We start from the raw sequence: 57,671 nt of genomic DNA, 5'->3' as shown, positions 1-57,671 counted from the left end.
GTGGACAGAGGTGGTAGAACCTGTATTTGGTGATATTACTGTGAAACCAACTCAGGAGACAAAATTTTTAGTCAACCCCACTGGCAAATTTGTCATTGGTGGACCCCAGGGAGATTCTGGTTTAACAGGACGAAAAATTATTGTTGATACCTACGGTGGTTATTCTCGCCACGGTGGTGGTGCTTTCTCTGGTAAAGATCCCACAAAAGTAGACCGTTCTGCGGCTTATGCTGCTCGTTATGCAGCCAAAAATATTGTTGCGGCCGGGTTAGCTCAAAAGTGTGAAGTGCAACTAAGTTATGCCATTGGTGTAGCGCGGCCAGTGAGTATCTTTGTTGATACTTTCGGTACTGGTACAGTAGATGATGAAATTCTGTTGAACCTAGTTAAGGACAACTTTGAACTACGTCCAGCGGGAATTATCCATGCTTTTAATTTACGGAACTTACCAAGTGAAAGAGGCGGACGTTTTTATCAGGACGTTGCAGCTTACGGTCATTTTGGAAGAACTGATTTAGATCTGCCTTGGGAACGCACTGATAAAGCAGACATATTAAAGCAATGCTTGAATAAATCTCATTCAAAAGCGATCGCTTAATCAGTTAGTTTATTCACAAAATTGCAATTGAGGCTATAGACAATTTGATCATCTATAGCCTCATTTTTTAATCATAGATAGCTCAAGTTTAGGGAGCATCCCAATCGGGAATCATTGCTCCATCTTCTCCACCAATCCCAATTCCAGTGTAATATATATCAGCATCGGTGATATCCATGTTATCCATTGATGCTTGATAAACGTTGGAATCATTAATTGTCGCACGAGTCAGGTTTGCACCGTTTAAATTGACTTGTTTTAAATTAACATTTGTAACAAAAGCTGATGTTAAATTAGCACCTGCTAAATTTGCTCCAGTTAAGTCAGCACCTTCTAAGTTAGCCTCTGTGAGGTTAGCACCTTGTAGATTTGCGCCTCGTAAGTCAGCACCTATGAGATGAGCGCCGCTGAGGTTGACTCCTGATAGATTACACTGGATACATTCTCTAGTTGACAAAAGTTTCTGTATATCTTGCTGGCTTCCAGCTTGGACTGAATTAGCTAGAAACAGGGGAGTTACCAATGCCATAGCGGCTAATAATTGAAGTTTCATAAAATTTCCCCCTTATAATGGAGTTATGTCCGTTCTTTACCTCACAACTTCATTATCTCACAAGTTGGCTGGAGAATGTTGATTAAAATCACAACTTTGATATTTTTTCTCAAAGTGGGAATAGGAATTTATTACTAATTACTAAATTATATGGAATCCCAATTACAGATAAAACAACTAATTACAACTCTGCAACAGGACTTACCTACACTGTTTGAGCAGGATATTTCCTATGAAATATACACAAATGATATCTACTTTTGTGATCCAGTCAATAAATTTAAAGGTAAATTTAACTATCGCTTAATATTTTGGACTTTACGATTTCATGCTCAATTATTTTTCACACAAATTTACTTTGATTTACATGAGGTATCACAGTCTAGTGATGACACAATTCTAGCTACATGGACAGTGAGAGGGGTTTTACGCGTTCCTTGGCAAGCAAAGTTACTGTTTAATGGTTATTCAACTTACAAATTGAATGCAGATTGTTTAATATATGAACATATTGACACCTGGGATAGAAAACCAGGAGAAATATTACAGCAGTTTTGGCAAAGGGGTTAGAGGATGTTTGAAAAGTATCAGAATTAATCAATATCCCCCCAACCCTCCTGACCAAGGAAAGCTAAATTCCTCAAATTCACCCTTAAAAAGGCGGATTTAGGGGATATGCGGGTGTCAGATCCCAGCAATTCTCATTTGGAAAAAAATAAGATAAAGTTCTCTTATTTAAATAGAGAACTTGTGTTGAACTATCGTTTTTTAACAGATAATTATCATCCGACGCTGGAGATAGATAGGTTTTTAAACATCTGTCCATGAAAAACTGATTTCAACTCATAAATCTGGACATATAGGACTCCTCTTTGATTTTGGTTAGCGCAGCCGGATATTTGCGCTTATCTATACCTAATTTACGTTAATAGGGTTGTTGTGGACAATACCAACTACAACGGACTTTACGCATATTTCAAAAAATCAAATAGCATTACTATAAATATTTGCATCTTTTCGCCCTTAACCTAACAAGCAACACTTTGCTCTATACTTGATTTAAACTTATACTCACAAAAAGAATTTAGATTTGCTTAAAAAGGCAGCGTTTATCCCGTTGACAACAAGTAGCAGACTTTTTTCCCCAAAATTCCCATTTTTACCCATTCAATACTAACCCCATCATTAACCACACCCTAGTATTACTGGTGGAGACAGTAGATGAGAAGTAGTCAAAATATTTAAGAGAAGTCCGGATTGGACAGTGGTAATTAGGGATGAGGTAATGGGAAGCGGGGATTGAGAACCAGGAAGAGAAATTTTTTCCCCTGAATTCAAGTATCATCACCCCAGTCTAGGTCTTATGCGGTGCTTAAAGCTCATGATAAAAGCCCAACTCAGGAATTTGCGTGTTATTGACCCAAAGTTTGCAAAAACTTCACAATTAAAAGCACAATATATGAGCTATACTGTTTTCGGGCAATGAATGTAAACTTTCTTGTTAGTAAAAAACCCAAGCCCTTCAATCAAATCAGGCATACACGTTAGCATCTTCACTCGTTTGGGTGTCATCGGCAAAAACCCCAAGTCTTCCATAGACCTGGATTTGATTATATTAATGTCGAGGTTTCACTGAGCATGAAAGTTAATCTAGTGCAGCGCAGCAAAAATAAACATCATTAAAAATTTCTAAAAAGCTGGTTTAATCTGCTTTTTAAGTTTTTAATTATGCTTTGCCGAATTGGGCTAACCATCCCCAACAAATTATCTATACTAACTCTGGCCACTCAACTACAAGCCAGAACAGTAACACTACACCAGGGCATTAATTTCTATTCCGCTACTGCAATTACAGCAGTTTTCGAGCAAATAAACCACAAAAATGAATCCCATGCGAAGTTCTGCATTGGTTTTATGACTTTGACTTGTGGCAAGTTTGATCACAATTTGCTGTAACACCTACTCTTAATACTGCGCGGTTAGGAGGGGAAAGAAGAAAAGGAAAAGGATGAAGAAAACCCTTTACCCTTAAAGCTTTTCCCCAACGAATTGATAACTTTCAGGTTCTTAACCGACAAAGTATTGCACTCACTCTAGGTACTCAACTACAGCCTAGAGCCATTTCGTAACGCAGATTTACCCTAACTAAGGGTGTTCATATTGCCATCAACAGTGACTCTGGCTACTCAACTACAGCCTAGAGCTATTTCTGAACGCAGATTTATAGCAAATATTTCTGTAAATAGGGTGAAATTGCCTGTTCAAAAGGCTTTCCAGTACCGGAAGTTTATCAAAAATTGAAAAAACCAACAATATTACACCACTATGAGCGAAGCAATTTTTAATCTCTCCACACTTGACGGTAACAACGGCTTTATTATTAAAGGTGAAGAAGAAAACGACACATTAGGCTACTCAGTTAGCAATGCTGGAGATATGAATGGTGATGGTATTGACGACATCGTAATTGGTGCGCCGTTAGCCAATCCCAATAATCAAGGTGATGCAGGTAAGACTTATGTAGTTTTTGGTAGTAAAGAAGGCTTTAGTCAAACCATTGATCTTTCGACTCTTGATGGTACTAAAGGTTTTGTGATCAACGGGGCTGCAAGTGCTGATGAATCAGGCCGTTCCGTTAGCAACATTGGGGATATGAACGGTGATGGTGTTGATGACCTAGCAATTGGCGCACCTGGTCCTATTGCCAATAGTCTCGGCAATGCTTATGTCATCTTTGGTAGTAAAGAATCCAACTATTTTAGTAATCCCATTGAACTTTCCAACCTTGGCAACAAGGGCGTTACTATTCCAGGCAGTACATTTGAATTAAGTAGTAATGCAGGTTGGGCTGTTAGTAGTGCCGGTGATCTTAATGGTGATGGCATCAAAGACCTATTAATTGGTGCAACTAATCCTGGCAATAATGGACCAGGTATTTACGGCGAAAGCTATGTCATCTTTGGGAAAACGAATCTTCCTTCAGTCATAGACCTCGACTCTCCAGACTTTGGGTTTGATGACGGCTTGATCATCTACAGCAATGATAAAAATAACTTAGGCAACTTAGGCTATTCCGTGAGTGATGCGGGGGATATGAACGGTGATGGTGTTGATGACATCATTATTGGTGCGCCTTATGCAGACCCTAATGGTAACAATTCTGGCAGCAGTTTTGTGATCTATGGACGTAAACAAGACAACCCCTTTACTTATGATATCAACGTCTCCAACCTTAATCCTAACGATGGTTTTACCATCAATGGACAAGATGTTGATCAATCTGGCTTCTTTGTTAGTAAAGCTGGAGATATCAATGGTGACGGAATTGGTGATCTAATCATTGGTGCAAGAGATGGAGGTATAGAGTTTACTGGTAAAAGCTATGTAGTCTTTGGTAAAGAGGGCGGTTTTGATAATACTGTTGAACTGTCACAACTCAATGGCAACAATGGCTTTGCCATCAACGGTATTGCTCCTTTTAACAATTTCGGTTGGTCTGTCAGTGATTTAAAGGATGTTAACGATGACGGTATTGATGACATCATTATTGGCGCTCCCTTTGCTAATTCCAAGGGTCAAGCCTATGTAGTCTATGGTAGTAAAACTCCCTTTAGTCCTACCTTTGATATATCAAGTCTCAACGGAGAGAATGGCTTTGTTATTGATGGTCTTTCCATAGATAAAGAGTTAGGTTTCTCCGTTAGCGGTGCTGGGGATGTTAATGGTGATGGTGTTAAAGACATCATTATTAGCTCTCCTTTTGCTGATGCTAATGGTATCAAATCTGGAGCAGCTTATGTGATATTCGGCAAATTTGTCAATCAAGCACCCACAGATTTAGCACTCAGCAATACAAGTATTAATGAAAATGTTCCAGTTAATACAGTTGTTGGTTCACTCAGCACCATTGACCCCAACCAAAACGATACTTTTACATATAGCCTAGTTGCTGGTGATGGCGATGCTGATAATAGTGCTTTCAGCATTAATGGTCATAGCTTGGTAGTTAACTTTTCTCCAGATTTTGAAACTAAGTCCAATTACACTGTCCGAGTCCGCACTACAGATAAAGGTGGACTAATTTATGAGAAACAGTTGACGATTACCATCAATGATATTGACGAAACACTACCAAATTCAGCACCCACAGATTTAGGAATTAGCAATACAAGTATTGATGAAAATGTTGCCGCTTTCTCTGTTGTTGGTGTATTGACTACTACTGATCCAGATGCAGGAGATACTTTTACTTATCACCTAGTTGCGGGTGAGGGAGACACTGATAATACTGCTTTCTCTATTGAGGGAGATCAACTCAAAATTAACTTTTCTCCAGACTTTGAAACTAAGTCTAATTACAGTATCCGAGTCAAGACACAAGATGCGGCTGGACTAATTCATGAGAAACAGTTGACTATCACCATCAATGATATCAACGAAACAGGTACAAATACAGCGCCCACAGATTTAGGAATTAGCAATACCAGTATTGATGAAAATGTTGCCGCTAACTCTGTTGTTGGTGTATTGACTACTACTGATCCAGATGCAGGAGATACTTTCACTTATCACTTAATTGAGGGTGATGGTGATGATGATAATGGTGCTTTCACTATTGATGGAGATCAACTCAAAATTAACTTTTCTCCAGATTTTGAAACTAAGTCCAATTACAGTATCCGAGTTAAAACACAAGATGCAGCTGGACTAATTTATGAAAAAGCGTTAACCATCAATATTAACGATATCAACGAAAATGGTAACGGTGGAACAGCTTCTAACAAATTTCTGACAAAGATTAGTGATGATGTTTTTAATATCAAAGCTAATAATGGCAACGCTACTCTAGACGTTAAATTAACAGGACGCAGTTCTAGTTTTATTAATGAAATAGGGGTATTTACCGTTGATGATGCGGCTGGTACAATTGACGGTATTGCTCCAGGTGCTGCGGGTTATGCAGAAAAAGCTTTATTAAGAAGTCAGGTAATTTTCTCTGCGCTTACTAATCCTCCTGCTGGCTTTGATCCCACTAACCTCAGCCGATTATTAGGATTTAATTCTAATGATAATTTGAGATTCTATTTGGTTAAAGGTGGTTCAACCGAGTCTGTACTCAATAACACCACTGCCAAAGAAAATGTCCTGTTTCCTGCCCCTTCTACCCTCAAGATTACAGATTTGGGATCTGATAGTTTCTCCCTAGCTTGGGAAGATGGTTCTGGTAATCCTAATGGTTTTGAGGATTTGCTAGTCACGATTAAGGCAAGTGATAAAGCTATATCTCTGGGTACAAATCTACAAAATAAACCACAGGGAGAATCGCTGGATTTGCGGAATATTACTGGTACAGTAAACGCTGAGTTTGTTGTTAACCGAGAAGCAAGTTTTAACAATTTTATTGGCTTCTATCGCATCACAGATGAGAATGGTGGGATTGATATTAATGGTGATGGTACGGCCGATATTCTCCCTGGACAAGATGGTTATATTCAAGCGGCTCTGAATGGGCGTGTTCCTGATATTAATTTAACTGTAAACAACAGTGGAACAGCAGTTTTTAATGCGACACTTCACGGTGGTTCTCTCTTTGTACCATTTCTGATTGCTAATGGTACACCCGATGCCCTACTTGATAGCGATCCTAATAATAACCCAAATATTTACTTTACCTTCTTGGGTGCTAATTCAGATGGCGCTGATCATGTGCGGATTTTAGGTGATAATACTTTTGGTTTTGAGGATCTATTTGGTGGTGGTGACAAAGACTTCAATGATATGGTTGTTAAAGTGAATTTGACTCCTGTAGCTTAGAAGATCATGTTCTAGAATCCTGATAGAGACGTTCTATGGAACGTCTCTGATAATGCGATCGCTCATAAACCCTAATTTCCTTAATTCCCAAACTATATGCAGGGGAATTTGAATTGTTAATCTAGTCTTCCTGGGAATCTTGGACTAAAGGTGCAAGGAAGACTAGGACAATCAGGAGGACAAGAAAGACAAAGGGGACAATCAGATAAATTAGAATATTAGTTTGTGTCGGCTGCGACTGTTTTAGCTGTTTCATCATTTTTATTCCCGTTCCTAATCCTTTACAAGATTCTGGGATTTTGTGAACAAACGGGAAGAAGTGGTGAAAATTTTGGCCGCAGTAAATAGTGTTTTCTAATACAAAATCTTGAACATTGGCAAGAAAACTCCAGGACTAAATCTTCATCTCTCGGAAGTTAGATTTTTTATTGATCAAGATGATATATGATGATTTTTGGGCGATTTATAATCGCCAGAGCTAATAATTAATTAGACTTTTTCATTCTTCAAGATTTAAATTCATCATCATCTCGTAAGTTGCCACATTAAATCCATGATCTTCAAATAACTTTTTAGCAAACTGATTTTGGGCTGCAACTTGGAGGATCAATATTTTTGAACCTAATTGTTTTGCTGCATCTACTGTAGCATTTAATAGTAATTTTCCTGCTCCCAGTCCCCGCGCTGATTCATCAATGTATATATCATGAAGCCATACTGCTGCTGGGGCAATATCAACTAAACTGCTTTCTTCTAACCGGATAAAGGAGTAACCAACAATTTCATTTTCTACTTCTACAACCAATACAACTGCTTGAGGATTTACAATTTGTTGAGCAAAAAAATCAAAAAGCTGTTGTTGATGATTTTCAAATTCAACAAATCTTAAAGGATTGAAATTTTGATGTTGATGAACGAGTTTGAGTGCGTACTTGTTCACTCCTGGATGATCATTTATAGTGGCTTTTCTAATTGTAATATTTGGTTTTTGCATTTTGTATATAGGGTTTCCTAGTCTGTTGAGAGGATGTTTGAAAAGTCTTTAGTTAAGTAAACTGTTTGATAGCGTAGCGTGGCGCAAGCCATATCAGGATGTCCACCGATTAAAGGATTAACAGGATGAAAACAGAAATTTATCAATTACCCATTACCAGTCTCAACTAGATAACTAGCAACTTGAGTTAAAATATAAAGATGATTTTTGTTGTTTTTTCGGAGGAAAAAAGGTTGCACTTGCAGTTAACACTAATGGATTATTAAGTTATTTTTGTAATCTACCCCAGCAATACGGATATTTTTTGACATCAGTAGGCAGAAAATTGTTGTCAAATACTTGGCAAATAAAAAATCATCTGCTATATTATTCTCATACCCAAAAACCTAATCCCCTAATCCCCTGTCCCTACGGGGATGTAGAGACGTTCCTCGGAGCGTCTCTACTCTTTTGTATTGAAGTTGAAAGGGAGAAGGAAAAATTCTTCCCTATCTCTCCAGTTAGTTCCTAATCAGCATTGAGAATTTTGGGAACTCGGAAAAAATCACCTTCCTGCTGAGGCGCACTGTTGAGGATTGCTTCCCTTTCAGGATAGGGTTGGAGAATATCTTCTCTAGTAACATTGCTAACATCAATAGCTCTGGTTGTTGGCGCGACATTGGTAACATCCAGTTGATTTAGTTGTTCTATATAATCCAGAATACTACCTAGTTGAGTAGTAAATTTTGTTTCTTCCTCTGCTGTCAATTCTAAACGAGCGAGATTAGCAACTTTACGAACTTGTTCACTATCAATCATAATTTATTTGTGGTCAGTGGTTAATAGTCAATAGTCAGTAGTCAGGGGAAATAAAACAACTGACAACCGACTAATTGTTTAAAAGAATATGTCAATTTGCGATCGCCCAGTAGTTTTGAGCCAGTTTTGGGCTTCAATATAATTATTAGGGGCCATGCGAATTGCTCTAATCCAATAATCCGCTGCTTGATCAAATAATGCTTCACCACCGTCATTATCCCCAGTTTCCTTAGCTCTCTCACCTTGAAAATGATAAATTACAGCGATGTTATTCAAAGCTTGGGGTAAGCGGGGATTTAACTCAATAGCCTGATGATAATACTCTAAAGCCTTATTATGATCACCGTTACTAGCATAAATTAACCCCATATTATATAGAATATAACTCCGATCATTAGAGTCTTCTTCCATTTCTAAGGCTTCTACATAGTAATCCAGTGCTTCGGCATATTCACCTTCTGCCTGTGCGGACATCCCATCTCGGTAATAGACAAATGCTTCTTTGGCTTTTTTGTTGGTTGGCAATATCTTGAGGATGATATCTGCCATCACGGTAAAGGATTTGTCAACAAAGTTATCGTTTTTCTGTGTTCTTGGCATATTCGCCTCTATAATTACTCAAATGAAGCAGACACTATTCAGCCGCAAGTTATTTGAGAGTGGTATTTTCCAACTAGCATACCGCTAATTTAACCGATCTGTGGGAGTTTGAGTTAAGCAAAAGGCAAGATGCAAAAAACAAATTCTTTTTAATTTTTAATTATTCTGTTTCTATTTCCGAAACAAAGATAAAGACTACTGTATAAACAAGTTAAGTTAACTATTGCACACAAGCCACACCCCAGCCGCGATGGTAAAAGAAATAGCAATTCGCACCACTGGACTAACTAAGCAATTTGAAAGGCACGTTGCTGTCAATGATGTTGACTTAGAAATCCATAGGGGTGAAGTTTACGGATTAATTGGTCCTAATGGGGCGGGTAAAACCACCCTAATTCGGATGTTAGCCACTGCTGAAGAACCGACTACTGGTGAGATTTATATTAACGGCGATCGCCTTTTACGAGATCAAAGCAACCTCAAACTTAAACGTCGTCTTGGTTATTTACCTGATGACTACCCACTATATGAAGATTTGACAGTTTGGGATTATTTAGATTATTTTGCGCGGTTGTATCGCTTGCAAGGAAAGCACCGTACCCAACGTCTCCACGAAGTTCTAGAACTCATTCAACTGGGTAATAAACGCCATAGCATGATTTCTACCCTCTCACGGGGCATGAAGCAGCGCTTAAGTTTAGCCCGCACCATTATTCATGAACCAATTTTACTCCTTTTAGATGAACCTGTTTCTGGACTTGATCCCATTGCGCGGATGCAATTTCGGGAAATTATTAAAGCTTTACAAGAAGCCGGAATGACAATTTTAATTTCCTCCCACGTTCTCAGTGACTTAGCGGAATTGTGTACGTCAGTGGGAATTATGGAACTAGGTTTTTTAGTGGAAAGTTCTTCACTCAAACATCTTTATCAGCGTCTTTCCCGACAGCAGATTTTAGTCTCCACTTTGGGCAATATAGATATATTAGTGAGTGAACTAAAAAATCATCCTTTAGTAGAAGAGTGGGAGGTAATACCTAGTCAAAATAGTGTGCGAGTCAATTTTTCCGGTAAACCAGAAGATTCTGCTGATTTATTGCGATCGCTTGTCAGTACAGGAATTCCTTTAACAGAGTTTCATTGTACCCAAGAAGACCTAGAAACTATTTTCCTGAAATTAGGTCACAAACAAGCATCATAGATAATTTTGGATTTTAGATTTTGGATTTATTTTCTGCACAAAGTTAAAAATTGTTCAAAAATAAAACTTCTCAATTTTTGGAGGTATTGACTATGTTACTCAATTTCATAGACAGAGTGGGAGAATTAAATCCCCAACTATTCCGAGAACTTAAAGGCAGATTCAAGCCTTTTAATATCCTGATAGCTATGGGTTCTTCTTTAATATTACAACTCATAGTTTTCCTCTTTCAACTACGAGAATTTCCCGATGAAAACTACTATATCAAAGCAACCTACTGTACTTTGGGAGCGGGCTATGAAAAGCAAGAGCAAGCACTTTATCAACAACAAAATGTACTTACTCAAAGAATAGAAAGTTATCGCCAAATTCCCCTCACAGATAATACCATTATCCCCCAGTTACAAGCTCAACTTCAACAAGTTCAAAATGAGCTATCCAGCCTCCAGCATTATTTATCTAAAAATATTTGTCCATTAGATAAAATAGATTGGCAATTGTGGTGGCGAGATCATTGGGAATACACATTTTTAGCATTTAGTGTAATTTTCATTTTTACACTATTAGTTGGGGGAACTTATTTACTAATTAGTGATTTAGCCAAAGAAGAACAACGGGGAACATTGAACTTTATTCGGCTTAGTCCCCAAACAGAAACAAGCCTCTTGACTGGAAAAATCATTGGAGTCCCTAGTTTAATTTATCTCTTTGTTCTCACCGCAATTCCTCTACATTTCTGGGCAGGACATTCTGCTCAAATTGCCTCAAGTCACATTTTCAGTTATTACGCTGTTCTAGTTGCTAGTTGCATTTTCTTCTACAGTGCAGCCCTAATTTTTGGTTTAATTAGTCGCTGGTTTAGCAGCTTTCAACCTTGGTTAGGTAGTGGTGCTGTACTTGTGTTCTTGTTTATGACAATGACAATGGTATCGTCTTATGGAGAATTCAATAATCCCCTAACTTGGATTAGATTCTTTAGTCCTTGGGATATTACCAATTATCTATTTCCTAATCTGTTTCGTTCATATAGAGACTCATCAATAGAGCAGCTACAATTCTTCTATTTACCAATAGGACAAAATTTAATTACCTTGGTTGGCTTTCAATTAGTTAATTACGGAATTTGCTCCTACGGCATTTGGCAAGCAATGAAACGCTGCTTTCGGAATGCAGATAGTACAATATTGAGTAAAGGACAAAGTTATTTATTTATAGCTTTTACTCAGGTCATGTTTTTAGGATTAACTATACCCGCAGTAGATGATAGATACGATGTAGGGATGATATTCCTGATTGCTTTATTCAATTTTACCTTAGTTCTAGCATTAACTATTGTACTTTCACCCCATCGTCAAACTATCCAAGATTGGGCAAGATATAGACACCAAAATCATCGAGATAAATCTTTATTACAAGATTTAGTTTTTGGTGAAAAAAGCCCGGCAATTGTTGCCATAGTAATTAATCTTTTAATTGCTACTACACCAATAATGATCTGGATTTTGTTCTCTCCTAACAATTTCTATGATGATAATATTGACAAAAATAAAGTCCTCTTAGCGATGGTTTTATCCTTCAGTTTAATGCTGATATATGCCACAATCGCTCAACTAATGCTACTCATGAAAAACCCCAAACGTTATATATGGGCAGTTGGGACTATAGGGGTAGCTATGTTTCTGCCATCAATTATTCTTTTAGTTGCGGATATTAATCCATCAGAAAATCCAGCTTTGTGGTTATTTTCTACCTTCCCTTGGGCTGCGATAGAACACGCAGGAACAACAACAATCTTCATGGCACTTTTAGCTGATTTTACAGTTGTAGCCTTGTTAAACTGGCAATTAAATCGAAAAATCAAAGTCTTAGGAGAATCTGCAACCAAAGCATTATTAGCAGGAAGATAACTGAATAATTTTCTAATTTATAACCGCCGATATCCGCGAACACATTGCGTTTATCTGCGGTTAATTTTTTCTATTACACCAACATAAAGATTTATTGGTATTACTGAAGTATAAAATTTCCCAACTCAATATCTCTTAATCTTTGCGCCTCTGCGTGAGGCTTATTCATATTTTTACTCAGCGAATCCGATTGATTTAACACTTGATGATATAATCGTACATTATTGCACAAGCCAATAACCAAATATTCAACTTCTCTAAGAAGTCGAGGATCTAAAACTTTCGTATCATTGAAATAATTTCCATAAATTCATGATTAAGGTGCTAAAACTACCCCAAAAATTAATGCTTCTTGGTTCAGGAGAACTAGGAAAAGAATTTGTAATTGCTGCTCAACGGTTAGGTAATTATGTCATTGCTGTTGATAGATATGCAAATGCTCCCGCTATGCAAGTTGCAGATTGTGCAGAAGTTATTTCTATGCTGAGTGCTGATGACTTAGAAGCAGTAGTAAATAAACATCAGCCTGATTTTATCATTCCCGAAATTGAAGCCATTAGAACCGAAAAGTTAGAAGAATTTGAACAAAGAGGAATTACAGTTATTCCTACAGCCGCGGCTACTAACTACACCATGAACCGCGACAGAATTAGAGAATTAGCACATCAAAAATTAGGAATTAGAACTGCTAAATATGGTTATGCAGTTACCTTAGCAGAATTAATTACTATTTCCGAGGAAATTGGTTTTCCCAATGTTGTTAAACCAGTTATGTCTTCTTCTGGGAAAGGACAATCTGTAGTTAATGATAGAACTGAAGTAGAAAAAGCTTGGAATTATGCAATTTCTAATTCTCGTGGTGATAGTCAAAAAGTAATTGTCGAAGAATTCATTAATTTTGAAATTGAAATTACTTTACTAACAATTAAACAATGGAACGCCCCCACAATTTTCTGTTCTCCCATTGGCCACCGTCAAGAAAGAGGTGATTATCAAGAATCTTGGCAACCAGCAGCTATTTCTGAAGATAAGATAGTAGCATCTCAAGAAATTGCTAAAAAAGTTACTGATGCTTTAGGTGGTGCGGGAATTTTTGGCGTAGAATTTTTCATTACTAAAGATGAAGTTATTTTTTCAGAACTATCTCCCAGACCTCATGATACAGGAATGGTAACATTAATTTCCCAGAATTTGAATGAATTTGAATTACATCTGCGGGCGATTTTAGGTTTACCAATTCCCCACATTGAACAGTTAGGATTTTCCGCAAGTGCAGTAATTTTAGCTTCAGAAAAATCTGATTCTATTAGTTTTACTGGTGTAGCTGAAGCTTTAGCCGCAAAAGATGTTGATATTAAGTTATTTGGTAAACCTACTGCTCATCCTTATCGTCGCATGGGTGTAGCTTTAGCCAAAGGTGGAGATATTCAAGAAGCTAGAGAAAAGGCTACAAAAGCAGCTAGTCAAGTGAAATTAGTAACTGGAGAGAATTAAAAATAAAGGTAAAATTATGAAAGAAGTAACTGCCAATTATGATGAATCTTGGAAAGAAGCATTAACGGAGTATTTTGAAAGCTTTTTGACATTCTTTTTTCCTGAAGTCCATCAATTAATTGATTGGACACAAACTCCTCAGTCCCTTGATAAAGAACTACAGGAGATTACGGCTTCATCAGAAACAGAAAAACGGATTGCTGACCAACTTTATAAAGTTTGGTTACTTGACAAACGAGAAGTTTGGATATTAATTCATGTGGAAATTCAAAGTCAATATGAAGTAGATTTTGGGCAACGAATGTACATTTATAATTATCGTTCCTTTGATCTGTATCACAAACCTGTAGTTAGTCTAGCAGTTTTAGGTGATGAAAGGAACAATTGGCGACCCAGTGCTTATGGTTATTCCCTGGGAGGGTGTGAAGTTAGTCTTAAATTTCCCATTGCTAAACTGCTTGACTATGAATCACGTTGGCAGGAATTAGAATCTAGTGACAATCCCTTTGCTATCATAGTAATGGCACATTTGAAAACTAAAGCAACCACTGGGAATTTATCAGAACGGGAGCAATGGAAATGGACATTAATTCGCGGACTATATGATAGAGGCTTAACTAAAGAACAAATTGTTACCCTCTTTAAAATCATTGATAAAATGATGACATTACCTGAGCAATTGCAGCAAAAGTTAGTGAATAAAATTAATAGTTTTGAGGAGGAAAGAAAAATGCCTTTTATCAGTCCTACAGAAGAATTGGCAATAGAACGCGGTAAGAAGATTGGGAAAGAAATTGGTAAAGAGATTGGTAAGGAAATTGGTGCTTTACAAAAGGCGCGTGATAGTGTCAAAACTGTTTTGCAAACTCGACTGGGTGAGGTTTCTTTAGATATTACTGCATCTTTAGCTCAGATTTCTAATCTATCTATTTTGGATGAAATGTTGAAATTGGCTGTAACAGTTAATTCTTTAGATGATTTTAAACAGGCTTTAGAATCGGCAACATATAAATAATTCACAGTTCTGTCGGCTAGAAATCGCGGCCATACAAACAAACTTCTAATAAAAATCAATACCTTGTTCAAACTGGAAAAAGCCTTGATTTGTAGGTTGGGTTGAAGCATGAAACCCAACAAATGCGTTGAGTTGCGCTGTCGCTTAACCCAACCTACAGAAAATGGACAAGGTGTTGAAAAATCAATAGTTTTACCTGTATAGACGCGGTTTCTAACTACCTTTTTAACTAATTATTAGCTACGCAATAGATTCAGACAATCGCTGCTCTATCCAAGAATTTAGGCTTTTACCTTCTTGTCTAGCTCGTATGGCAATTACTTGGTGTAATTGTGGGTTAATTCTCACCACAAATTTTCCTGAGAATGGTTTATATGGTTCTTCACCACGTTGTTTACAAAATTCTAAATAATCATCTACTGAATCTTCAAAGGCTTGTTTTAATTGCTCTACACTACTACCTTGAAATGTAATCACATCTCTAATATTAATAATTTCGCCGTGAAAAATTTTAGCTTCATCATCAAATTCTACTACTGACTGATAACCTTTATATTTCATCACTATTAAACCCCGCTTCTAATAGAAAAATTTATTCAAAAGGAAGCTCCCAATCTTCATATTTTATCAACTTCAGATATAATATATTAAGAAATATTTCACACAAAGGTAAGAAGATGCAAAGGGTGGTTTTGTCAAGGGGTTTACAGGTTAATTGGGTGAGTTTTTTTGCTGATTTCCTGTTAGCTGGGATGGTGTTTGGTCCCCCTATTGCTCCTTTTTTAGCTGCGTCTGGTGTGTTTGTGCTTCCGGGTATTGCGGACATTATTTACTTTATGGGTAATCATGTCTGTCCACAGCCTACTATGGGTTTAGAGTTAGCACCACCTTTTATTATGGCGGTGTGTATGCGCTGCTATGGAACAGTAACGGGTTTGTTGGTTACTCGGATTTTATATGGTTTAACTGATGGAAAAGGTATTTTTTGGTTAAATCAATATGGTTGGACTGGTGCGGCTTTTGCTAGTGTATTGATGATGGCTTATCCGTTGGAATTAGCAGCGCAAGTTTTCGGTTTATGGGATTTTAATAATTATATTGTTACTCCTTTTGGGTTGATTACTGGTTTGGCTTGGGGTTTATTTACTATGCCGATTTTGCATTTCCGCAAGTTATAAAGTCGGTTGGGTTAAAAAACCCAACACCAAAAATCAATTTACCCAAACTGTTAATTAAGTAAACGTAGACAAAATTGGACTTCTCCTTTTTGTTTTCCGTTCTGCAAAATATCCTCGCCTAACAGTTATTGATATTAGCCCAAAATCAACCCAGTTTGGGGAGGAATAGTTAAACCAAGATTGTTACTATTCCAAGCAATTTCTCCATTACCAAATAGAATTTGATCAGGTTGATTTTGTAAAAGTCTACAATCTACATTTACTGACATTGGTTCATTTCCTGCATTCACAGCAATAATTAATTCTTCATTTTCCAAAGTTCTTGCAAATACATAAACTGTGGCTTTAGCATAAAGAACTTGATAATTACCAATTCGCAAAGCTGGGTAATTGTGACGCAGAGAAATTAATTGTTTATGAGTATTGAGAATTGCTTGATTCCAGTCAGATTCTGTGGGAAAAACTCGCCGACAATCTGGATCTATTTCACCAGCTAAACCAACTTCATCACCATAATAAATGCTTGGTGGTCCGGGAAAAGTCAATAGTAATAATACACATAGTTCTACACTAGATTGATCACTATCAGCAATAGTAATGATTCTAGATGTATCGTGACTACCGAGTAAATTTAATTGAGTAAGTTGAATTTCCCAAGGATAAAGTGCTAAAAGGGCTTCAATTTTAGCAGCATATCCAGCCGCATCTATAGCTGGATAGGGATAATAATCTCGACATTGTACGTGCTTTAAGACGACGCGATCGCCTACTGCAAAGGCAATTGTGGCCTCATTAAATAAATAATTCATCACCCCATCAAATTGTGTGCCATCGAGCCATTGACGGGCATCTGACCACACCTCACCCACAATATAAGCATCTGAATTAATGGCTTTAACTCTTTGGCGAAATTCCTGCCAAAAACCAGGAGTTTTAATATCAAAAGGCACATCTAAACGCCAACCATCAATCCCAAATTTAATCCAATATTCAGCAATTTCCATCAGATATTCTTGGACATCTGGATTATCATGATTAAAAATTGGTAAAGATCGGACACCAGCCCATGCACCATAATTAGGTGGTAATTTATCGTCATAAGGTGACAGTGGCCAACCTTCAATTTTAAACCAATCTACCCAAGGGGAATTAGATCCATTTTCTAAAACATCATGAAAGAAGAAAAAGCCCCGACTAGAATGATTAAATACTCCATCTAGAACTATTTTCATATTTCTGGCGTGGGCTGCATCTAATAATTCTCGAAAAGCCTGATTACCTCCCAAAATTGGATCTACTTGATAATAATCATGGGTATGATAACGATGATTACTAGCAGATTGGAAGATTGGTGTAAAGTAAATAGCCGTAACTCCTAAACTTTGGATATAGTCTAATTTTTCTAAAACACCCCATAAATCACCACCTTTATAACCTTGTTGTGTGGGTGGACTATCCCACGCTTCCAAATTGGTATTATTTAAAAAACTCTGACGGGAGTGTTGACTTCTGGCAAATCTGTCGGGAAATATTTGATAAAAAACTGCGTGTTTAACCCAATCTGGTGTTTGAATTTGCATAACTTTAATTTTGATTAAATTTGAGAAGGTTAGCTTATGCCCAAATAGGACGAATTAAGGAATTTTAGAGACGTTTTTGATAATGTCTTTAATTTTCTCACTAGATGTCTATTTAGAGACGCATTTTTATTTGGTCGAGAACATAATACAAATGTTCTACAAATACTGCTGATTTACTAGTGCTATTAAGCACAAATCTTTCGATAATAAAATTCTTCCTCAAGATTCTTTGATCCCCCCTTATCAGCTGCTACATACAGTCCTAAACTGTAGATGAGAGTTGAAAGGCAGTCGGGAGAAATTCTGTGAAAAAAGTTTTAGCAATTATTCTGGGTGGGGGTGCGGGTACTCGGCTTTATCCGTTAACCAAACTCCGCGCCAAACCAGCAGTACCAGTGGCTGGGAAGTATCGCTTGATAGATATCCCTGTTAGCAACTGCATCAATTCAGAAATATTCAAAATCTACGTCCTTACTCAATTTAACTCAGCCTCTCTGAATCGTCACATCGCTCGTGCTTACAACTTCAGTGGGTTTAGTGATGGGTTTGTGGAAGTGTTAGCAGCACAACAAACTCCAGAAAACCCCAACTGGTTTCAAGGTACGGCTGATGCTGTGCGTCAGTATATCTGGATGTTACAAGATTGGGATGTAGACGAATTTTTGATTCTCTCAGGTGATCACCTGTACCGCATGGATTACCGTCAGTTTATCCAGCGTCACAGAGACACAAATGCTGATATTACACTTTCTGTAATTCCCATTGACGATCGCCGGGCTTCGGATTTCGGTTTGATGAAAATCAATGAATCGGGTAGGGTGATTGATTTTAGCGAAAAACCCAAAGGTGATGATCTAGCAAAAATGCGTGTTGATACTACCATTTTGGGATTGACAAAAGAACAAGCCGAATTACAGCCATATATCGCCTCTATGGGGATTTATGTCTTTAAAAAAGATGTTTTGATTAAGTTGTTGAAAGAATCTTTAGAACGGACTGATTTTGGCAAAGAAATTATTCCTGATGCAGCCAAGGATCACAACGTTCAAGCCTTCTTGTTTGATGACTACTGGGAAGACATTGGGACAATTGAATCTTTTTATGAAGCCAATTTAGCCCTGACTAAGCAACCCCTCCCTCCCTTTAGCTTCTACGATGAAGCAGCACCAATTTATACTCGCGCTCGTTATTTACCACCCTCGAAACTGCTGAATTGCCAAATCACAGAATCCATGATTGGCGACGGTTGTATTTTAAAAGATTGCCGCATTCAACATTCAGTTTTGGGAGTGCGATCGCGGATAGAATCTGGATGTGTGATTGAAGAATCTCTGCTGATGGGTGCTGACTATTATCAACCATCTGTTGAACGGCAATGTAGTTTAGAAGAGAATGATATCCCCGTCGGTATTGGTACAGACACCATTATTCGTCGTGCGATCGTTGATAAAAATGCCCGCATCGGTCACGATGTAAAAATTATCAATAAAGACAACATCCAAGAAGCAGAAAGAGAAAGTCAAGGCTTCTACATTCGTAGCGGCATTGTTGTTGTTCTCAAAAATGCTGTCATTGCTGACGGTACAATCATTTAATCAGTTGTCAGTTGTTCGTTGTCAGTTGTTCGTTGTTTCAATACCACTGACTACTGACCACTGACCACTGACCACTGACCACTGACCAATAACCAATGACTAAATTAATTTTGCTGATTGGTCTTCCTGGTAGCGGTAAATCAACTTTAGCAAAACAATTGTTAACAGAATGCCCCCAGATGCAACTAATTGCCACAGATGCCATCCGGGGGCAGCTTTTTGGTTCAGAAGCAATTCAAGGGTCTTGGCTGCTGATTTGGCAGGAACTGGAACGACAATTTCAACAAGCCATAACCGCAGATCAAGGAGTGATTTTCGATGCTACCAACGCCCAAAGAAGAAATCGCCGGGAAGTGATTAACCTAGCCCGTGATTGTGGCTTTAGTCAGATTACAGCGGTTTGGGTGAGAACTCCAATCTGGTTATGTTTAGCACGGAATCAAAGACGGATTCGCCAAGTTCCAGAGGACATAATTTTCCGAATGTCCCGCCAACTCCGGGATGCTCCCCCCAGCCTAGAAGAAGGGATAAATGACCTGATTTTCTACTCACCAGAGGAACAGTACGGGAATTGCGCTGGTACATTCAGCAAAAACCCCACTTGATGTTGAGGATTGTTTGTTAGTTTAGAATTAGAATCTTTATGCCTGGCATTAGACCAAGTAGACAGTAAATCTCATATAGCAGGGAACGGGTCACAGGAATGAAAATCATAAGGGGATCAGATTTTTATGATCACTGTATGTTTTCATCCCACTGATAAACGCTATATCTTAGAAAAAAACATAACTTAAATTTCTACAGGAGGCTGGTAGATGGCTGCAACCGACTTTAAAGACTATTATGCAATTTTAGGAATTAGTAAAACTGCCACTTCAGAAGAAATCAAACAAGCTTTTCGCAAACTAGCCCGCAAATATCATCCTGATGTTAACCCCAATAACAAACAGGCTGAAGCCAAGTTTAAAGAAGTTAATGAAGCCTATGAGGTTTTATTTGACCCAGATAAACGGAAAAAGTACGATCAATTTGGTCAATATTGGAAACAAGCTGGTCAAGGTTTCCCCTCCGGTGGTGTTGGTGCGGATATGGGTGGCGTTGACTTCGGTCAATACGGCAGTTTTAATGACTTCTTAACTGAATTATTTGGTGGTGCAGGACCACGCAGTGGACGACAAAGTTATTCTTATCGTACTTCCACTGGTAGACCAAGTAGCGGTTTTGGCGGTTTTAATGATTTTGGCTTTCAAGATGCTGGTGGAACACAAGATACAGAAGCTATCATTACTTTAACATTGGCAGAAGCTTTTTCTGGTGTGCAGAAACGGTTTAGTTTAGGAACTGAAACGATTGATGTGCGTATTCCTGCTGGTGCTAAAGCTGGAACTCGCTTAAGAGTGAAAGGAAAAGGGCAAATTAACCCCATGAGTCAACAACGGGGAGATTTATATTTAAAGGTGGAATTACAACCCCATTCTTTTTTCCAAATTGAAGGTGATCATCTCGTCTGTGAAGTGTTAATTACTCCTGATGAAGCGACGTTAGGTGCGGCTATTGATGTTCCCACTCCTGATGGTCATGTTAATGTTAAATTACCTGCGGGAGTCCGTTCCGGTCAATCTCTGCGGTTGCGTGGTAAAGGTTGGCCTATAGCTAAGGGTGGACGTGGTGATCAATTTGTGAAAGTAGCGATCGCACCTCCGAAAGACCTCAGCCCTCAAGAGAGAGAGTATTATGAAAAAATCCGGGCTATTCGTACCTACAATCCCCGCAGTCATTTGGAGCAAGTTAAGTTGTAATAGCAAAACTCTGTGGAGACGTTCCAGGGGAACGTCTTTACAGAATTAAAACTTTTCTAACAAATTCTCTATAGTGGCATTGTGATCTATGAAAGAAAACAAATGCCTATAGATTAATCTCCCATCTTTATCTAATACAAATTGTGCTGGTAATGGCGCTCCTAATGCTTGTCCAGTTTTATAAATACGAAATGTATGACAACTAGGATCACTCAATAATGGCATTTTTAAGCCTAAATCTTGAACGATTATTTGACTTTGCTTTTTATCGGTGCTAGTTATTAATAAAACTTCAATTCCCTGATTTTTAAATTGTTCATAGTTCTCATTTAAAGCTTTAATATGGGGATAACAAAATGGGCAATATTGCTTTTCGGTAAAAATCCTGGTAAAAGCCAGCAATACAGGTTGTTTACCTCGAAAATCAGATAATTTGATGACAGTATTATTAGTAATATTCGATAATTTAAAGTCCGGTGTTCCCACACCCAATCTAAAATTATCTAAAGCGGGTATGGGTAAAAAATTATGAAAAAATCGCTCATTAAATAAGCCGGTAAAATCAGTTGAAGTCAGCATAATTCCAGGAAATAGATAAAGGGGAATGAGGACGGGAAAAACCCGCCCTGAAAATTAAGCCAAATTAACCAAAATGTTTGATGATTGCGTCAGCAAACTCAGAACATTTCAATGGTTCTACAGGTGGTTCCATTAACCGTGCTAAGTCATAAGTAACTTGACCATTAGCGATCGCATCACCTAATCCCTTTTTAACTAAATCTGCGGCTTCTTGCCAACCCATAAACTCCAACATCATCACACCGGAAAGAATCACAGAACCGGGGTTAATTTTGTCTAAACCAGCGTGTTTTGGTGCTGTCCCATGAGTAGCTTCAAAAATCGCGCAGGAATCGCCAATATTTGCCCCTGGACCCATGCCTAAACCGCCAACGATAGCAGCAGCCGCATCAGATAAATAATCACCATTTAAGTTCATTGTCGCCAGAATAGAATACTCATCTGGACGAGTTTGGATTTGTTGAAAGATACTATCAGCAATGCGATCATTGACCATGATTTTCTCTTTCCATTTGCCATTTCCATGGCTTTCCCAAATTGTATTTAGAACTGTTTCTACTTCTTTGACAATTTGCGCCTTTTTCTCTGGTGTCAAAGAATCAAAACCAGGATCAATCTCATGGGCATTTTCTTCTAAGGAAATATTGGGGTTTTTCTCCTTATTACCCAAAATCCAAGATTCTCGTTCTGTCACAGTTTCTTGACGAAATTCCGTAGTGGCTAATTCATAACCCCAATCACGGAAAGCGCCTTCAGTGTATTTCATGATATTGCCTTTATGCACCAAGGTGACTTGTTGCTTATTTTTGGGCAATAACAAGGCGTGTTTGATAGCGCGACGCACAAGCCGCTGAGAACCGGTTTTGCTGATGGGTTTAATACCGATACCAGCATCGAGAGGAATTTGCTTTTTACCATGTTCTGGTGTAGCGGGTATCAATTCCTCATTGAGGAATTTTATCAGGCGATCGCCTATTTCACTTCCTTGCTTCCACTCAATCCCCAAATAAATATCTTCCGTATTTTCCCGATAAACAATCACATCCAGTTTTTCAGGAGTCTTGTGAGGAGAAGGTGTTCCAGCGTAATATCTACAAGGACGCACGCAGGTATAAAGGTCAAAAATTTGGCGTAATGCTACGTTCAAAGAACGAATTCCCCCACCGACGGGAGTAGTTAGGGGTCCTTTGATAGCTACGCCATATTCTTTAATAGCCGTTAATGTATCTTGAGGCAAATACTGATATGTACCATATAAATCACAGGCTTCATCACCAGCATAAACCCGAAACCAGCTAATTTTTCTTTTGCCTTTGTACGCTTTTGCGATCGCAGCATCAAGCACCTTTTCCGTCGCTGGCCAAATATCTATACCCGTACCATCACCCCGAATAAAAGGGATAATAGGATTTTCAGGAACAACCGGCTCACCATTTTTGAAGGTAATTTTTGCGCCGATAGTGGGAGGAGTAATCTTTTCGTACATATTTCACACATTCCAAATAGAAGAAGTTCAGGAGTCGTAGGGGCGCAGGGCCTGCGCCCTCAAATTACTCAAATTACTGCGCCCTCGAATGACTCAAATTACTGCACCCCTACAGTAGTTCATATACAGCAGATTGCAGATCAATGAGGTACAGAATCTAAATTGAAACCTATACACTGTAGGGGCGAAGCATTCGGGCGATAAATTATCAGTTTTTTCCCAAGTTTATTTTCCGAATGCTTCGCCCTTACACCAAATGCTTCCCTCCTAAGACTCCTGATTCCTGCTGTATAATTGAAGTAACTTTTGTATTCTGTAACTCCTGGATTTGTGAACTCCTTAGTCATGAGGCGCAGATCATCCCCTACTTTACCTGATAAAGTATTGTTGGCTGAGATTTCGCTAAAGCCACCGTGAGTCATTTTTTCAGTTACATACTCAAGAGGCTTGCAAATTTTCCCCAAGATTTGGAGTAAACTACTTTTCGCTATTTGTACTTCATTTTGTAGAATAACCGATAGCAATAGATAGTTTATTCACGCTCACGCTAACACGAGTAATGGCATGACAGACCCAATGATTGTATCAGGCACTACAAATGATCTCGACTCCCTTCGCCAAAAGTTAATCGCTGGGTCCGAAAAAGTCCAACAACAAATCATCCCGCAGTTAGCTGACTTGGGTAATGATGGGTTAGATATCTTGAAGGAATTTTTACTAAGCCGTCGTGACGCTCCAGCAACTTGGATTGATGGCAAAGTCTACCAAGTCATCTACAATACTGATGCACCGACAAGTCAAGAATTTCTCCAAACTAACTTCCCTGAAGGAATTGTACCTCTAAAATCGGACTGTGGGATCAGTTACAATTCTTTGCAAAAGCTACTTGCAGATCAAGATTTTCAAGCTGCCGATCTCTTGACAATTCAAAAGATGTGTGAAGCAGCCGGTTCTCAAGCAGTACAACGGAAATGGCTGTATTTCACAGAAGTAGAAAATTTACCAATTCAAGACTTACACACCATTAATCATCTCTGGGTAGTCCACTCAGAAGGTAAATTTGGCTTTTCAGTACAGCGCGAAATTTGGTTAGGTTTAAGTAAAAATTGGGTTAATCTCTGGCCAAAAATTGGCTGGAAAAGTGGTAATAACTGGACAAGATACCCCCATGAATTCACTTGGGATTTAAGCGCCCCTAGAGGTCATTTACCCTTGTCTAATCAATTGCGTGGTGTGCGGGTGATGTCTTCTTTATTGTGTCATCCAGCTTGGAATAAGTAGTTATATCCCCGACTTCTTTGAAGTCGAGGATCTGAAATTAACCAACTGCAAAACCTGTATATTGTCTCATTAAAGGCTCATGAAAAGCCAAAACAATATCCTCTTTTGGTACTCCCAATTTAACTAATTCATCTGCAATCCCAATTTCAGTTCCATCATGTTGTATCCAAATCTTGTCGTTTTTAATATCAAGATGCAAAAGACAACCATGCTGTCTGCGTCTGTTTTTCCAACCAACATACATTAACTGATAATGATTACCAACAGGATCAAAAATCAGTTGTTGTTCAATCTCGTCCTTAGTTGAACCTATTTGAGCATACTCTCTAATAACTTGTTGAACATAATTTTGATATTGCTTTAGTTTTTCCATTCTACAATTGCCTCCTCAATCGGATCATAAACAATGATTTTAAGTTGATAATGCTCGATAACTGTTTTGATAAATTGCAATTGAAAGAAAGCGTGATAAACTCCTAAAGGGACAGCCAAATATAAAACTCTTTCTGGTGCTTTATTTTCTAATGCGAAACGATAATTAAAAAACTGTCCAACGGCTGTATGAAATTGAGAAATATTCGATGTACCAGTAAAACTCTTAATTTCAACTGCTATTTTTTCTCCAGTTCTTTCAGCAGCTAGAATTTCCTCAGCCCCAAGATCAATATACATTTCTACATCACCAATTTCAATCCTCAAAGGATCATCTGTGATTACCCAACCCTCTTTTTCTAATCCTTTTCTAACAGCATCATGAAAAATATCTTTAGCTGGCATTCGTTTTAAATTTAGTATTTTTATTTATTATTATAATAAATTTTATCTCACCTTACAGAAATAAATCAGACTACTCGATAGTATAAAAAGCTGCTTATTTTTAAATTGAAATTCAGTATTGACATTCCAGATTCACTATGTCAGTGTATAAACAAGACAGTTAAACAACTGCAATCTTAAGTGAGACTCTAACCCCTAAGTGTCGGTAGTTGTCTCAGCGGTAGGATTCATTGTTGACAAGTCCCGGTTGTTGGGTACGATAAACACTTGCTTTAATGTTTTATTGCACCATTATTTAGTCCGTTACACCCAATTGTAATCAAACCTGCCACAAATATAGTGTCCAATTTGTTAAACAATTGATGTAATGCTAAAAATAAGGTGTATGAACTTTGGTAAGTGTTCATCGTACTCACCAACCGGGATTTATCAACAATGAATCCTAATACTGAGACTGAAACTGATTAACATGAGGAACTAAATGAGATGAAACTAATTTTTTAGTTTTTCTTTCATCTAGTTAAATTGCTATAGATGTGTGATTTGTTAAAGCTGTTAATTTCCACTAAACAAATTCAGGAATTAACAAAATGAAAGTTTCTATCTGTTGGGATTCTGAGAACGTTCATGCAACTTCTGATCTATCAACCAAATTGATAGAATTTGTTACATTAAAAAAAGATCGTGTAATCAGCCAAAGGATATACACTAATTCATCAGGAAGAAATTTTGCTAAATGGAGTTTAGCATCTGATTTTCAACAAATTGTGAAAATAGTAGATGTTGCTTTTCCCTTAAAAAATGCTGTAGATAATCAAATCAAATCTGATTTACTTGATGATATTTACAGCGATAATTCACCAGATGCATTTATCTTGGTTTCAGGAGATGGAGATTTCGTGAATTGTGTTAAAATGTTACGAGATCAAGGTAAATATGTGATAATCTTTGCCAGAGAAGGTAATGCTAAGAAAAGTCTAAAAGATGTGGCGGATGAATTTTACTTCATAGATGACTTACATAAATTTGTTGGAGAAAAAACCGAACCTCAAACCACAGTCATAAATTGTCAGATTAGTTATAATGAAGCTGTGGATTGTTTGATTGCAACTGTTGAAAATGCAATAAGACAAAATCAACCTACAGACTATAGCCATATTGGTAAATTGATGCGTAAACTATTTTCCAAATATCAAGGAGTTGCTTCAATATCTACACCAAATGGTAAAAAAATTAAAAGCTTTGGACAATTTGTGGATATGGCTGTCAAGGAAGGTAAAGTTAAAAAACAAAATCAGGAGTTGTTTTTAATTGAATTAAATCAAATAGCTGCCTAAAATCCACTCTGGACATTGGTTGTAAAAACTTTAAAATCCCAGTTTATGAAAATAACTGGTTTATGATAACCGCAAGATGCGGTTTTTTCATGTTTAAATAAAATTCATCTTACCAACAAAACTAAAAAATAAAATGCACAAACTTCTAACATTCCAAAACGAAAAACTCCTGCGTCAAGCATTAACCCACCGTTCTTATGTTAACGAAAACCCAGGAGAAGGGGAACATAACGAACGCTTAGAATTTTTAGGTGATGCTATCCTTAACTTCTTGAGTGGAGAATACCTTTATCGTCTTCACCCGAAAAAAGGAGAAGATGAATTAACTCGTCTTCGTTCCGCATTAGTAGAAGAAAAACAACTAGCAAAATTTGCCATTGAAGTAGGTTTAGATTTTAGAATGCGATTAGGACAAGGGGCAATTTTAGATGGAGGATATCACAATCCTAATTTACTTAGTAGCACCTTTGAAGCTGTAATTGGTGCTTATTATTTAGATAATAATTGTAATGTTGAACCACTGCGTCCCATAGTTAAAGAATTATTTGATTCTGCCTCAAAACATATTGTGGAAATTCGTTCAAATGTAGATTCAAAAAATCGCTTTCAAGAATGGGTACAAGCTCAAGGTAACACAACTCCTCCCAAATATGTTACAGAACAAGTTGACGGACCCTCTCACGCACCAGTATTTGTATCTAAGGTATTTGAAGTAGTTAATGGAATATCCGAATTGCACGGAACAGGTAAAGGACGCAATAAAAAAGAAGCAGAAAAAGCTGCTGCTGAAGATGCTTTAGCTAAATTGAAAAAACAGGGTTTATTAGATTGATAATTGTTGATTTTACTCAAAGCTGGAAAAATATATTTTGTATCTTTGAGCGAAATCAACTTTCTTTAATTTCCATTTGCAAAGGTAAAAATATATATGGAATGTGATTTTTAATTGCACTAAAAGATAGATTGTCAGCACTTTCTATCTGTTTATATTAACGAACAGCTATCACCCATTTAGCTATGATATTATCACTTTTATCAGCTAATACTTGGCTAAAATCCAGTTATTTAAATTTAGTAAATCTAATTATCTAGTATATGCCTATGGATAAAGATTTGCTCGTATGACAACTATAGCTTAAGAATTAATACTCAAAATCTAGGATACCCAAAAAATCTAGTAGTTAAGTAACAAATATTTATTCTCAATACTGATGTTATGACGAAACATCAATGTTAAGGTGCTATCATTAATTTCGAGTAAGTCAGCCTAGTCCAGTACATCACAATCAGCCGTACTGGAACGGAGGAACCAAATTGTGGGGCGTATTTTTGTCTTGATTTAGTTTAGTAATTTGAGGTTTGTAACTCAAAAAAATTCAAAATTGAGCAAAAAAGGGGATCTCTCAACCCTAGCCCGTCAGCTAACTTCGTAGGCACTGAGAGGAGACTGAAGAGACAGAATTTTGATTATATTCTGATCTCATCAGTGTCCAAGGTTGGTACTAGTTAATGTTTTCGTACCCACGCTTAACTCTGTTGAGGTGAAATAGATGATATTTCAATTAAATGTAGCTGCTGTCATTGCAGTTGCTGGACAAGCTGTTTGGAAAAAAACCAAACCTGTAATTTTTCAGGATACTTTCCTATACCCAGCATTGGGCTTTTTAGGAATTATTTTATTGTGGTGGGTGGTAGCACTTGCTAATCATGAATTAATGCCCACACCATTAGAAGCTTTAATTGCTAATTGGGAGTATATCTTACATCCATTTTATCAAAGAGGTCCAGGTGACTTAGGAATTGGCTGGTTATTATTAGCAAGTTTGTACAGGGTAATTTTAGGATTTGGTTTAGGTGTATTAGTAGCAGTTCCCTTGGGGTTTTGGATAGGAACATCTAGACCGGCAATGCTGGCTTTCAATCCCATTATTCAGATTTTGAAACCAGTATCACCCTTAGCTTGGTTGCCGATTTCTTTATCTCTGTTCAATTTGGCAGATCCTTCTGCTATTTTTGTAATTTTCATTACCTCTCTGTGGCCAACTATTATTAATACGGCATTGGGAGTTTCTAGTGTACCAAAAGATTATTTAGATGTAGCGCAAGTCTTGGAAATGCCAAGATGGCGACAAATTACCAAAATTATTTGGCCTGCCAGTTTGCCCTATATTTTTACAGGATTGCGAATTAGTTTAGGAATTGCTTGGTTAGTAATTGTGGCTGTAGAAATGCTCACAGGTGGTGTAGGAATCGGCTTTTTTGTCTGGGATGAATGGAGTCGTTTAAATCTCAGTTCTGTATTTTTGGCTGTAATTGTCATTGGTTTAACTGGCTTAGTTTTAGATTATGGTTTGGGCAAAATTCAAGAATTAGTTACCCACCGTCCAGGAAGTTTGAAGTAATACAATTTGTTGAAAAAAAACTGCAAGACGCAATTCGAGTTTGCGTCTGAGTCTGATCTGAATTAATGAATCATTGATACCAATTTGAAAAATGATGGCGATAGATGGAAAGCTGCACAGCTAATCCAGCAATTTTTGTACAATCCAATAATGGTATACAACCATGAGTGAAAATCATTGGAAACGCAGAGACTTTATTCAGGGAATCGGTTTAATGACTGCGGGTTTAGCTTTATCATCCTGTGGAATATCAAAAGATAAATCGGCTACAGGATTGACAGAAGCAGCATTAGCTGTAGAACCCTTAGTTAAACCTCAAGACTTAGAAAAACCCAATATTACCGTTGGTTATGTACCTGTAAATGATTGTGCGCCATTTGCGATCGCTTGGAAAAAAGGATTCTTCCGCAAATATGGCTTAAATGTCAAACTCAGCCGTGAAGCTAGTTGGGGAAACTCCCGCGACGGTTTAATTTTCGGTCGTCTTGATGCTGCACCCGTCGTTTCTGGTGCTGTCACCAACGCCAGAATTGGCGCAGAAGGGGCGCGTCATGCCCCCTTATGTGCAGCGATGACCTTACACCGTCATGGTAACGCCATGACCATGAACAAAGAAATGTGGGACTTTGGAATACGTCCTTGGTTTGAATACCAGCAAAAATACGGTGATGGGGCTTTAGCAGCCTTTGGAAAGGACTTTCGGGGCTATTTTGATACACAATCCCCAGACAAGAAAGTTTGGGCTGTCGTCCTCAGTTCCGCTATTTATGAATACTTTGTTCGCTATATATCTGCTGCGGCGGGAATAGATCCTCTGAAGGAATTTCGGGTGATTATTGTTTCTCCACCGCAAATGGTGACAAACATGAGAATTGGCGCAATGCAAGCTTACATGGTTGCCGAACCATGGAACACCAGAGCAATTACAGGTAATGAAGGTATCGGTTTTACCTTCGCCCAAGGTAAGGAAATTTGGCAAGGACACCCAGACAGACTACTAGGAGTAATGGAATCTTTTATCGTCAATTATCCCAAAACTTACCGTTCTTTGGTGAAAGCAATGATAGAAGCTTGTCAATATTGTGGCAAACCAGAAAATCATCAAGAAGTAGCCGAATTACTCACAGAACGCTCATTTACTGGGGCAAAACCCAAAAATTCAGGTGTTCCTATGACTAAGTTTACTGGACCGGGAATTATTGGCAATTATAACTATGGTGGTTTTGATGGTAAAAACAGGACTATCAAAGCTGAAGACACGACAATTTTCTCGGAAATTCCTAATAATGTTCCTCATGAAAAAGCAGAAGATTCTACATTTTTATGGCGTTCTCAAAGCATTTGGTTAATGACTCAAGCTGTCCGTTGGGGACAAATCAAGGAAATGCCTAAAAATGCAGACCAAATAGCGGCAAAAGGTTGGAGAACAGATTTATATCGAGAGATAGCCGCAGAAATGGGTATTCAATGTCCCCAGGAAGATTATAAAGTTGAACCTCCAGAAGTGTTTATAGATAAAAAAGGATTTGATCCTAGTGATCCCGTAGGATATCTTAATAGTTTTGCCATCCGAGCTAATGCTCCTAGTCGCTTCTTTATGTCTTAAATAAATCCAAGCAAATAGTTAACAATATCCAGGAGAAATGATCATGAAATATACAGTTTCACCATACCGCAATTATACAGAAACTATGCCCCGTCATGGATTTTTGGAAATAGAAAATTTGGTCAAGTCTTATCCCACACCAGACAAAGGTGAGTATGTTGCTTTAGATGGTGTTAATCTAACAATTGGTGAAGATGAATATATTTCTGTAATAGGTCATTCTGGTTGTGGTAAATCAACATTACTGAAGATTATCGGTGGGTTTCAAACAGCCACATCTGGATCAGTTCGTTTAGATGGCATAGAGATCCGTAAACCAGGTGCAGATAGGATGATGGTATTTCAAAATTATTCTCTCTTACCTTGGTTAACTGTGCGCGAAAATATTCGGTTAGCTGTAGATGAAGTGTTAAAAAAAGCTAATCGTGCCGAAAGAATTAGCATTGTCAATGAACACTTAGCAATGGTAAATTTAATAGCAGCAGCAGATAAATATCCTGATGAAATTTCTGGAGGAATGAAACAAAGAGTTGGTATTGCTAGAGCTTTAGCAATTCGTCCGAAAATGTTATTAATGGATGAACCTTTTGGGGCTTTGGATGCCTTGACTCGCGGTAAATTGCAACGTCAAGTATTAGATATTTGGGAAAATCATCGTCAAGCGGTAATGATGATTACTCATGATGTAGACGAAGCAATTTATATGTCCGATCGCATTGTTTTGATGACTAATGGACCATCTGCAAAGATAGGAAAAATTTTAAAAGTTCCCTTTCAGCGTCCTAGAGATAGAATAGCAATGCGTAATTCCAAAGAATATTTTGAACTCCGCAACCAGGCTCTAAATTTTCTCGACGAAAATTTTACAGTAGATGAATAATATTACAGCAGGAGTCTGTAGAGACGTTCCGGCAGAACGTCTCTAGTTGATAATTGATTTTTGATTTAATATTCCCTTATAATTGGGTAAATTAAATACAACTAATCAATTTCATAATGGCAAAAGTTCTACTCGAAAATATCAAGCGTAAATTCAACAACGTCACCGCTATTGAAGATATTAGCTTGGAAATTCCCGATGGTGAGTTTTGGGTTTTAGTTGGTCCGTCTGGTTGCGGTAAATCAACGATTTTGCGAACTATAGCTGGTTTAGAAACTGCGACATCTGGTAATTTGTATATAGGCGATCGCCTGGTTAATGATGTTCCTGCACGACAACGCGATATAGCCATGGTATTTCAAAACTATGCCCTATATCCACACATGACGGTAGCCGAGAATATCGCTTTTGGGTTACAAATGCGTCAGGTTGCTCCGAAAACTATTAAAGAACGAGTATTAACGGTAGCGCGATCGCTTTCTCTAGAACATCTTTTAGACAGAAAACCCAAACAGCTTTCAGGAGGACAACAACAACGAGTAGCATTAGGAAGAGCGATCGCTCGTCAAGCTCAATTATTTTTACTTGATGAACCTTTATCTAATTTAGATGCCCAATTACGAGATGATACCAGAGCCGAATTAAAACAGCTACATCAACAACTAGGAATTACGACAATTTACGTCACCCATGATCAAGTTGAAGCCATGACTTTAGCTGATAAAATTGTCGTCCTTAATCAAGGGAGAATTCAACAAATTGGTGATCCTCAAAGTATTTATGCTTTACCTGCTAATGAAATGGTAGCCAGTTTTTTAGGTAATCCACCAATGAATATTCTTCCCGCTATCTATCATGGTGATAATTTTAATATTAGTGGGCAGATATTAGCAATTCCTCCCGATTTACAAGAAAAATTGCATTTAAACTCAGGCGAAAGTTATAATTTAGGTATTCGTCCTGAACACTTTCATCTTAATCAAGAGCAAAAAGAGGAAAATTCAGAAGGATTATTTGCAGATGTGAAAGTGGTTGAACCATTAGGAAGAGAAACTTTAATTCGTGCCAGTTTACCTGGTTGTTCCTGGTTTTTGAATGTGCAGATTGGTGGCAATATCCGTTTGCATCCTGGAGAAAAATTGAACTTACAATTAGACCTAAATCAGTTATTTGTATTTAACTGTCAAACTGGTGCAAGAATTTTTCCAGCTTAATTACCAGATACAACTTTAAATCCCGTAGCTTTCAAAATCTCGTTATCATCTTTTCTGACTCTCAAAGTTGGAGAAGCATTTCCTTCTTCAGTAATCGGTTGTTCTAAAATGTAAACATAATCTCCATTTACCCAACCTGTAACACATTTACCATCTCGACAGGAAATTTTACCACCTGTCAATTTGAGACATTTACCATTAGCATCACATCCTTGATAACTCACATTTCCTGTACCATTAACCCCATTCCAAGAATCTGTATTACCGAGTGTAATCGTCCATTCCCCATTACTTAAAGTTTGTGAATTACTACTTTCAGATTGTTTGCGGGAATCTTCATTGACAACTTCCATTTTAGTAATAATGGATTCTTGGCGAGTTTTACCACAAGGTTCTATACTTTCACAATCACTAACTGATTCTATTTCATAAACAGCACGTATTTTTTTATTGAGGAATTTTTTTTCCTCCTCACAAATTTCAAAAGTCGCGCCAACATTATGTTCAATTCCTTTTTCATCTACCAGAGTAACGTAACATAGCAAATCACCATTCACTAACTCCTTAACTATCCCTACTTTTGGTTGTTTATCGGCATTTTTCGTAGTAGTATTATTGTTGTTTACCGTACTAGCTAGATTTTCGCGGACAGGCTTTTGAGGATCTTCTTGATTATTTTCCTCTTCCTGAGTTGCGGTTGCTGGAGAAGATTCTGTTTGACTTTGTTTGACAGTATTACTCGCATCTATATCACTTGATGCGCTACCACAACTTACTATTGATATACAGGTAATAATTAAAGAAACTGTGGAAATTAATTTTTTCATGATCAGTTAGTATTAAGACTTATTATTAATTACAACATATTTAACTTGATTTACAAGTATCTTCATTTTTTGTAACTGTATTTTTAAGTAATTGGACAGAATTAATTAAGTAGAACGGACTAAATAATTCCCGGTTTGTAGTGAGGACTTTAGTCCTTATTTAAGGGCTTCAGCCCTTACTACCAAAGCATCTCAATATTTTTTACATTACTTAATCTAAGTTGATTTATTTTGGTCTAGTTACTGACACAACTGATTTTTCTGTTCCCTCTCTCAACGAGTGAATTTAATTTTGTCCGACTACTTATTACTCAGGTAAAACCTGAATTAATTGATAATCTTTAAAACTACCAATTACCCGATAATTTGTTGGTGAATTACCAGAACTTGGTTGATAAATCCAAGCATAGCTTAAACTAGATAACTGAGATATTGAATCTACACTTTCACCATATTTAGGAGTATAGAATTGAATTAGCACAGATTCTTTATCACCAAATTGGCTATTTTTAACAAAATTAATGGGATAATTCTCTAAAATCCCAGCAATTGATTCTTGTTGGTAAAATACTCTAAATTTTGGGTTAAAATCTCCTAATAAACCCAAAATCCCGGCTGTAGCTAAGGATAACCAACAGCTAACTAACAATCCACCTAGCCAATATTTAGCATTAAGAAACTTTTGTTGGTAGTGAAAATTTCCTATCCATACCAATGGTGTAATTAAGTTACCAAACCCAGAAATAATAGACAGAATTGCATATTTGTGAATTTCTACATCACCCCATATTAAAATACCTATTCCAGCTAATATTAAAATGATGCCTAATATTCCCCAAGCATAACTAAAATTTCGGGTTAAAAAACCCATATTACTAGATGGAAATTTATCTGCAAATCCTTTTTGGTAAATTTTTCCTAACCAATCTAAACCCACCGCAGCCAGAAAAGCGATAAATGGATAAAGACAAAGACTATAATGGGATAACCGAGTTGTAAATATACTAAGTTCAATAAATAAGATAATTGGGAAACCTATTAATATTAGTGAATAAGCAGACATAGAACGACGAATGACTAATACTAATCCCAATAAACTAAAAAAGAACCAAGGAAAAGATTTTAAAGATAGATTCCAAACATAAAACAAAATGCCATTTTTATGTTGTTCCTTGCTACCTAGTTCTACAACAAATCCCAATAAAGCCCCAATACTATTGCTACCATAACGCAACCAGCTAAAATAAAGCCAAGCTACTGTAGGAATTAAACCCACTAAAAACCCTAAATACAACATGGGGTTAGTTAAATGGCGATGACGGTTATGATTGATAATTAAATAAGGTGATAATGCCATCATAGGCAAAAAAATCATTAAGCTTCTGAGCAAAAAACCTAAGCTAAAACTTAACCCAGCAATAAAACCATAAAGAAATCGTTTTCGAGGATCTATATCAGATTTTAGTAAACAAAAAATAGCAACGAATACTAGGAATATACTTGGTATATCTGGTGCGGATAAACGACAATACTGTAACCAGAGAAATTGTATATTTAAAATAATAATTGCTAGAAATGCTAATTGTTTATTTAATAGTATTTTCCCGACTTCATAGATAATGAATATACTAATAATACCAGCAATCATGGTAGGCATTCTTGCCGTAAAATCACTAATACCAAATAGCTGATAAAAAATAGCAATCAACCAATAGAAACCAGGCGTTTTATGATGAGCATTACCCCAAGGAGCTACCCAGTCACCAGTCTCGAACATTTGTCTTGCTCTTCCAGCATACAGGGCTTCGTCATGAGCCATAAGACTGGTTTCTCCAGATGTAAATAGTAATAAAGGTATTAACCAAATTAACAATTTGCTATATGGAAGTTGCCAAAATCGCCAAAGTAATTGCCAAAAAGCTAAAATTAGGGGTGATTTAAAAAACATTGATAGATTATAAATATCAATTTTTACATGGGTAAAATAATTTGCGTTATGATACTAACTCATTCAATGCAAATACTAGCCAAAATTCTCAACTTGTACAAATAAGACGTTTATGCTTCTTAAACCAGATCAACGCATTAAGTTAGATGACTCAGATGATCAGTTATTCTACAGTTACCCTCGCTTTGTCACTCATGTAGATGATGGTTTTATTCAGCAATTAACGGATTTGTATAGTCAGCGACTCCAACCTCAGACGCGTATTCTTGATTTAATGAGTAGTTGGGTATCGCATCTACCCACAGATATAGATTTTGCCCATGTGGAAGGCCATGGACTCAACGCGGAGGAACTAGCCCGAAATGCTCAATTAAATCATTATTTTGTGCAAAATATCAACACAAATCCGCAGTTACCTTTCCCAGATCAAGACTTTGATGCTGTTATTAACTGTGTTTCTGTTCAATATATTCAATACCCAGAGGCGATATTTTCAGAAATACATCGCATTCTTAAACCGGGTGGAATAGCAATTATTAGTTTTTCTAACCGGATGTTTTTTCAAAAAGCAATTCAAGCTTGGCGCGATGGTTCGGAAGCTTTTAGAGTAGAATTGGTCAAGGGCTACTTTACGTCAGTACCGGGATTTACAACCCCAGAAGTTATTGCTCAAAGGTCAACAGCACCAAGTTTTTTACAGTGGTTAGGAGTACCGGGTGGAGATCCTTTATATGCGGTGATAGCTCATCGTCTAACCTAGTATTATACTACACTAACTATTAAATATTGGTGATTATCAATACCTTGAATAGTTATATAAAAGTAAATTTTCTGGCTTGTGGGTGACGGCAGAGTTGATAATTGCCTAATAAGCTCAAGTATTTAGGAGAAGCCAAAAATGTTTACAAAGCGTGGGCAGAAAGTATTAGCGGCTGTATTACTATCAGTGATGTTACTGACTACAGCTTGTGCTACAAAAGCACCTAGTCGTTTTGATCAGGTACAACAGGAAAGTACCCAGAAAAAAAGCGGACAGGCTGTTGTTAAAGATGCGACTCAGGGGAGTAAGTTAAATGCGTTCTTCCCTAGTGGCGGAGATGGCTATAATCGAGTTTATACTCAAGAAAAGAAAGGCTTTTCAGAAGCCAATTTGAAAAAAGGCGATAAAGTAGTTGCCCAATTGGCTATTTCTGATACGAGTAGCACACCAGCAGCAGCATCAAAATTTGCTAATAGCTCCAAAAAAATTGGTGGTTATCCCGCAGTAGAACTTGGTAAAACCCAAACTTCGGTTTTGGTGAATAAGTACCAAGTGAAAGTAATTTCTAAAGATCCATCATTTACAGCGAGCGATCGCGCAGCATGGATAGAAAGATTCAATCTTAGTGGTTTAGAAAAGTTGAAATAGTTTCACCACTTCCCTAACTAACAACGGACGTTAATACAAAACATTGATAAGGAGACTTTTGTGAGTAAACCAATTTTCGAGTTAGTTGATGAACTTCCTACCAAGGGATTGACAATTTCTCTACTAAATGCTTTAGATTTTGTTGCTCCTGGTGAGTGGAAAAACACTGTCGGTTTTGTCAATACCATTAAAACTGTGACAGGTGAAGATGACGAAGACTTAATTCAACAAATTGGCGAAAGAGCGATTTATCTGTTTAATGATAAATCCCAAGGATATCAAACTGCCCTCTGGCTTTATCAAACAGTTGACTCTACAGATAGAGCTTTGGGTGCAGCAGCTTTAGCTAACAAAGTTGGTGAAGCAATTCCTCTCTTCGGTTTTTTAAACTCTATTACTCCTAAAGCAGACAAAGCTCAAACCATCGATCTCACCTTAAAAATAGTTGCTGAATTAGTTGCTTTTTGCCAAATTAATGGCATTCCCGGTGACAGTATTGGTGATTTTGTCGGTGCTTTAGGTGAGTATGGTGGCGAGTCACTTATCCGCATGGTGGCGTTAATTTGTGTTGATGGTTTAATTCCCCTTGGTCCAGATTTTATTGATAAGTCATTATCAATGCTCAGTCAAATGAAACCCCAAGAGTTACAACAAAACTCAACTTTTGCAACTATGCAAGATGCCATTCCTGGTAACGGTATTGGTGGGAAAATGGACTTTCTTGGTAATAGTCTAGATTCTGTTAAAGGTTGGATGAATGGTATTGTCTCCGCTAATGCTTTAACAGCACAATCAGTCTTGGGTCATTTCAAAGGTTTTCTAGACGTTGCTGATGATAAATTGGACTATGTAGCAGCATTTCTAGATATGTCTACAAATTACTATGAACACACAGGAACGCAGACTTTAGCACGACGTTTAATTGAACGAGCAATAGCTGAAATCTAGCAGTTAATCTATTGTTCAAAAAACAACTTAGGGGCAAGATAAACTCGCCCCTAATCAACTCCAATAGCATTTTTTCCTGACTTTTAGCCCTAATGAAAAGACTTTTTTAGTAATAATAATTTAATTAAAATCTATCGTAGATTAAAGGAAATCCTGAGAGGATTTCCAGTTTTAGCCGGTATGACTAAAAATTTATCGTTTGAAGCGAGAACGTTGTTGACGGCGTTGTTTGTGTCTAGCGATCGCTTTGCGTTTTTCTTTTTCTAAAGGTGTTTCAAAGTGACGCTTTTTCCGCATATCTTGGAAAATTCCCGCCTTAGAAACTTCCCGCTTAAATCTTCGCAATGCTGACTCAATACCTTCATTTTCACCTAAAACCACTTGTGTCATTTTCGTTTCTCCTTAATGCTAAATCAATATTTGCCGACTAGAGCTAAAATAAAATATTCCAGCAGCGTTTAGACCAGGGCTGTATCTGCTGGATACTCTAGATGTTAATTTTTTTAAACAGACTTAATAGCGACGACCACCGCCGCCACTACCGCCACTGCGATCTCCGCCGCCACCGCGATTGCTCCAACTTCCGCCGCCACCGCCGCGAGAAGAACCTCTGTCTTCGCGGGGTTTAGCTTTGTTTACTCGCAGATCACGACCCATCCATTCAGCACCATCAAGGGCTTCAATGGCTGCGGCTTCTTCTGTTTCTTTCTCCATTTCCACAAAGGCAAAACCCCGTGGACGACCAGTTTCCCGGTCTGTAGGTAGCTGCACGCGACTAACCGTTCCGTACTCCGCAAAAGCCCGTTTCAGGTCTTCTTCTGTTACCTGATAGGACAAATTACCAACGTAAATCGACATAGACGAGGGTCTCCCAAATCAGAGAGTGTAGAGAGTTAGATTCGGAGAGACGTATTTAAAAAAAACTTAAAACGACTTACTCCACCGAAAATAATCTTTATATCCCCAAGTATAGCACCACATGGAAATATGAACTCATAATGAACAAAATTTCCCAACAAAATTACCAGCATTGCTAGGAAAATACCCCTACAAATACTGCTTTAGTGAGAAGTAAACCGTGATAGGATGCTTTGTGCTTCCTGACACAGTACCTCATGATTCTGATAATTACTCGCCAGTAACTCACCCCATTGATGAATATCATCGGTGTTGTATTCTAATGGCGTGCAATCAAAATGGGTAAACTTACCACCTGCTTCCGTCAGAATTAGTTCGGGAGCAGCCATATCCCAGTCTTTAGGTGCGGACTTACCAGAAAGGGAAATGTAAACATCTGCTTGCTGTTCAACAATCGCCGCAATTTTGCAACCGACGCTACCAATTGCTTTTTGATTTTGACAGGGTAAATGCTGTAGTAAATATTCTAACCTATCGTTGCGGTGTGAGCGACTAACAACCAAAATTAAATCTTGGATATTTTTCTTTGAGTCAACTCGTACAGGTACAGAACCAGTTGAAGTTTCTATAAAAGTACCACTGCCTCTAGTAGCATAATACAATTTTTGTGTTTCGGGAACTACTACCACCGCTAACATCGTCTGTGTCCCTTGCACTAAGGCAATGTGAATAGCATATTCCCCAGTTTTATTGATAAAGTCTCTTGTCCCATCTAAAGGATCAATAATCCATACCCATTCAGAAGGATTTTTTCCCTGTTGTGATTTATGAGTTTCTTCACTGACATAACCAAAGTCTTCATTTCCTAAAGCTGACTGTAGCTGTGACAAGATATATTCACTTACAGCCAAGTCGGCAACTGTAACAGGTTCATTGTCTTTATACTTGATATCTAAATTTGGTTCGGTGGCAGTACCGTGATAATAAGAACTGAGTAAACTGGCTGCACCCCAACCCACTTCCCGCGCAATTGTTAATATTTCTGATAAGTCTTTCATGAATTCATCCAACGTCGTGTACCAAAATACTGGCAAGCTTCAGCAGCAATATGACTAGCTAAAGCTAAGGCATCAGTAAAACTTGTCTTAAGAATATAGTGACAGAAAGCACCATGGAAAATATCTCCTGCGCCTAATGTATCAACGGACTGTATTTTCGGCACGTTGATAATACCATATTGACCACCAATTAAATATTGAATTGGCTTTTCCCCTTGAGTAATGGCAATATGAGGAATGTTAAAATCTTGCAGATATGCAAAAACATCTTCTTGATTTTGGCAAGTAGGAGGATAGAAATTTGCAGAACAAATTGCATAATCAACAAAAGGTAATATCTCCTCAAATCCTGGTTTCCAACTGCCACCATCAATAACAATGGGAATATTCTGGTTTTTAGCAATTTGGGCAATAATTTTACTCACCCCTATTTGATGACCATCAATTAAGACAATATCAATATTTTCTAAAATATTTGGCGGTATGGAGGTAATATTTGCCTGGGTTTTGATTGCATTAATAGAAATTACTGCCCTTTCACCAGTAGATTGTGTGACAATAATTGAAGAAACTGGTGGTGGTGTATCTTTATCAACATCTAAGTCAATAATTGCGACTTGGTAATTTTCTAAGTCTGTGTGAATTAGCTTTGTCATGGGGTGAGAACCAAGTATACCCAAGATTGTCGCTTGATTACCTAAATGACTGAAAGTAACAGCAGCATTTGTTGCTGGACCACCTGCTGCTACAGTATAGTCAGTAGCAACGAGCTTTTGATTATTTTGGGGAGGAGAGTCAGCCAGGTAAATTAGATCTAAGGTAGTTAAACCTATAAATAAGGCAGAATTGATCATTGGTAATTGGTAACTTTATTTAATAATTAAATGAATTATAGGAGAATTTATGAATCTCAATACCCATGACTATGATTTTTATGCCTGGACACAAGAACAAGTGCATTTACTAAGAACTGGACAAGTTAACCAAATTGATTTTGATCATATTGCTGACGAAATTGAAGATATGGGACGTTCTGAAAAGTGGGAATTAGAAAGCCGATTAGAAGTATTACTTATACACTTACTAAAATGGCAACTTCAGCCTAACTTACGTTCTCGAACTTGGCAATTAACTATCAAAGAGCAACGCTTACGTTTAGAAAAACTTATTGCAGAAAATCCTAGCTTTAAATCATGTTTAACTGATTTTCTCGCAAAAACTTATCAAATTGCTACTATTAGCGCCGAAAGAGAAACTGGATTATCTTCATTTCCCGAAACTTGTCCTTATAGTTTAACAGAAATTTTCGCACCTGACTTTTTACCCAGCGAAGATAGTTGAGAGGTATGATACAAATTTTAGTAAAATACTGTTAAGTAAATATATAAATCCAATAGTAATGGTATATAATTAACGGAAAATAATCAAAGTCCTTTTTTTGGAGAGAGCAAAAAATTATGTTCAAAAATATGGCCATGGATGCACTAGGTTTGAGTGATATTGGTGCTGTCATCAAACCGGAAGATTATAACAAGGTTGATAGTGATGACTATGTGATCCATGAAGAAGGGGAAAAAATTTATTTTTTGATCAAGTCAAAAACTGATGAATACTGTTTTACAAATTTAGCTCTAATTCATTTGGATGGAACTTCTGCCGTTAGTAAAAAACGCTTACTCAAACGTTTTACTTATAGTCACAACATTATTAAAGATGTGAAACTAGAAACAGCAGGAACAATAGATATGGATATAGAAATCAAGTTAGCAATGGGTGATCAATCCTATTCTATTGATGTTGCCAAAGTTCATATTGCTGCTTTGAAAGACTTGTACAAAGCTTTACTGAAAATTGCCTCAATTCAAAAAGAAAATGCCCTCTATCATCAATATGCTCAAACTAGTTTAAATACAGCAGCTAATACGGTTAGTCGTTCGACAACTACATCTACCTCAGAAGAGCAATTTAAGGCAATTAACCAGTATGCTTTTAATTGGTTAAAGTATGCCCATGAAACTTATGTACGTAAAGATTTTGGTGAGGTTTTTGAGAAATTTATTAACAACTAAATTTAAGGTTTAATTTTAAATTACTTTTTTCCAAACTCAAGATTTCACAGATTTCATGATCTTTAAGGTGATGAAATCTGTGAAATCCTTTAATCCGCCGAATCCGTGTTTAAATTGATATGCAAACTGAACCAAAACCAGGAACACTTTATATTGTTGCTACCCCAATTGGTAACTTAGAAGATATGACTTTTAGGGCTGTGCGAATTTTGCAAGCAGTTGATATAATTGCAGCCGAAGATACACGCCATACAGGAAGATTACTCCAACATTTTCAAGTTAAAACTCCCCAAATCAGTTATCATGAACATAACAGTAATAGTCGTATTCCTGAATTGTTAGAACATTTGCAATATGGAAAAGCGATCGCTCTGGTAAGTGATGCAGGAATGCCCGGAATTTCTGACCCAGGATATGAGTTAATTAAGGCTTGTATTGATGCCAATATAACTGTTGTCCCTATTCCCGGAGCAAGTGCAGTAATTACAGCTTTGAGTGCGGCTGGATTACCTACAGATAGGTTTATTTTTGATGGTTTTTTACCTGCTAAAACTCAACAAAGAAAGCAATATTTAGAATCTCTGCAAGGGGAATCCCGGACTTTAGTTTTTTATGAATCACCCCACCGCTTACGAGATACTTTAGCAGATTTTGGGGAAATTTTGGGAAGCGATCGCTCTATAGTTATAGCTAGAGAACTAACTAAATTATACGAGGAATTTTGGCGGGGGACAATTGGGGAAGCGATCGCTCATTATACCCAAAAAGAACCTCAAGGAGAATATACTCTCTTAGTCGCAGGAACTTCACCAAGCCAGATCCAACTCACAGAAACAGAACTCAAAGCTGAGTTATTACAAATAATGCAACAGGGAATATCCCGTTCCCAAGCTAGTCGTCAGTTAGCAAAAGATACTTTACTATCCCGTCGCTATTTGTACCAACTAGCTTTAGGAATTGAAATGAATTCTGAATCTACAATTACGCAATAATCTCAGTAAAATTCATTTTGACAATCATATCATTATAATCCAAATCACCACCATTAGGTAAATCTTCAAAACCAAAAGTATTATTTCCTAGTAAGCGAATGTGATCAACACCATCACTATTTACTCCCATATAGGAAAAATACACTTGGGGATTATTATTAGCATCGCTATCTAAAAGCTGAGACAACGTACCATTAACTATGATCATGGGAGCAAGAATTGTACCACCATTAATAGTTGTTGTACTAGTTTGAACACCTTGATTAGCAGTGGCAAATTTGATATTTACACCACTTTGAACATCTTTGATAATATTATTTAATGCTGCTTGTAGATAATTACTCCGATTGACTGAACTTGGTTGTAAATTCCCAATTTGTCCATCAGCATTATCAACTTCATAAAAATAGACTTCGTTGTTAAATGCAGCTTCTCTATGAACAGAAACATTGGCTTTTACTTGACCTTGAATATCTCGTAAATCAATCAGTTCCCCTTGATTTCCACCTTGCAATCCTGTACCTATAACTAAGGCTTCTTTTGTGGATTGAATCTTCACCACTATATCTTTGAAATCTGTAACATTCCCAGAACCATCTTCCCAAGAAAGACTAAAACCTTCAGTCCCAAAATCTATAATTTTTTGGGTAGAAGCATCAGCGAATAATAAATTTGATAAGGAAATTTTACCAGCTTTTGCAGAATCTATTGTTCCATCTTTGATTAAAAAGAATTTCAGATTATCACCACTATCAAATTCTAAAGATCGGGTAAAATCTCCAGTTTTAACTCCATTAGGGAGATTAGAAATAGCAGAAAAAACTACCTTTGCTCTCTTTAAAACTTCTTCATTATAATTTGCTGCACCCGGAGAAATCCCATTGATTTTACCTTGAGTATCATCAACTTTAAATACACCTAATTCATTGATAAAAGTAGAATTGAGTTCTACTAAGTTGACTTTTAGCCTGACTTGATTACCTTCACCTTTAATAGTAAAAATATCATTATTTTTAAGATTTGCTATGGGAATATCATCATTTTTAATAATTCCCTTATTATTGATAATTGATCCATTAGTAGAATTAGTTAAAGCGACTGTAAAAGTCTCATCTTTTTCTATCAGTGAATCTTGAGTTGTTTGCACTGTAAAAGTTTTACTTGTTTCTCCCTGAGTAAATGTGAGAGTTTCATTTTTGGCAGTCAAGTCATTTTCACTAGCTGTATCATCTGAATTTATAGATGTGGATACAGTTACACTTTGGTTTGCTTGGCTATTTCCAGTCCGGGTAATCGTGAAATTTATGGCATTACCTTCTATTGCGGAAGCGGAAGCGATAGAAAACTGAGGTAATTCATAATTTTTTAAAATAGCTAATTGTTTACTACCAGCACTAATTAAAGTGTCATTCCCCTGGGTTGTAAATGTGAGTTTATTGATTTCATTAAACTCATCAACATTGACCTGCAATAAATCTTCTGTGGGATTAAAATCAGTAATGATATTGGGATTATTTGGATATTCAGCATTAGCTAAATGGAATGTATCTTTACCAAGACCACCCGTGATAGTATTGCCACCAAGACCACCAAAAATTATATCATCGCCCGCATCACCAAAAACAATATCATTGCGGTCAGCATAAATATAGTCGTTGCCTTCACCACCAGATAAGGTATTGTTACCATTACCCTGGGAGTGGAGTTTATCGTTTCCCGCTTCTCCATAGAGTTGGTCACTACTATAAGCAAATAACTCATCATCTCCGTCACCACCATTAAGGGTATTGTTTCCCCCTCCAACTAAGGCATCAAGATAATCATTTTCTGCTGTACCAGTTAAGGTGACATTCGTTTTAAAAGCTTCTACAGATAATATCGCCATTTGATTCTCCTCACAAATAATTAGTAGATACTGGGTTAAATTTGTTTATTCAGTCTTTTTAAAGAAGGCTATAGAAAAACCGAGGCAAAACTTTTAATAATAGAAGTTTTGCCAAGGTATTTAATCGCCATTAATTACCCTTGAATATCTGTCTGAATTAAGCTAAGACAAACTGATTAGTATTAGTTAAACTCAAGGAACTTGCTTGAATGCCAGTTAAAGTAGCTAAGGTTTGACCACCAAAGATAATTGCAGTATCAGAACCAACTTGAGTCAAGCTAAGATTAGCCGTGGTGATACCCAAACCAGCAGCACCGTTGATACCAATTACATCAGTACCAATTTGGAAGTCAAGAACGGTGTTAGCAGCGGTTGGTAGTGCGGCATTCGCAATCCAGAATTGGTCAGCACCTACGCCACCAGAGAGCAAGTTGCCACCTTTATTACCAGCGTAGAATTTATCATCACCATCACCACCCAAGGCACGACCATTAGACCCGTCACGGAGATAGAAGATATCATTGCCAGCACCACCAGAGGCACGATAGTTGGTGGCAGTACCTGCTTCAAATGTGTCATTACCATCGCTACCAAAAGCGCGATCGCCATTGGCAATAAAGATTTCATCATTGCCGCTACCAGTGTCAATATTGTTGCCACTAGCCAGAGCGCCACCTATGGCACTATCAACATAGTCATTACCAGCACCAGTAAAGACGATATCGTTGATACCATCAAAACCTGCTGTAACCTTAGCTTCGATTATGTCAGCACCAGAAGTAGCACCTGCAACTAAAGAAGAGCTTTGAACAAGATTTGCATTAGGAGCAACTAAGAACGCTAACTGACCACCTTCAACCAGGTTTTCTTGTCTAGTTGGTGTTCCATCACCATTGCCATCAATGTTAGTAGCAGTAATAATTGTTCCAGAACGAACACTGTGAGCCTGGACATCAAAGATAAACTGTGTACCAGGAGCGTTACCAAACAGAGTAGAAACATCAAGAATACCGGAAGTTTCCCAGTTACCGATATCAGTTGGATTAGAATCAGTTTGACCAGAAGGGACAGCCGAGCGATCAACCTGTGCAACTTTAGTTAAGCTGGCTGCTGGATTTGTAGCAGCAGGATCAAGAACGTAAATAGATGCTTCTTGCTGAGAAGTTGCGCCCCAAATGCTTGCTCCGAGTGCGCGGTCTTCTTGGATGTAGATTTTGCCATCATCAGCCCAATCCAGGTTATCAGGGCTACGTAAACCAAAGTCTTGTTTGTCAGCTTCGTTACCGTCGTAAAGGATGTCAATTTTTGCGGTGATTTCTGGTGCTGCTGTGATCTTCCACAGGGCATCATTTCCAGAAGTGGGGTGTTGAATTGCAACGATAAATTCATTGGGGTTATTTGTGGAAATTAAGCCAGTAGGTTCAGATCCAGAAACTCCCAAACTAGCCCAGCGAGTGATGGACTCAGCGACACCATCCTTATTGCTATCAGATGCCTTCCAGATATCGCCAGGATTGTTGTCTTCAATAATGTAGAGATTACCAGCAGCATCACTAGCCAAGTTATCAGGGTTATTGAGGTTGCTACCGGCAGCTAAACCAGTACCACCGTCAATGGTGCTACGACTAGCAAAAAGCTTAACTTCATTGGTTTTGAGGTTAATACCATAGACTGAGTTCTCGCTGGTTGTAGCGACATATAGAGTGTCACCAATAATTTCTAAGTCTTCTGGACGACCGTAGGGTGTACCACCCAATTCATCGGCAGCCGCACGTCCACCTGTAGTCGCACTGGTAAAGTCAAAGGGATTGGCTGTGGTTAGCTTTACACCGTTAGTATCAGTAATAGCAACCCAAGTAGCAGCACCAGTTCGAGTTGTACTTGTATTGGTGGCAGAGTTCCAGTTTTCCGAAGCATTACCTGTAAAGGCAGTTACCTTCAAGACAAAACTTTGTCCAACACTCAAATCACCAGCAGTTGTAGGTACAAACTTGTAAATAGAACCGGAGTTGTTCTCATCAATAAAGTACAAAGTACCAGCAGCATCAATCTTCAAACCTTCGTGGGAAACCGCAGGAATATTACTACGCCAAACCACATTTGCTGTTTCACCAGCAGCCATCAAGGGGTTAAGCCACTCAAATAACCGCCCATTAGTTCTTTCTTCTGCAACTAAAACAGTTCCATGAGGAGTATATACAGCAGGGTCAAATGCTGCGAAGTCATCATTATTTTTATCCCAAATAGCAGGATTGGTAGTGAAATCTAATGCACTTTTACCAGTAAGAGCAGCAACAAAGTCTTGTGTTTGAGTATCATAGCGAACTAGTCCAGCTCCAGCACCTACTTCTGTGGGAATGTAAATATAGCGGTTGGTGGGATCTAATGCCACCATATCCCAGTTACCAAAGGTTGCAGCAAAGTCGGGATCTAAATTAGCAGTATTGCGATCGACAATTTCTGTTTGAGTAAAACCGGTTGGTAGCAAGAACGGTGCAGTATCTTCTGCTGTAGGAACAGTAGCAGTAGTAGAAAGAAGTTTGCTAAAGTCAACGTCAATTTTGTAGGTTGTACCCCAAACATCAGGTCCTGCAGCAATACCAGTGGAAGCTAAGACTGCTTGAGTACCATCAAAAGGATTGGTAGCGATATCTTCAGGACGAGAGAATTTGAAGGCATTAACTGCGGCAGCTAACTCATCTTGCTTGGCTTGTGTAACATACCCTTGAGTGTCATAACCTGTAGTATTTGCTTTCGTGGGATCGTAGTAAGCAATTTCTACAAACTGACCATTTGTGCTACTACCACTGCCTTTAAATTCACCAGGATTAAGTTCAATTACATCAGTAGCACTTGCAGGATCATCAGCCACCCATGCGAATAGCTTACCTTGTGCTAAACCATTGCGATCTAGGAAATTACCAGCCTTTTTGTCGCCGACATAGAGGTATAGAGGTGCGTTGCTTCTGTCATCACCAATTAAAAAGGCTACTTTATCAGTGCGGCCTGTATTTAGTTCTGTGATGTTTTCCCATGCAGCACGACCGAATGCAGGTAGGGCATATAAAGTATTTGTTTGTGTATCTAGGGCGAATTGTGTGCCGCCACTGGTTTCTTCACCAGAGAAGAAAATACGATCAGCTAAACCAATACCTGCACCAAATTGGTTCGCTTCAAACAAAGCAGCAGAACAAAAACGCTGAATACCACCAAATTCTAAATCAGCAGCAGCATCAACGACTTCACCACCACGGTTGATGATGGTGTCGTAGGCTAGTCCAGCATTGACGATTTGGAATGTGCGCTTATCAATATCAAAATAGTTAACTCTTGCACCAGGAAGTTGTGTACCGTTTTTGAGGGTGTACTTATAACCATCCGCACTTCCTACTTCATTAACCACTAATACACGAACAGTTGTATCGTTGAGTGAAAAAGCTCCAATACCATCGAGAATTCCGGGTGGTACATAGTCGCCAATTTTGTCGCCAACGGTAAAAAGTGGGTCAACAGTGTAACCATTTAGCCCTTTAACTTGAGCCTGTTGGGTTGTATCGAATGATATAGCCATGAAATTCCTTAATCCTCTTTGTAGTTCGTACTAAATCAATAAGTCCGAATTTGGTAAATTTAGGAAAACCTAATTTACTGAGATATGAATATTACGTTTTTTTAAATTCTCATCCAGAGGTTAAGGTTTTACTATGATTTAACTGTCTCTTGATTAAAAAATTCGGTTTAAAAATTAATTTTTAGTTATGAAAAGGTTATATATGGTGATAAAAGGATAGTGATTTTGCAACTTTCATTAATTATTAAATCAATCATAAATAGGACTTACTTAATAACTCTTTGAAACTCTTATTTCGACCTGTCCTCTGGGGTTCGTTTCTTCATGATTTTGCGTAAGTCCTGATAAAATTAAAAATTGGGATTTTAGAGGTTTGATGACTCCAAAATCCCAATTTGATTGCCCATAAATTAAATTAACGCAAAGCCGGCGGTAATCGTGGCCTACCTGTAGAAATGGCGTAGTTAATTACTAACAATTGCAACCATAATCCAGGAAAGTGCGTTTCTAGCCAAGATTGACTCCATTTCAAGAATTGTGAAAACCATATACCTAATAAAGCACTAACTAAAGCATGACGGGCAAAGCTAACATAATTACCAACCCAGCGTAATAAATCTTGCCAACCAGCTAATTGCCAAATCCACAGTAATAAGGCTGGATTTTTGATAGCTGCTTTCAAGGCTAGACGGTTAAAAGTGAACCAATCACAACGGTCTTTAATGAAATTATCTGCTACTTCTAGACTTTCACCTGCTAATAATCCAAAGAAAGTATTGAGCATGGAATTTATCAATTGAGGTGCGATAAATTTTCCTGTAGGAACCATCATTCCCTTAGAAAATAACCACATGACAGCTACATTACTCTGGTAAGCACGAATTTTGTTTAAATGTTGGGAAGTTAATAAATCATGTTTGAGAGCAGTATTTAATAGAGTGGTTAACCTTTCTAAATTGCGGACTAAAGAACCAAAACCAGTAAAGACTAGAGGAGATTGCAAAGAAGCAGCATCACCAATGGCAATTAATCTATCTACAGCAATTGTGCGATCGCTACTACTCGTACTAAAATGTCCTGGTATATAGCCAAAGGTTGGTTTTTTCCACACTAGCTTGTCCAGATCACAGCGCCGATACTCTGGCAAAATTGTGAAAAAGTCCTCATACATTTCCATCAAAGAACCGGGATTTTTTTCATTGACTTCATGATAGTGAAATAGATAAATTGTTAATTCTTCCCCAGAACCAGGAAATAACTCCCAAATCAACTGTCTCCCCCTAGAAATATCTCCATGACTGTAGAGAACATCCCCATAATCAGCATCCCAAACACCAGGTTCAAAGCCTTTTTCAATCACTGCTCCTACTGTTGGACAAACGCTATCAAAAGCCCTACCACCATTTAATTGCCAAGCAATTGGGGAAGCCGTTCCCATTGCATCTATCAACAAACGTCCACTAACTTGCTGTTCATTCCCAGTCGGTAAATGTTTGATATTAATACTAACTTGTGAACTGCTAATATCTGCCCGAATAAACTCCGTTTCATCCCAGATATCACCACCCGCAGCTTTGAGCTTTTCTCCACATACTTGTAATAATTTATCTGAATCTAAAGCTATATTTAGGACAGTGGGAGTGTGGAGAACAGGCGATCTTAACTTAGAGGGATTATTAGCATCAAAAAATTTATTGAATCCGTCTTTATACTCCCTAGCAATAATTTTTTCTACCTCAGCATTTGTCAACAAACCCAAATTTATCAAACTTTGAATTTCATCACGAGAAATATTCCATTCGCGGTTCATTCTCCCAAAAGGTAATCTTTCTATCAACAGGACTTTATAGCCTAATTTAGCCATAACTGCCGCATGAATTGACCCTAAAGCGCCACCGATGTAGATGAGGTCATATTCAGGGGACAGGGGACAGGTGACAGGTGACAGTGAGGAGGAGGAAGAAGAAGAAGAGGAGGAATTTTTTGTGTTTTCTTCCCCATTATTTTCTTGATAAAAGATCACTTGACGTGGTTTTTGGGGATTTTTCACCCCTTCGCGCCATCTTTGCTCCCACCAGTAAGCCCGTTTCAAATCATATTCCCCATTAGGCATTTTCTGAAAATACTTGACAGTTAGGGGATAATATGGTTCTAGCTCTGCGAAAATTGATTTTTGGGCATCAATCACAGGTGGTTCTGGGTAGCAATTGGGAAAGCGGTTTCTAATTTCCTTCGTCAGATATTGGAGAATGCGCTTTTGATCAGGAAAAGGTTGATCTCCCCACAGGAATACTTTCAGGTAAGTTGTCCGCTGCACCGACCACACAAAGACCGAGAGTTCTACTCCACCAAAAGTAGCATTTATAACTGGGATTTTCCAGCGTACCCCATCTGGGGTGATGATTTTTTCCCCGTTATCTAGGACAAAATCTGCTTGTAGCCATTGGCGTACAGAGGCTGTATCGGGTGTAGGAATTTCTAAGTAAAGAAGTTCTTGCATATTGCTGATATCTCCCATAAATCTACTCACTCAGACAGATTTGAAAAAGGCAGAAACTAGGTTAAACTCTGCCCTAATTAGCTTCATAAAGATTCCATGAAGAATTTTAATGATTTATCAAGTTTATTGTTCACGTTGTAAATTTTGTAAACCCATGCCATGAATTATCCTATCCCAGACAGTCCCCAAGAAATTTTTGCACTCAGAAAACAGCCAATTGATGAGGAATTAGTGGCTGCGGTAATTGCTGGTGTTGTTAAAGTTGTTCGCTCTCAAGGTCAGTCTTTAGATCAATTAACTGCCCAGGTATTAGAAGATGACCAGATGTTAGACAGACAACAAAGACGCTGGTTAAGTCAGTTGGTTGCCCAAGCATGGGAAACTTTCCCATAATCATCTTTGGCAATTTGGGATTGGTATTTTCCAACCAGTAAGATTAAAATTAAAGACTTAAAGGATTTTAAGATGAATTGGGAAGCCCACACTGTACCGAAAGTCAGTGTGTGATAGTTCACAGCTTATATCCTACGCTGAAGTAAAAGCCTTCGTCCTGGGCATTTACGCCTTTATCATCTAAGTTGATCAAAGGTAGACCATAATCTAACCGCATATTAAAACTAGGTAGGGGTTGCCATAAAACTCCGACTCCTGTCCCAGCTAAAAAGGTTTGTTTCTGTAAGCGGTTGGGGTTATCATCTGTGTTCCACACATATCCTAAATCAAAAAACGGTGCAACTTTGAGGATATTTCCACTTTCATCTTTGTGGATTGTCAGTTGGTTTTCTAGGACAAATCGCACTCCATTGTCACCAGCACGGGCATTTTGCCGATAACCCCGCACTGACTGACCACCACCAACGACAAATTGCTGTGAGGGTAATAAACCATCGGGGGTGAGTTGTACTTCGGCTTGGGCAATTAAAAGATGGTTATTACTAAAGCGTTGTACTCGTTGTACTTGTCCTAACCAACTAAAAAATTGACCATCAGGAATAGGATCTGCATTACTTGTGGCATCGAATACATCAATACCAAAACTGAATAAAGAACGCAAAGACCAAGCACCTTGTATATCTCGCGCGAGATAGTCTTGTCCAAATTTAATGACACGAGTGCGACTGTTACCGTTATCATCTGGACCAAAACCAAATGCTGTGGGACCTGCAAAGGTAAAGGTTTGACCATCTTGCAAAGTTAACCCTAATGATAAGGCAAATTCTTGGCGGGGCGATCGCACTAATGGTTGACGATAACTAATTTCATATAGTTGGGATTCTCCCCGAATATCGAAACTCTGAAAAGGTTCTTGGATGACTTTGTTATTATTAATTGCTGTTCGCAATTGTAAAGCCCCATTCATTGCATTTAGAGGTAGGCGATAATTGAAATCATAGATATTTGACCCCCCGCGAGGTGTAAAGTAATATGATGCGGCTAATTCATCACCCAATCCTGTGAGATTACGATAACTAGTATTAATTCCAAATCTTTCTGAACCGATACTTGGAGGGGAATAGTTATCAACGCTCAATGATGCTTTCAAAGAACTAGCTTCGGTAACTCTGACGACTAAAATATTTTGCCCTACCTGAGTACCTGTGCGGACACTGGCTTCTACATTAGAAAATAAAGGATCTGCTCGTAATAATCTTAACTGGTCTTCTAAATCACCTGTAGAAAGAGGTGTTTTAATTCCTAAAGCTACACGCGATCGCACATAATTAGGATTAAGGCGTTTTGTACCTTCAATTTCGATTTTCTCAACACCAGCTTCAATTACCCGAATTTGCGCTACACCATCGCTAATTGTTTGGTTGGCTAAAATGGCTCTTGAGGTAATATAACCCCGATCTAAGTAGAGTTGGGTGATAGCATTAGCAACCCCTCTAAGTTCTTCCAGACTAACTAAACGTCCTTGCACTGGCTGAGTTAGGGCATTTAATTGCTCTTGGTTAAAAATTGTACTCCCCGTTACCTCAATTTTATCAATCTGAATATTTTCGGTAACTGTTTCTGGTGGAGTTTCTGGTACAGGTTCTGATGGGATCATCTCCTGATTTTCTGCCGGTAGCGGTTCGGGAATAGGTGCTGATTGCAGAAATCTTTCCTGATTGATATCACCACTTGGATTTGCTACTTGTGCCATCTCCTGATTTTCTGACGGTAGCAGTTCGGGAATAGGTGCTGATTGCAGAAATCTTTCCTGATTGATAATATCACCACTTGGATTTGCTGTTTGTACCAGCAAATTGTCTGGTAATTCTAAAAATATAAATGAATCAGACAATTCAGGATTACTAGGTGATTGCTGATTTGCTTCAACTTGTTTATTTGCGACTTGTGTTAGTAGCTTATCTGGTAATTCTAAGAATACAAATGAATCAGACAATTGAGCATAACTAGCTGATGCAGAGACAACTAAGAACACACTGGGAATTAAAAATACAGAACATATTCTACCTTCTAAATGCCAACGCATAAAACTATTACTCCTGGATGGATTTTTATACTTATATAAGCTTGTTGTTCCAAAATTAACACGCTATGTTACTTCTGGATAGAGTAAAAGTCAAATTTTAGTGTTTTTTCCATAAATAGCGGCAATCAGTTGAGACATAACAGAAATTGAAGTCATATTCAATACTTTATTAAAAATAAATACCCAAAAATTATGTAGTTTTCGTAAAAATTTCCATAAGTTCCCTAAAAAAAAATCAGTACGTACTATCCGTAAATTTACTCTTACAGGGTACATGATTATAAGCTAATCTATTTGTGAAGTATAGAAATCAAACAAAAAAATAAACAACCAATCTGAAGCCCTGTAAATTAATAAGCAAATAAGATTTCAGCCTAACTCACAAGGTTTCTTTTAAGCAGTCAAGATACTTAAATAATCACTTTAGGAGAGAATAAAATGTTACGTAAATCCTTAGCAATTCTTAGTGGAGCAGTTATTGTCAGCAGCTTGGGAGCAGCAGTTAGTAGCCCCAGCTATGCTGACCCCGGTGGTCCTTTTAGTTGCGATACCAATAATCTAACAACTGTAGTAGGTGCAGGAAGAGCAACAGTAATGCGCTGGAGAACAAATGAGTTTGCAGGTTCTGGATATGACCGGGTGCGTAGATGTATGGAAGTATCGTCAAGATTTAACCACTTTTACAGCGCAGGTCAGTTAAACTACATTACTGCTGGGATGGTAAGAGGAATGCCCGTAGTGTGTGCAGCCTCACCTGGTGCTTCCTGTGATAGCAGCAATGTTTTATTCACCTTAAATCGCAGAAATAGCCGTAACGTAGCGGGTATCTTGCAAACACTTTTTGATAATCGTGCTGGTGCTACTGGTGCAGTTGTGAACGAATCCTCCGGCCGCGTTTATATAGACGTGAATAAAATGTTGAGTGATCTAGGTGTAGATAGCAATAGAAGCGCACAACAAAAACCCAGTGTAGTGAATAATAAGCCCAGCACAACACCAAGTGGTGGGGGCTGGTAAGAGGCTGAAAGTTTGATTAACATAGACTAATTCTCCTCCTCAAAAGTGAAAATCTAGTCAGGAGGAGATATATCAAATCAATAAAATTCAAAAGTCATGATCTATTGTTGAATTTTAGAGAATTGATATGATTAGTTAACTGTTTGTGAGTTTGAAGAACATGGATTTCTCTAAAGTTAGTTTTGTGGCTTTAATTAGCTGCCTCTCTTTTGCTTTTTCGACCCAGGCTGTATATTCCTTAGACCAGCAAACACCGACTGCTGATACAAAGATTTCTCAGACTGAGGAGAAATTGTCAGAAAAAATTGTGCGTCAAAAAGCCCGCGCGATTACGGTAAAAATTATGGCTGGAGAAGGTTGGGGTTCAGGAATTATTATCCAAAGAAAAGGTCAGGGTTATACAGTCCTCACTAACGCTCATGTTTTGAGAATTGGTAGTAATTATCAAATCCAAACTCCCGATGGTAAAATCTATCCAGGCCAAAAAGTTAAAGCTGTAAATTTCAATGATGATGACTTGGGATTACTCAGTTTTAAGAGTAGCAGTAATTATGCGATCGCCTCAATTGCTAAATCACCCTTAGAAATAGGAGAAAAAACCTTTGCTGCTGGTTTCCCCAATGAAACCAAAACTTGGTCATTCACAACCGGAAAGGTTGACTACATACTATCTAAATCTTTCCAAGGTGGTTATCGAGTCGGTTACAGCAACGATATCCTCAAAGGTATGAGTGGTGGACCCGTACTCAATCAGCGTGGTGAATTAGTAGCTATTAATGGTAGACACAAATTTCCTCTTTGGGGAAATCCCTTTGTTTTTGAAGATGGTTCTACCCCAAACTTACAAACTCGCAATCAGTTTGAGTATTCTAGCTGGGCTGTACCAGTCGCAACATTCCTCAACAGCGCCCCCCAATTTTCTCAAGGTGTGATTAACTCACCAATCGGATCATCTTTGAGCGAAATTGAAGTTGATTCTCTCTATTCAACTTCAGCACCGTCAACCCCAATACCTGCGAATGTGCCAAAACGTTCTATGTGGGTTTGGTAATTGATTTGTTAATAGTCATAAATTTAAAGTTTCAGGAAATAGCATCATGTTAAATCGTTATTTATTATCAGGTTGTTTTATCGGTTCAGCAATGGTCATGGTAGCCAGTCCAGCCATTGCTAAACAAGCCCTAACACCCAAGGATGTAGCCAGTATTGCTAAATCTACCGTAGTGCAGATTGCCCCCACAGTTAATTATCCCGGTTCAGGAGTAATTGTTGGTAACTACAAAGAAGATGGCAAAATCGTTTATGTGGTATTAACAGCCAACCATGTTGTTGAACACCCAGATGATGAATATAAAGTTATCACTCCTGTTCCTATGGCAGGAGACAGAAGACGACAAAAAATCAGTATTTCCACCGAGCAAGATATTCAGAGATTGCCAGGTGTAGATTTAGCGATTGTCAAGTTTCGTAGTGAACACAAGTTTAATACAGCTACCCTTGGTAATTCTGACCATACAACTGAAGGTGCTGGTGTCTATGTTTCTGGATTTCCTAACCCCGGACAAGCAATTACAAGGCGTGTGTTTCAATTCACTTCTTCCTTAGTTTCCAGTCGTTTAGATGGGGATACAGTAGCAGGTGAAGAAGACACCGGAGTGGATGATGGATATGCTATATCTTATACAGCTACCACAAGAGCAGGAATGAGTGGTGGACCAGTTTTCGATGTGTCAGGGCGAGTTGTGGGTATTCATGGCAGAGGTGATAGAGACGAAATGCCTAAATTAGCAGCATCGTCACAAGGTAGTCAGGAAAGTGGACCCCAGCGTGTTCCCGATAAAACTGGATTTAATTTAGCTATTCCTATTCAGACTTTTCTGAGAAAATTAGCCCCCAGTGCTATCTATAAATTAGGCATGACATTTGACAAGTCTGAACCAGGGACAGCGCAGTTGTATGCTACCAGAGGTCGTCCTGTAACCAACATTATAGAAGAAGAAGCAGCAGATGCCGTTACCGAAGTGGTTAACAAATCTCCTAAAAATAGCACCCCATCACGTCCCGTACCAACTCAAGTTAAACCTGCTCGCACTCTTCCTATACAGCCAACACCCAGCAAAAACACTACTCCTACTCCCCCCGTCACTCCTTTATGGTAATTAAGACTTGTTACAAATTAATAAGTCATTCTTGCGTCTTTTCCAAGTAAGAAACTAGAAAGCCCGTCTGCACGGGCTTTTTAATGTAAGGCGGTAATAATACAGAGGCAGTTTAATTTATATTTGGAAAACTTTAAGCATATTCACGTATATGAATAATGCTGTTAAATGAGGGACAATTTAAATTGGCAATATTTATACCAGGATTTATATGAATTTGTTAACTGGAAAAACTACTCTATTTATTCTGACTCAGGCGATCGCACTTGTCACTCTTCTCCAAACCATAACCCCTGTTAAAGCCCAATCTATCACCCCTGCTAACGATGGTACGGGTACAGTTGTGACTCCCGTAGGCAATCAAATAGACATCAGTGGTGGCAGTCTTTCTAATGATGGTACAAATCTGTTTCACAGCTTCCAACAATTTGGACTCACCTCCACCGAGATAGCTAACTTTCTCTCCAACCCCAATATTCAGAACATCTTGGGGCGCATCATCGGTGGTGATCCTTCCCTGATCAATGGAATTATACAAGTTACTGGTGGAAATTCTAACTTATTCTTAATGAATCCTGCGGGGATTCTCTTTGGCGCTAATGCCAGCTTAAACCTACCCGCTGACTTTACAGCTACTACAGCTAATAGCATCTTACTGGGTGAAAATAGGTTTAATGCAGTTGGTAGTAACGACTATGCAAATTTAGTAGGAACTCCCAATGCTTTTGGTTTTTCCACTTCCGAACCAGGAAGTATTGTTAATTTTGCCAACTTAGCAGTCGGTGATGATAAGAACTTAAACTTACTCGGTGGTACAGTCCTTAGCACTGGCAGTTTATCAGCACCAGGAGGTAATATTAAAGTTGTATCAGTCCCTGGTGAAAAACTTTTACGCATCACTCAACCAGGACATTTGCTGAGTTTAGAAGTTGAACCATTATCAGGTACATCTCCTGCTACTTTGTTAGATTTATTAACAGGTAATATTGGTAATGCTGATGGTGTAACTATTAATAACGGACAAGTACAACTGACAGGTTCAGGAATGACTGTAAATGCTGGGGATGTAGTAATTCAAAATACTACATTACTTGTCCCAACTGCTCAAATTGACTTGTTTGCAGCACAAAATCTGATTATTGGTACAGATTTATCAGCTACTGGTAAAATTTCATTGCAAGGTAATGTCATACTCGATAGTGATTCTACCTTTAGTAGTGGTACAGATATAACCTTTACTAATACAATTAACGGTGGAAAAGCA

Annotated in this window: 49 protein-coding genes and 1 riboswitch (1 of these 50 running past the window's edge); of the genes, 29 read left to right on the top strand and 20 right to left on the bottom strand. The window is 38.0% G+C overall.

The window, feature by feature from the left end; translation table 11 throughout:
• Positions 1-598 carry the 3' portion of a methionine adenosyltransferase gene (gene metK, locus FJR04_RS02495; RefSeq protein ID WP_168491493.1) on the top strand. 665 nt of this gene lie to the left of the window's left edge, so 598 of the gene's 1,263 nt are visible here — the last part of the coding sequence; the start codon falls outside the window, past its left edge; the stop codon is at positions 596-598.
• Positions 599-686: 88 nt separating this feature from the next.
• Here metK and FJR04_RS02490 read toward each other — a convergent pair whose 3' ends face one another.
• Positions 687-1,151: a pentapeptide repeat-containing protein gene (locus FJR04_RS02490; RefSeq protein WP_168491491.1), complete on the bottom strand. Its 465-nt coding sequence runs from the start codon at positions 1,149-1,151 to the stop codon at positions 687-689.
• Between the two features lie 150 nt (positions 1,152-1,301).
• Between FJR04_RS02490 and FJR04_RS02485 the strand changes: the two genes are divergently transcribed.
• Positions 1,302-1,721 carry a DUF2358 domain-containing protein gene (locus tag FJR04_RS02485; protein ID WP_168491489.1) on the top strand — a complete coding sequence of 140 codons (420 nt, stop codon included), beginning with the start codon at positions 1,302-1,304 and terminating at the stop codon, positions 1,719-1,721.
• Positions 1,722-3,476: 1,755 nt separating this feature from the next.
• The gene (locus tag FJR04_RS02480) at positions 3,477-6,965 is read left to right on the top strand and encodes a DUF4114 domain-containing protein (RefSeq protein ID WP_168491487.1); all 3,489 of its coding nucleotides are present in this window, start codon (positions 3,477-3,479) and stop codon (positions 6,963-6,965) included.
• A gap of 499 nt (positions 6,966-7,464) precedes the next feature.
• Here FJR04_RS02480 and FJR04_RS02475 read toward each other — a convergent pair whose 3' ends face one another.
• The 3 genes from FJR04_RS02475 to FJR04_RS02465 form a co-directional block, all read right to left on the bottom strand.
• The gene (locus FJR04_RS02475; RefSeq protein ID WP_168491485.1) at positions 7,465-7,959 is read right to left on the bottom strand and encodes a GNAT family N-acetyltransferase; all 495 of its coding nucleotides are present in this window, start codon (positions 7,957-7,959) and stop codon (positions 7,465-7,467) included.
• Between the two features lie 507 nt (positions 7,960-8,466).
• Entirely contained in the window at positions 8,467-8,757 is a 291-nt protein-coding gene (gatC, locus tag FJR04_RS02470; RefSeq protein ID WP_168491482.1) for an Asp-tRNA(Asn)/Glu-tRNA(Gln) amidotransferase subunit GatC, read from the bottom strand.
• A gap of 78 nt (positions 8,758-8,835) precedes the next feature.
• Positions 8,836-9,357, bottom strand: coding sequence for a photosystem I assembly protein Ycf3 (locus FJR04_RS02465; protein WP_168491480.1), 522 nt, complete (start codon positions 9,355-9,357; stop codon positions 8,836-8,838).
• Between the two features lie 250 nt (positions 9,358-9,607).
• Here FJR04_RS02465 and FJR04_RS02460 point away from each other — a divergent pair, with 250 nt between their 5' ends.
• From FJR04_RS02460 to FJR04_RS02445, 4 genes are all read left to right on the top strand, one after another.
• On the top strand, positions 9,608-10,558 hold the full coding sequence (locus FJR04_RS02460) for an ABC transporter ATP-binding protein (RefSeq protein ID WP_168491663.1): 951 nt from the start codon (positions 9,608-9,610) through the stop codon (positions 10,556-10,558).
• Positions 10,559-10,650: 92 nt separating this feature from the next.
• The gene (locus FJR04_RS02455) at positions 10,651-12,465 is read left to right on the top strand and encodes an ABC transporter permease (RefSeq protein WP_168491478.1); all 1,815 of its coding nucleotides are present in this window, start codon (positions 10,651-10,653) and stop codon (positions 12,463-12,465) included.
• Positions 12,466-12,777: 312 nt separating this feature from the next.
• Positions 12,778-13,959: a formate-dependent phosphoribosylglycinamide formyltransferase gene (gene purT / locus FJR04_RS02450; protein ID WP_168491477.1), complete on the top strand. Its 1,182-nt coding sequence runs from the start codon at positions 12,778-12,780 to the stop codon at positions 13,957-13,959.
• A 16-nt stretch (positions 13,960-13,975) separates the two neighbouring features.
• Entirely contained in the window at positions 13,976-14,974 is a 999-nt protein-coding gene (locus tag FJR04_RS02445) for a hypothetical protein (RefSeq protein WP_168491474.1), read from the top strand.
• Positions 14,975-15,214: 240 nt separating this feature from the next.
• Here FJR04_RS02445 and FJR04_RS02440 read toward each other — a convergent pair whose 3' ends face one another.
• The gene (locus tag FJR04_RS02440; RefSeq protein WP_168491662.1) at positions 15,215-15,535 is read right to left on the bottom strand and encodes a type II toxin-antitoxin system HicB family antitoxin; all 321 of its coding nucleotides are present in this window, start codon (positions 15,533-15,535) and stop codon (positions 15,215-15,217) included.
• 116 nt (positions 15,536-15,651) lie between these two features.
• On the opposite strand from FJR04_RS02440, the gene FJR04_RS02435 reads away from it, so the two are divergent.
• On the top strand, positions 15,652-16,152 hold the full coding sequence (locus FJR04_RS02435) for a DUF2085 domain-containing protein (RefSeq protein ID WP_168491472.1): 501 nt from the start codon (positions 15,652-15,654) through the stop codon (positions 16,150-16,152).
• A 134-nt stretch (positions 16,153-16,286) separates the two neighbouring features.
• Here FJR04_RS02435 and FJR04_RS02430 read toward each other — a convergent pair whose 3' ends face one another.
• Positions 16,287-17,732 (bottom strand): glycoside hydrolase family 13 protein, encoded by a 1,446-nt coding sequence (locus tag FJR04_RS02430; protein WP_168491470.1) that lies wholly within the window; start codon positions 17,730-17,732, stop codon positions 16,287-16,289.
• Between the two features lie 305 nt (positions 17,733-18,037).
• Here FJR04_RS02430 and FJR04_RS02425 point away from each other — a divergent pair, with 305 nt between their 5' ends.
• From FJR04_RS02425 to FJR04_RS02415, 3 genes are all read left to right on the top strand, one after another.
• Positions 18,038-19,327 (top strand): glucose-1-phosphate adenylyltransferase, encoded by a 1,290-nt coding sequence (locus tag FJR04_RS02425; protein ID WP_168491468.1) that lies wholly within the window; start codon positions 18,038-18,040, stop codon positions 19,325-19,327.
• A 95-nt stretch (positions 19,328-19,422) separates the two neighbouring features.
• Positions 19,423-19,932 carry an AAA family ATPase gene (locus FJR04_RS02420; protein ID WP_168491466.1) on the top strand — a complete coding sequence of 170 codons (510 nt, stop codon included), beginning with the start codon at positions 19,423-19,425 and terminating at the stop codon, positions 19,930-19,932.
• Between the two features lie 210 nt (positions 19,933-20,142).
• Entirely contained in the window at positions 20,143-21,126 is a 984-nt protein-coding gene (locus FJR04_RS02415) for a DnaJ C-terminal domain-containing protein (protein ID WP_168491465.1), read from the top strand.
• 45 nt (positions 21,127-21,171) lie between these two features.
• Here FJR04_RS02415 and FJR04_RS02410 read toward each other — a convergent pair whose 3' ends face one another.
• Together FJR04_RS02410 and FJR04_RS02405 are read right to left on the bottom strand one after the other, a co-directional pair.
• The gene (locus tag FJR04_RS02410) at positions 21,172-21,705 is read right to left on the bottom strand and encodes a peroxiredoxin (RefSeq protein ID WP_168491463.1); all 534 of its coding nucleotides are present in this window, start codon (positions 21,703-21,705) and stop codon (positions 21,172-21,174) included.
• A 64-nt stretch (positions 21,706-21,769) separates the two neighbouring features.
• The gene (locus tag FJR04_RS02405) at positions 21,770-23,191 is read right to left on the bottom strand and encodes an NADP-dependent isocitrate dehydrogenase (protein ID WP_168491461.1); all 1,422 of its coding nucleotides are present in this window, start codon (positions 23,189-23,191) and stop codon (positions 21,770-21,772) included.
• Positions 23,192-23,755: 564 nt separating this feature from the next.
• Between FJR04_RS02405 and FJR04_RS02400 the strand changes: the two genes are divergently transcribed.
• Positions 23,756-24,472: a GUN4 domain-containing protein gene (locus FJR04_RS02400; RefSeq protein ID WP_168491459.1), complete on the top strand. Its 717-nt coding sequence runs from the start codon at positions 23,756-23,758 to the stop codon at positions 24,470-24,472.
• 37 nt (positions 24,473-24,509) lie between these two features.
• Here the strand turns inward: FJR04_RS02400 and FJR04_RS02395 are convergent, their stop codons facing one another.
• Complete coding sequence (locus tag FJR04_RS02395; protein ID WP_168491457.1) at positions 24,510-24,845, bottom strand: XisI protein; 336 nt, start codon at positions 24,843-24,845, stop codon at positions 24,510-24,512.
• Entirely contained in the window at positions 24,833-25,249 is a 417-nt protein-coding gene (locus FJR04_RS02390) for a XisH family protein (protein ID WP_168491455.1), read from the bottom strand. The genes FJR04_RS02395 and FJR04_RS02390 overlap by 13 nt, the downstream gene beginning before the upstream one ends.
• Positions 25,250-25,839: 590 nt before the next feature.
• On the opposite strand from FJR04_RS02390, the gene FJR04_RS02385 reads away from it, so the two are divergent.
• The 6 genes from FJR04_RS02385 to FJR04_RS02360 all read left to right on the top strand — a co-directional run bounded on the left by FJR04_RS02385 (position 25,840) and on the right by FJR04_RS02360 (position 32,688).
• Complete coding sequence (locus FJR04_RS02385) at positions 25,840-26,586, top strand: NYN domain-containing protein (protein ID WP_168491453.1); 747 nt, start codon at positions 25,840-25,842, stop codon at positions 26,584-26,586.
• 133 nt (positions 26,587-26,719) lie between these two features.
• On the top strand, positions 26,720-27,418 hold the full coding sequence (gene rnc / locus FJR04_RS02380) for a ribonuclease III (RefSeq protein ID WP_168491451.1): 699 nt from the start codon (positions 26,720-26,722) through the stop codon (positions 27,416-27,418).
• A 422-nt stretch (positions 27,419-27,840) separates the two neighbouring features.
• Positions 27,841-28,037, top strand: a riboswitch (cyclic di-AMP (ydaO/yuaA leader).
• A gap of 99 nt (positions 28,038-28,136) precedes the next feature.
• Positions 28,137-28,988 (top strand): nitrate ABC transporter permease, encoded by an 852-nt coding sequence (ntrB, locus tag FJR04_RS02375; protein WP_168491449.1) that lies wholly within the window; start codon positions 28,137-28,139, stop codon positions 28,986-28,988.
• A gap of 163 nt (positions 28,989-29,151) precedes the next feature.
• Positions 29,152-30,594 carry an ABC transporter substrate-binding protein gene (locus FJR04_RS02370; protein WP_168491447.1) on the top strand — a complete coding sequence of 481 codons (1,443 nt, stop codon included), beginning with the start codon at positions 29,152-29,154 and terminating at the stop codon, positions 30,592-30,594.
• Positions 30,595-30,637: 43 nt separating this feature from the next.
• Positions 30,638-31,474 carry an ABC transporter ATP-binding protein gene (locus FJR04_RS02365; RefSeq protein ID WP_168491445.1) on the top strand — a complete coding sequence of 279 codons (837 nt, stop codon included), beginning with the start codon at positions 30,638-30,640 and terminating at the stop codon, positions 31,472-31,474.
• Between the two features lie 116 nt (positions 31,475-31,590).
• Positions 31,591-32,688: an ABC transporter ATP-binding protein gene (locus FJR04_RS02360; protein WP_168491443.1), complete on the top strand. Its 1,098-nt coding sequence runs from the start codon at positions 31,591-31,593 to the stop codon at positions 32,686-32,688.
• Here the strand turns inward: FJR04_RS02360 and FJR04_RS02355 are convergent.
• Complete coding sequence (locus FJR04_RS02355) at positions 32,685-33,515, bottom strand: hypothetical protein (protein ID WP_168491441.1); 831 nt, start codon at positions 33,513-33,515, stop codon at positions 32,685-32,687. The genes FJR04_RS02360 and FJR04_RS02355 overlap by 4 nt on opposite strands.
• Before the next feature lie 307 nt (positions 33,516-33,822).
• Entirely contained in the window at positions 33,823-35,463 is a 1,641-nt protein-coding gene (locus tag FJR04_RS02350) for a glycosyltransferase family 39 protein (protein WP_168491439.1), read from the bottom strand.
• Positions 35,464-35,575: 112 nt separating this feature from the next.
• Between FJR04_RS02350 and FJR04_RS02345 the strand changes: the two genes are divergently transcribed.
• The 3 genes from FJR04_RS02345 (at position 35,576) to FJR04_RS02335 (ending at position 37,819) form a co-directional block, all read left to right on the top strand.
• A complete protein-coding gene (locus FJR04_RS02345; protein ID WP_168491437.1) occupies positions 35,576-36,223 on the top strand; it encodes a class I SAM-dependent methyltransferase in 648 nt (215 codons plus the stop codon).
• 138 nt (positions 36,224-36,361) lie between these two features.
• Positions 36,362-36,871 (top strand): hypothetical protein, encoded by a 510-nt coding sequence (locus tag FJR04_RS02340; protein WP_168491435.1) that lies wholly within the window; start codon positions 36,362-36,364, stop codon positions 36,869-36,871.
• 60 nt (positions 36,872-36,931) lie between these two features.
• Entirely contained in the window at positions 36,932-37,819 is an 888-nt protein-coding gene (locus tag FJR04_RS02335; protein WP_168491433.1) for a hypothetical protein, read from the top strand.
• A gap of 192 nt (positions 37,820-38,011) precedes the next feature.
• On the opposite strand, the gene rpsU is transcribed toward FJR04_RS02335, so the two are convergent.
• The 4 genes from rpsU to FJR04_RS02315 form a co-directional block, all read right to left on the bottom strand.
• Entirely contained in the window at positions 38,012-38,209 is a 198-nt protein-coding gene (gene rpsU, locus FJR04_RS02330; protein ID WP_015078697.1) for a 30S ribosomal protein S21, read from the bottom strand.
• Positions 38,210-38,332: 123 nt separating this feature from the next.
• Positions 38,333-38,677, bottom strand: coding sequence for an RNA-binding protein (locus FJR04_RS02325; protein WP_168491431.1), 345 nt, complete (start codon positions 38,675-38,677; stop codon positions 38,333-38,335).
• Positions 38,678-38,880: 203 nt separating this feature from the next.
• Positions 38,881-39,735 carry a 3'(2'),5'-bisphosphate nucleotidase CysQ gene (locus FJR04_RS02320; RefSeq protein WP_168491429.1) on the bottom strand — a complete coding sequence of 285 codons (855 nt, stop codon included), beginning with the start codon at positions 39,733-39,735 and terminating at the stop codon, positions 38,881-38,883.
• A complete protein-coding gene (locus FJR04_RS02315; protein WP_168491428.1) occupies positions 39,732-40,589 on the bottom strand; it encodes a sugar kinase in 858 nt (285 codons plus the stop codon). Before FJR04_RS02315 ends, FJR04_RS02320 begins: the two co-directional genes overlap by 4 nt.
• A 49-nt stretch (positions 40,590-40,638) precedes the next feature.
• Here FJR04_RS02315 and FJR04_RS02310 point away from each other — a divergent pair, with 49 nt between their 5' ends.
• The 3 genes from FJR04_RS02310 (at position 40,639) to rsmI (ending at position 42,796) form a co-directional block, all read left to right on the top strand.
• The gene (locus tag FJR04_RS02310) at positions 40,639-41,076 is read left to right on the top strand and encodes a DUF29 domain-containing protein (RefSeq protein ID WP_168491426.1); all 438 of its coding nucleotides are present in this window, start codon (positions 40,639-40,641) and stop codon (positions 41,074-41,076) included.
• Positions 41,077-41,192: 116 nt separating this feature from the next.
• On the top strand, positions 41,193-41,804 hold the full coding sequence (locus FJR04_RS02305; protein WP_168491424.1) for a PH domain-containing protein: 612 nt from the start codon (positions 41,193-41,195) through the stop codon (positions 41,802-41,804).
• Between the two features lie 119 nt (positions 41,805-41,923).
• Positions 41,924-42,796: a 16S rRNA (cytidine(1402)-2'-O)-methyltransferase gene (gene rsmI, locus FJR04_RS02300; RefSeq protein WP_168491423.1), complete on the top strand. Its 873-nt coding sequence runs from the start codon at positions 41,924-41,926 to the stop codon at positions 42,794-42,796.
• On the opposite strand, the gene FJR04_RS02295 is transcribed toward rsmI, so the two are convergent.
• From FJR04_RS02295 to FJR04_RS02285, 3 genes are all read right to left on the bottom strand, one after another.
• Positions 42,786-44,681, bottom strand: a complete 1,896-nt coding sequence (locus tag FJR04_RS02295) for a DUF4114 domain-containing protein (RefSeq protein ID WP_168491421.1) — start codon at positions 44,679-44,681, stop codon at positions 42,786-42,788. The genes rsmI and FJR04_RS02295 overlap by 11 nt on opposite strands.
• 157 nt (positions 44,682-44,838) lie before the next feature.
• Positions 44,839-48,252, bottom strand: coding sequence for an alkaline phosphatase PhoX (locus FJR04_RS02290; RefSeq protein WP_168491419.1), 3,414 nt, complete (start codon positions 48,250-48,252; stop codon positions 44,839-44,841).
• A 415-nt stretch (positions 48,253-48,667) separates the two neighbouring features.
• On the bottom strand, positions 48,668-50,752 hold the full coding sequence (locus tag FJR04_RS02285) for an NAD(P)/FAD-dependent oxidoreductase (RefSeq protein ID WP_168491417.1): 2,085 nt from the start codon (positions 50,750-50,752) through the stop codon (positions 48,668-48,670).
• 159 nt (positions 50,753-50,911) lie between these two features.
• On the opposite strand from FJR04_RS02285, the gene FJR04_RS02280 reads away from it, so the two are divergent.
• Positions 50,912-51,145, top strand: coding sequence for a hypothetical protein (locus tag FJR04_RS02280; RefSeq protein ID WP_168491416.1), 234 nt, complete (start codon positions 50,912-50,914; stop codon positions 51,143-51,145).
• Between the two features lie 118 nt (positions 51,146-51,263).
• On the opposite strand, the gene FJR04_RS02275 is transcribed toward FJR04_RS02280, so the two are convergent.
• Positions 51,264-53,231: a ShlB/FhaC/HecB family hemolysin secretion/activation protein gene (locus FJR04_RS02275; protein WP_254445184.1), complete on the bottom strand. Its 1,968-nt coding sequence runs from the start codon at positions 53,229-53,231 to the stop codon at positions 51,264-51,266.
• Between the two features lie 438 nt (positions 53,232-53,669).
• Here FJR04_RS02275 and FJR04_RS02270 point away from each other — a divergent pair, with 438 nt between their 5' ends.
• The 4 genes from FJR04_RS02270 to FJR04_RS02255 form a co-directional block, all read left to right on the top strand.
• Positions 53,670-54,248 (top strand): COP23 domain-containing protein, encoded by a 579-nt coding sequence (locus tag FJR04_RS02270; protein WP_168491414.1) that lies wholly within the window; start codon positions 53,670-53,672, stop codon positions 54,246-54,248.
• 160 nt (positions 54,249-54,408) lie between these two features.
• On the top strand, positions 54,409-55,299 hold the full coding sequence (locus tag FJR04_RS02265) for a serine protease (RefSeq protein ID WP_168491412.1): 891 nt from the start codon (positions 54,409-54,411) through the stop codon (positions 55,297-55,299).
• Between the two features lie 46 nt (positions 55,300-55,345).
• The gene (locus tag FJR04_RS02260) at positions 55,346-56,407 is read left to right on the top strand and encodes a serine protease (protein WP_168491410.1); all 1,062 of its coding nucleotides are present in this window, start codon (positions 55,346-55,348) and stop codon (positions 56,405-56,407) included.
• Between the two features lie 211 nt (positions 56,408-56,618).
• A partial coding sequence (locus tag FJR04_RS02255) for a filamentous hemagglutinin N-terminal domain-containing protein (protein WP_168491408.1) occupies positions 56,619-57,671 on the top strand: 1,053 nt, incomplete at its 3' end.

Origin of the sequence: Anabaena sp. UHCC 0204, assembly GCF_009711975.1 — a bacterium.
Taxonomy (GTDB): domain Bacteria; phylum Cyanobacteriota; class Cyanobacteriia; order Cyanobacteriales; family Nostocaceae; genus Dolichospermum.
The sequence above is the reverse complement of the archived record's forward strand: the minus strand, read 5'-3'. Positions and strand labels throughout refer to the sequence as shown.

Excerpts from the sequence above, each read along its gene's own strand:
- FJR04_RS02490 (WP_168491491.1), bottom strand. The coding sequence starts at position 1,151 with ATGAAACTTCAATTATTAGCCGCTATGGCATTGGTAACTCCCCTGTTT.
- FJR04_RS02485 (WP_168491489.1), top strand. The coding sequence starts at position 1,302 with ATGGAATCCCAATTACAGATAAAACAACTAATTACAACTCTGCAACAG.
- FJR04_RS02480 (WP_168491487.1), top strand. The coding sequence starts at position 3,477 with ATGAGCGAAGCAATTTTTAATCTCTCCACACTTGACGGTAACAACGGC.
- FJR04_RS02475 (WP_168491485.1), bottom strand. The coding sequence starts at position 7,959 with ATGCAAAAACCAAATATTACAATTAGAAAAGCCACTATAAATGATCAT.
- gatC (WP_168491482.1), bottom strand. The coding sequence starts at position 8,757 with ATGATTGATAGTGAACAAGTTCGTAAAGTTGCTAATCTCGCTCGTTTA.
- FJR04_RS02465 (WP_168491480.1), bottom strand. The coding sequence starts at position 9,357 with ATGCCAAGAACACAGAAAAACGATAACTTTGTTGACAAATCCTTTACC.
- FJR04_RS02460 (WP_168491663.1), top strand. The coding sequence starts at position 9,608 with ATGGTAAAAGAAATAGCAATTCGCACCACTGGACTAACTAAGCAATTT.
- FJR04_RS02455 (WP_168491478.1), top strand. The coding sequence starts at position 10,651 with ATGTTACTCAATTTCATAGACAGAGTGGGAGAATTAAATCCCCAACTA.
- purT (WP_168491477.1), top strand. The coding sequence starts at position 12,778 with ATGATTAAGGTGCTAAAACTACCCCAAAAATTAATGCTTCTTGGTTCA.
- FJR04_RS02445 (WP_168491474.1), top strand. The coding sequence starts at position 13,976 with ATGAAAGAAGTAACTGCCAATTATGATGAATCTTGGAAAGAAGCATTA.
- FJR04_RS02440 (WP_168491662.1), bottom strand. The coding sequence starts at position 15,535 with ATGAAATATAAAGGTTATCAGTCAGTAGTAGAATTTGATGATGAAGCT.
- FJR04_RS02435 (WP_168491472.1), top strand. The coding sequence starts at position 15,652 with ATGCAAAGGGTGGTTTTGTCAAGGGGTTTACAGGTTAATTGGGTGAGT.
- FJR04_RS02430 (WP_168491470.1), bottom strand. The coding sequence starts at position 17,732 with ATGCAAATTCAAACACCAGATTGGGTTAAACACGCAGTTTTTTATCAA.
- FJR04_RS02420 (WP_168491466.1), top strand. The coding sequence starts at position 19,423 with ATGACTAAATTAATTTTGCTGATTGGTCTTCCTGGTAGCGGTAAATCA.
- FJR04_RS02415 (WP_168491465.1), top strand. The coding sequence starts at position 20,143 with ATGGCTGCAACCGACTTTAAAGACTATTATGCAATTTTAGGAATTAGT.
- FJR04_RS02410 (WP_168491463.1), bottom strand. The coding sequence starts at position 21,705 with ATGCTGACTTCAACTGATTTTACCGGCTTATTTAATGAGCGATTTTTT.
- FJR04_RS02405 (WP_168491461.1), bottom strand. The coding sequence starts at position 23,191 with ATGTACGAAAAGATTACTCCTCCCACTATCGGCGCAAAAATTACCTTC.
- FJR04_RS02400 (WP_168491459.1), top strand. The coding sequence starts at position 23,756 with ATGACAGACCCAATGATTGTATCAGGCACTACAAATGATCTCGACTCC.
- FJR04_RS02395 (WP_168491457.1), bottom strand. The coding sequence starts at position 24,845 with ATGGAAAAACTAAAGCAATATCAAAATTATGTTCAACAAGTTATTAGA.
- FJR04_RS02390 (WP_168491455.1), bottom strand. The coding sequence starts at position 25,249 with ATGCCAGCTAAAGATATTTTTCATGATGCTGTTAGAAAAGGATTAGAA.
- FJR04_RS02385 (WP_168491453.1), top strand. The coding sequence starts at position 25,840 with ATGAAAGTTTCTATCTGTTGGGATTCTGAGAACGTTCATGCAACTTCT.
- rnc (WP_168491451.1), top strand. The coding sequence starts at position 26,720 with ATGCACAAACTTCTAACATTCCAAAACGAAAAACTCCTGCGTCAAGCA.
- ntrB (WP_168491449.1), top strand. The coding sequence starts at position 28,137 with ATGATATTTCAATTAAATGTAGCTGCTGTCATTGCAGTTGCTGGACAA.
- FJR04_RS02370 (WP_168491447.1), top strand. The coding sequence starts at position 29,152 with ATGAGTGAAAATCATTGGAAACGCAGAGACTTTATTCAGGGAATCGGT.
- FJR04_RS02365 (WP_168491445.1), top strand. The coding sequence starts at position 30,638 with ATGAAATATACAGTTTCACCATACCGCAATTATACAGAAACTATGCCC.
- FJR04_RS02360 (WP_168491443.1), top strand. The coding sequence starts at position 31,591 with ATGGCAAAAGTTCTACTCGAAAATATCAAGCGTAAATTCAACAACGTC.
- FJR04_RS02355 (WP_168491441.1), bottom strand. The coding sequence starts at position 33,515 with ATGAAAAAATTAATTTCCACAGTTTCTTTAATTATTACCTGTATATCA.
- FJR04_RS02350 (WP_168491439.1), bottom strand. The coding sequence starts at position 35,463 with ATGTTTTTTAAATCACCCCTAATTTTAGCTTTTTGGCAATTACTTTGG.
- FJR04_RS02345 (WP_168491437.1), top strand. The coding sequence starts at position 35,576 with ATGCTTCTTAAACCAGATCAACGCATTAAGTTAGATGACTCAGATGAT.
- FJR04_RS02340 (WP_168491435.1), top strand. The coding sequence starts at position 36,362 with ATGTTTACAAAGCGTGGGCAGAAAGTATTAGCGGCTGTATTACTATCA.
- rpsU (WP_015078697.1), bottom strand. The coding sequence starts at position 38,209 with ATGACACAAGTGGTTTTAGGTGAAAATGAAGGTATTGAGTCAGCATTG.
- FJR04_RS02325 (WP_168491431.1), bottom strand. The coding sequence starts at position 38,677 with ATGTCGATTTACGTTGGTAATTTGTCCTATCAGGTAACAGAAGAAGAC.
- FJR04_RS02320 (WP_168491429.1), bottom strand. The coding sequence starts at position 39,735 with ATGAAAGACTTATCAGAAATATTAACAATTGCGCGGGAAGTGGGTTGG.
- FJR04_RS02315 (WP_168491428.1), bottom strand. The coding sequence starts at position 40,589 with ATGATCAATTCTGCCTTATTTATAGGTTTAACTACCTTAGATCTAATT.
- FJR04_RS02310 (WP_168491426.1), top strand. The coding sequence starts at position 40,639 with ATGAATCTCAATACCCATGACTATGATTTTTATGCCTGGACACAAGAA.
- FJR04_RS02305 (WP_168491424.1), top strand. The coding sequence starts at position 41,193 with ATGTTCAAAAATATGGCCATGGATGCACTAGGTTTGAGTGATATTGGT.
- rsmI (WP_168491423.1), top strand. The coding sequence starts at position 41,924 with ATGCAAACTGAACCAAAACCAGGAACACTTTATATTGTTGCTACCCCA.
- FJR04_RS02295 (WP_168491421.1), bottom strand. The coding sequence starts at position 44,681 with ATGGCGATATTATCTGTAGAAGCTTTTAAAACGAATGTCACCTTAACT.
- FJR04_RS02290 (WP_168491419.1), bottom strand. The coding sequence starts at position 48,252 with ATGGCTATATCATTCGATACAACCCAACAGGCTCAAGTTAAAGGGCTA.
- FJR04_RS02285 (WP_168491417.1), bottom strand. The coding sequence starts at position 50,752 with ATGCAAGAACTTCTTTACTTAGAAATTCCTACACCCGATACAGCCTCT.
- FJR04_RS02280 (WP_168491416.1), top strand. The coding sequence starts at position 50,912 with ATGAATTATCCTATCCCAGACAGTCCCCAAGAAATTTTTGCACTCAGA.
- FJR04_RS02275 (WP_254445184.1), bottom strand. The coding sequence starts at position 53,231 with ATGCGTTGGCATTTAGAAGGTAGAATATGTTCTGTATTTTTAATTCCC.
- FJR04_RS02270 (WP_168491414.1), top strand. The coding sequence starts at position 53,670 with ATGTTACGTAAATCCTTAGCAATTCTTAGTGGAGCAGTTATTGTCAGC.
- FJR04_RS02265 (WP_168491412.1), top strand. The coding sequence starts at position 54,409 with ATGGATTTCTCTAAAGTTAGTTTTGTGGCTTTAATTAGCTGCCTCTCT.
- FJR04_RS02260 (WP_168491410.1), top strand. The coding sequence starts at position 55,346 with ATGTTAAATCGTTATTTATTATCAGGTTGTTTTATCGGTTCAGCAATG.